The organism is Reichenbachiella sp. (assembly GCF_039941815.1).
GTDB lineage: Bacteria > Bacteroidota > Bacteroidia > Cytophagales > Cyclobacteriaceae > Reichenbachiella.
Genome location: NZ_JBDVDW010000032.1, coordinates 1 through 57,671 on the forward strand (window position 1 = coordinate 1; position 57,671 = coordinate 57,671).

58 protein-coding genes (1 of these 58 running past the window's edge) are annotated in these 57,671 nt (G+C 40.0%); 36 read left to right on the forward strand and 22 right to left on the reverse strand.

Annotated elements, in window-relative coordinates; translation table 11 throughout:
- Positions 1-118 precede the first annotated feature (118 nt).
- From ABJF11_RS07250 to ABJF11_RS07260, 3 genes are all read right to left on the reverse strand, one after another.
- Positions 119-616: a cupin domain-containing protein gene (locus ABJF11_RS07250; RefSeq protein WP_348119085.1), complete on the reverse strand. Its 498-nt coding sequence runs from the start codon at positions 614-616 to the stop codon at positions 119-121.
- A complete protein-coding gene (locus tag ABJF11_RS07255; RefSeq protein ID WP_348119087.1) occupies positions 613-1,725 on the reverse strand; it encodes a DEAD/DEAH box helicase in 1,113 nt (370 codons plus the stop codon). The genes ABJF11_RS07250 and ABJF11_RS07255 overlap by 4 nt, the downstream gene beginning before the upstream one ends.
- Before the next feature lie 82 nt (positions 1,726-1,807).
- Complete coding sequence (locus ABJF11_RS07260) at positions 1,808-2,089, reverse strand: DUF427 domain-containing protein (protein ID WP_348119089.1); 282 nt, start codon at positions 2,087-2,089, stop codon at positions 1,808-1,810.
- 258 nt (positions 2,090-2,347) lie between these two features.
- On the opposite strand from ABJF11_RS07260, the gene ABJF11_RS07265 reads away from it, so the two are divergent.
- From ABJF11_RS07265 to nth, 3 genes are read left to right on the forward strand one after another with little or no spacing between them, the layout of a single operon-like run.
- Positions 2,348-2,947, forward strand: a complete 600-nt coding sequence (locus ABJF11_RS07265) for a sigma-70 family RNA polymerase sigma factor (protein ID WP_348119092.1) — start codon at positions 2,348-2,350, stop codon at positions 2,945-2,947.
- On the forward strand, positions 2,922-3,152 hold the full coding sequence (locus ABJF11_RS07270; RefSeq protein WP_348119093.1) for a hypothetical protein: 231 nt from the start codon (positions 2,922-2,924) through the stop codon (positions 3,150-3,152). Before ABJF11_RS07265 ends, ABJF11_RS07270 begins: the two co-directional genes overlap by 26 nt.
- Positions 3,153-3,207: 55 nt before the next feature.
- Entirely contained in the window at positions 3,208-3,861 is a 654-nt protein-coding gene (gene nth / locus ABJF11_RS07275) for an endonuclease III (protein ID WP_348119094.1), read from the forward strand.
- Here the strand turns inward: nth and ABJF11_RS07280 are convergent.
- Positions 3,845-5,341 carry a hypothetical protein gene (locus ABJF11_RS07280; protein WP_348119095.1) on the reverse strand — a complete coding sequence of 499 codons (1,497 nt, stop codon included), beginning with the start codon at positions 5,339-5,341 and terminating at the stop codon, positions 3,845-3,847. The genes nth and ABJF11_RS07280 overlap by 17 nt on opposite strands.
- Positions 5,342-5,679: 338 nt before the next feature.
- Here ABJF11_RS07280 and ABJF11_RS07285 point away from each other — a divergent pair, with 338 nt between their 5' ends.
- The 4 genes from ABJF11_RS07285 to ABJF11_RS07300 all read left to right on the forward strand — a co-directional run bounded on the left by ABJF11_RS07285 (position 5,680) and on the right by ABJF11_RS07300 (position 9,789).
- Entirely contained in the window at positions 5,680-6,045 is a 366-nt protein-coding gene (locus tag ABJF11_RS07285; RefSeq protein ID WP_348119096.1) for a hypothetical protein, read from the forward strand.
- Between the two features lie 34 nt (positions 6,046-6,079).
- Positions 6,080-7,618 (forward strand): YifB family Mg chelatase-like AAA ATPase, encoded by a 1,539-nt coding sequence (locus tag ABJF11_RS07290; protein WP_348119097.1) that lies wholly within the window; start codon positions 6,080-6,082, stop codon positions 7,616-7,618.
- A gap of 187 nt (positions 7,619-7,805) precedes the next feature.
- A complete protein-coding gene (locus tag ABJF11_RS07295) occupies positions 7,806-8,537 on the forward strand; it encodes a C-type lectin domain-containing protein (protein WP_348119099.1) in 732 nt (243 codons plus the stop codon).
- 142 nt (positions 8,538-8,679) lie between these two features.
- Positions 8,680-9,789, forward strand: a complete 1,110-nt coding sequence (locus ABJF11_RS07300) for a DUF4249 domain-containing protein (RefSeq protein ID WP_348119100.1) — start codon at positions 8,680-8,682, stop codon at positions 9,787-9,789.
- Between the two features lie 96 nt (positions 9,790-9,885).
- Here ABJF11_RS07300 and ABJF11_RS07305 read toward each other — a convergent pair whose 3' ends face one another.
- On the reverse strand, positions 9,886-10,914 hold the full coding sequence (locus ABJF11_RS07305; protein WP_348119102.1) for an isoaspartyl peptidase/L-asparaginase: 1,029 nt from the start codon (positions 10,912-10,914) through the stop codon (positions 9,886-9,888).
- Between the two features lie 144 nt (positions 10,915-11,058).
- On the opposite strand from ABJF11_RS07305, the gene ABJF11_RS07310 reads away from it, so the two are divergent.
- The 3 genes from ABJF11_RS07310 to ABJF11_RS07320 are packed head-to-tail and all read left to right on the forward strand — an operon-like array spanning position 11,059 to position 12,832.
- Positions 11,059-11,445 carry a TraR/DksA C4-type zinc finger protein gene (locus tag ABJF11_RS07310; protein WP_348119103.1) on the forward strand — a complete coding sequence of 129 codons (387 nt, stop codon included), beginning with the start codon at positions 11,059-11,061 and terminating at the stop codon, positions 11,443-11,445.
- On the forward strand, positions 11,446-12,006 hold the full coding sequence (gene scpB / locus ABJF11_RS07315; protein ID WP_348119105.1) for an SMC-Scp complex subunit ScpB: 561 nt from the start codon (positions 11,446-11,448) through the stop codon (positions 12,004-12,006).
- Positions 12,007-12,061: 55 nt separating this feature from the next.
- Positions 12,062-12,832 carry a pseudouridine synthase gene (locus ABJF11_RS07320; protein ID WP_348119106.1) on the forward strand — a complete coding sequence of 257 codons (771 nt, stop codon included), beginning with the start codon at positions 12,062-12,064 and terminating at the stop codon, positions 12,830-12,832.
- On the opposite strand, the gene ABJF11_RS07325 is transcribed toward ABJF11_RS07320, so the two are convergent.
- From ABJF11_RS07325 to ABJF11_RS07345, 5 genes are all read right to left on the reverse strand, one after another.
- Positions 12,833-13,492 carry a phosphatidylserine decarboxylase family protein gene (locus tag ABJF11_RS07325; protein WP_348119107.1) on the reverse strand — a complete coding sequence of 220 codons (660 nt, stop codon included), beginning with the start codon at positions 13,490-13,492 and terminating at the stop codon, positions 12,833-12,835.
- Positions 13,493-13,514: 22 nt separating this feature from the next.
- On the reverse strand, positions 13,515-14,789 hold the full coding sequence (locus ABJF11_RS07330; protein WP_348119109.1) for a Glu/Leu/Phe/Val dehydrogenase: 1,275 nt from the start codon (positions 14,787-14,789) through the stop codon (positions 13,515-13,517).
- An 84-nt stretch (positions 14,790-14,873) separates the two neighbouring features.
- Entirely contained in the window at positions 14,874-15,713 is an 840-nt protein-coding gene (locus ABJF11_RS07335; RefSeq protein ID WP_348119110.1) for a phosphatidate cytidylyltransferase, read from the reverse strand.
- On the reverse strand, positions 15,694-15,900 hold the full coding sequence (locus ABJF11_RS07340; protein WP_348119111.1) for a hypothetical protein: 207 nt from the start codon (positions 15,898-15,900) through the stop codon (positions 15,694-15,696). The genes ABJF11_RS07335 and ABJF11_RS07340 overlap by 20 nt, the downstream gene beginning before the upstream one ends.
- Complete coding sequence (locus tag ABJF11_RS07345) at positions 15,893-16,816, reverse strand: CPBP family intramembrane glutamic endopeptidase (protein ID WP_348119113.1); 924 nt, start codon at positions 16,814-16,816, stop codon at positions 15,893-15,895. Before ABJF11_RS07345 ends, ABJF11_RS07340 begins: the two co-directional genes overlap by 8 nt.
- Positions 16,817-16,897: 81 nt before the next feature.
- On the opposite strand from ABJF11_RS07345, the gene dusB reads away from it, so the two are divergent.
- The 3 genes from dusB to ABJF11_RS07360 are packed head-to-tail and all read left to right on the forward strand — an operon-like array spanning position 16,898 to position 19,626.
- Entirely contained in the window at positions 16,898-17,896 is a 999-nt protein-coding gene (dusB, locus tag ABJF11_RS07350; protein WP_348119114.1) for a tRNA dihydrouridine synthase DusB, read from the forward strand.
- Positions 17,893-18,780 carry a DMT family transporter gene (locus tag ABJF11_RS07355; protein WP_348119116.1) on the forward strand — a complete coding sequence of 296 codons (888 nt, stop codon included), beginning with the start codon at positions 17,893-17,895 and terminating at the stop codon, positions 18,778-18,780. Before dusB ends, ABJF11_RS07355 begins: the two co-directional genes overlap by 4 nt.
- 9 nt (positions 18,781-18,789) lie before the next feature.
- Positions 18,790-19,626 (forward strand): lysophospholipase, encoded by an 837-nt coding sequence (locus ABJF11_RS07360; protein ID WP_348119117.1) that lies wholly within the window; start codon positions 18,790-18,792, stop codon positions 19,624-19,626.
- 30 nt (positions 19,627-19,656) lie between these two features.
- Here the strand turns inward: ABJF11_RS07360 and ABJF11_RS07365 are convergent, their stop codons facing one another.
- The 8 genes from ABJF11_RS07365 to ABJF11_RS07400 all read right to left on the reverse strand — a co-directional run bounded on the left by ABJF11_RS07365 (position 19,657) and on the right by ABJF11_RS07400 (position 25,838).
- Complete coding sequence (locus tag ABJF11_RS07365) at positions 19,657-20,232, reverse strand: hypothetical protein (RefSeq protein WP_348119118.1); 576 nt, start codon at positions 20,230-20,232, stop codon at positions 19,657-19,659.
- Positions 20,233-20,298: 66 nt separating this feature from the next.
- Complete coding sequence (locus ABJF11_RS07370; protein ID WP_348119119.1) at positions 20,299-21,075, reverse strand: helix-turn-helix domain-containing protein; 777 nt, start codon at positions 21,073-21,075, stop codon at positions 20,299-20,301.
- 30 nt (positions 21,076-21,105) lie between these two features.
- Entirely contained in the window at positions 21,106-21,453 is a 348-nt protein-coding gene (locus tag ABJF11_RS07375; protein WP_348119121.1) for a nucleotide pyrophosphohydrolase, read from the reverse strand.
- Complete coding sequence (gene dtd / locus ABJF11_RS07380; RefSeq protein ID WP_348119123.1) at positions 21,453-21,905, reverse strand: D-aminoacyl-tRNA deacylase; 453 nt, start codon at positions 21,903-21,905, stop codon at positions 21,453-21,455. Before dtd ends, ABJF11_RS07375 begins: the two co-directional genes overlap by 1 nt.
- Positions 21,877-22,584, reverse strand: coding sequence for an NAD-dependent epimerase/dehydratase family protein (locus ABJF11_RS07385; protein ID WP_348119125.1), 708 nt, complete (start codon positions 22,582-22,584; stop codon positions 21,877-21,879). The genes dtd and ABJF11_RS07385 overlap by 29 nt, the downstream gene beginning before the upstream one ends.
- Before the next feature lie 159 nt (positions 22,585-22,743).
- The gene (gene atpC / locus ABJF11_RS07390; protein WP_348119126.1) at positions 22,744-23,001 is read right to left on the reverse strand and encodes an ATP synthase F1 subunit epsilon; all 258 of its coding nucleotides are present in this window, start codon (positions 22,999-23,001) and stop codon (positions 22,744-22,746) included.
- Between the two features lie 8 nt (positions 23,002-23,009).
- Positions 23,010-24,515: a F0F1 ATP synthase subunit beta gene (gene atpD, locus ABJF11_RS07395; protein WP_348119127.1), complete on the reverse strand. Its 1,506-nt coding sequence runs from the start codon at positions 24,513-24,515 to the stop codon at positions 23,010-23,012.
- 105 nt (positions 24,516-24,620) lie between these two features.
- Positions 24,621-25,838, reverse strand: a complete 1,218-nt coding sequence (locus ABJF11_RS07400) for an ATP-binding protein (RefSeq protein ID WP_348119130.1) — start codon at positions 25,836-25,838, stop codon at positions 24,621-24,623.
- A 137-nt stretch (positions 25,839-25,975) separates the two neighbouring features.
- Here ABJF11_RS07400 and ABJF11_RS07405 point away from each other — a divergent pair, with 137 nt between their 5' ends.
- The 4 genes from ABJF11_RS07405 to ABJF11_RS07420 all read left to right on the forward strand — a co-directional run bounded on the left by ABJF11_RS07405 (position 25,976) and on the right by ABJF11_RS07420 (position 32,116).
- Entirely contained in the window at positions 25,976-28,255 is a 2,280-nt protein-coding gene (locus ABJF11_RS07405) for a patatin-like phospholipase family protein (protein WP_348119131.1), read from the forward strand.
- 63 nt (positions 28,256-28,318) lie between these two features.
- Positions 28,319-29,038: an OmpA family protein gene (locus ABJF11_RS07410; RefSeq protein ID WP_348119133.1), complete on the forward strand. Its 720-nt coding sequence runs from the start codon at positions 28,319-28,321 to the stop codon at positions 29,036-29,038.
- Positions 29,039-29,088: 50 nt separating this feature from the next.
- A complete protein-coding gene (locus ABJF11_RS07415) occupies positions 29,089-31,128 on the forward strand; it encodes an OmpA family protein (RefSeq protein WP_348119134.1) in 2,040 nt (679 codons plus the stop codon).
- Between the two features lie 52 nt (positions 31,129-31,180).
- Positions 31,181-32,116, forward strand: coding sequence for a LysR substrate-binding domain-containing protein (locus ABJF11_RS07420; protein ID WP_348119136.1), 936 nt, complete (start codon positions 31,181-31,183; stop codon positions 32,114-32,116).
- A gap of 1 nt (position 32,117) precedes the next feature.
- Here the strand turns inward: ABJF11_RS07420 and ABJF11_RS07425 are convergent, their stop codons facing one another.
- Positions 32,118-32,537 (reverse strand): hypothetical protein, encoded by a 420-nt coding sequence (locus tag ABJF11_RS07425; RefSeq protein WP_348119137.1) that lies wholly within the window; start codon positions 32,535-32,537, stop codon positions 32,118-32,120.
- Positions 32,538-32,634: 97 nt separating this feature from the next.
- On the opposite strand from ABJF11_RS07425, the gene ABJF11_RS07430 reads away from it, so the two are divergent.
- Positions 32,635-33,471, forward strand: a complete 837-nt coding sequence (locus ABJF11_RS07430) for an alpha/beta fold hydrolase (RefSeq protein ID WP_348119138.1) — start codon at positions 32,635-32,637, stop codon at positions 33,469-33,471.
- A gap of 273 nt (positions 33,472-33,744) precedes the next feature.
- Here ABJF11_RS07430 and ABJF11_RS07435 read toward each other — a convergent pair whose 3' ends face one another.
- Both ABJF11_RS07435 and ABJF11_RS07440 read right to left on the reverse strand, forming a co-directional pair.
- Positions 33,745-34,191, reverse strand: coding sequence for a hypothetical protein (locus ABJF11_RS07435; protein WP_348119139.1), 447 nt, complete (start codon positions 34,189-34,191; stop codon positions 33,745-33,747).
- A gap of 88 nt (positions 34,192-34,279) precedes the next feature.
- On the reverse strand, positions 34,280-35,776 hold the full coding sequence (locus ABJF11_RS07440; RefSeq protein WP_348119140.1) for a transporter substrate-binding domain-containing protein: 1,497 nt from the start codon (positions 35,774-35,776) through the stop codon (positions 34,280-34,282).
- A gap of 242 nt (positions 35,777-36,018) precedes the next feature.
- On the opposite strand from ABJF11_RS07440, the gene ABJF11_RS07445 reads away from it, so the two are divergent.
- Positions 36,019-36,774 (forward strand): GLPGLI family protein, encoded by a 756-nt coding sequence (locus ABJF11_RS07445; protein WP_348119141.1) that lies wholly within the window; start codon positions 36,019-36,021, stop codon positions 36,772-36,774.
- Positions 36,774-39,518, forward strand: coding sequence for a TonB-dependent receptor (locus ABJF11_RS07450; RefSeq protein ID WP_348119142.1), 2,745 nt, complete (start codon positions 36,774-36,776; stop codon positions 39,516-39,518). The genes ABJF11_RS07445 and ABJF11_RS07450 overlap by 1 nt, the downstream gene beginning before the upstream one ends.
- Positions 39,519-39,565: 47 nt before the next feature.
- Here the strand turns inward: ABJF11_RS07450 and dxs are convergent, their stop codons facing one another.
- Positions 39,566-41,479 (reverse strand): 1-deoxy-D-xylulose-5-phosphate synthase, encoded by a 1,914-nt coding sequence (gene dxs, locus ABJF11_RS07455; protein ID WP_348119143.1) that lies wholly within the window; start codon positions 41,477-41,479, stop codon positions 39,566-39,568.
- A 128-nt stretch (positions 41,480-41,607) separates the two neighbouring features.
- Between dxs and ABJF11_RS07460 the strand changes: the two genes are divergently transcribed.
- The 16 genes from ABJF11_RS07460 to ABJF11_RS07535 form a co-directional block, all read left to right on the forward strand.
- Entirely contained in the window at positions 41,608-42,714 is a 1,107-nt protein-coding gene (locus ABJF11_RS07460; protein WP_348119145.1) for a glycoside hydrolase family 3 N-terminal domain-containing protein, read from the forward strand.
- Entirely contained in the window at positions 42,711-43,187 is a 477-nt protein-coding gene (locus tag ABJF11_RS07465; protein ID WP_348119146.1) for a DUF4920 domain-containing protein, read from the forward strand. The genes ABJF11_RS07460 and ABJF11_RS07465 overlap by 4 nt, the downstream gene beginning before the upstream one ends.
- Before the next feature lie 82 nt (positions 43,188-43,269).
- Positions 43,270-44,136: a glucose-1-phosphate thymidylyltransferase RfbA gene (rfbA, locus tag ABJF11_RS07470; RefSeq protein WP_348119148.1), complete on the forward strand. Its 867-nt coding sequence runs from the start codon at positions 43,270-43,272 to the stop codon at positions 44,134-44,136.
- Entirely contained in the window at positions 44,133-44,684 is a 552-nt protein-coding gene (rfbC, locus tag ABJF11_RS07475; protein WP_348119149.1) for a dTDP-4-dehydrorhamnose 3,5-epimerase, read from the forward strand. The genes rfbA and rfbC overlap by 4 nt, the downstream gene beginning before the upstream one ends.
- Positions 44,685-44,690: 6 nt before the next feature.
- A complete protein-coding gene (locus ABJF11_RS07480; RefSeq protein ID WP_348119150.1) occupies positions 44,691-45,635 on the forward strand; it encodes a UDP-glucuronic acid decarboxylase family protein in 945 nt (314 codons plus the stop codon).
- 68 nt (positions 45,636-45,703) lie between these two features.
- Entirely contained in the window at positions 45,704-46,954 is a 1,251-nt protein-coding gene (locus tag ABJF11_RS07485; RefSeq protein WP_348119151.1) for a nucleotide sugar dehydrogenase, read from the forward strand.
- Positions 46,955-47,155: 201 nt separating this feature from the next.
- Positions 47,156-47,587 carry a DUF2061 domain-containing protein gene (locus ABJF11_RS07490; RefSeq protein WP_348119153.1) on the forward strand — a complete coding sequence of 144 codons (432 nt, stop codon included), beginning with the start codon at positions 47,156-47,158 and terminating at the stop codon, positions 47,585-47,587.
- The gene (gene cysC, locus ABJF11_RS07495) at positions 47,584-48,171 is read left to right on the forward strand and encodes an adenylyl-sulfate kinase (protein ID WP_348119154.1); all 588 of its coding nucleotides are present in this window, start codon (positions 47,584-47,586) and stop codon (positions 48,169-48,171) included. The genes ABJF11_RS07490 and cysC overlap by 4 nt, the downstream gene beginning before the upstream one ends.
- A gap of 3 nt (positions 48,172-48,174) precedes the next feature.
- Positions 48,175-49,080, forward strand: coding sequence for a sulfate adenylyltransferase subunit CysD (cysD, locus tag ABJF11_RS07500; RefSeq protein WP_348119157.1), 906 nt, complete (start codon positions 48,175-48,177; stop codon positions 49,078-49,080).
- 27 nt (positions 49,081-49,107) lie between these two features.
- Positions 49,108-50,388, forward strand: a complete 1,281-nt coding sequence (locus ABJF11_RS07505; protein ID WP_348119160.1) for a GTP-binding protein — start codon at positions 49,108-49,110, stop codon at positions 50,386-50,388.
- Positions 50,389-50,402: 14 nt separating this feature from the next.
- Positions 50,403-51,164, forward strand: coding sequence for a 3'(2'),5'-bisphosphate nucleotidase CysQ (cysQ, locus tag ABJF11_RS07510; RefSeq protein ID WP_348119161.1), 762 nt, complete (start codon positions 50,403-50,405; stop codon positions 51,162-51,164).
- A 196-nt stretch (positions 51,165-51,360) separates the two neighbouring features.
- Positions 51,361-53,898 (forward strand): SLBB domain-containing protein, encoded by a 2,538-nt coding sequence (locus ABJF11_RS07515; RefSeq protein ID WP_348119162.1) that lies wholly within the window; start codon positions 51,361-51,363, stop codon positions 53,896-53,898.
- A 53-nt stretch (positions 53,899-53,951) separates the two neighbouring features.
- The gene (locus tag ABJF11_RS07520) at positions 53,952-55,043 is read left to right on the forward strand and encodes a Wzz/FepE/Etk N-terminal domain-containing protein (RefSeq protein WP_348119163.1); all 1,092 of its coding nucleotides are present in this window, start codon (positions 53,952-53,954) and stop codon (positions 55,041-55,043) included.
- Complete coding sequence (locus ABJF11_RS07525) at positions 55,027-55,902, forward strand: N-acetylneuraminate synthase family protein (protein WP_348119165.1); 876 nt, start codon at positions 55,027-55,029, stop codon at positions 55,900-55,902. The genes ABJF11_RS07520 and ABJF11_RS07525 overlap by 17 nt, the downstream gene beginning before the upstream one ends.
- Positions 55,903-55,912: 10 nt before the next feature.
- Positions 55,913-57,067 carry an HAD hydrolase family protein gene (locus ABJF11_RS07530; protein WP_348119167.1) on the forward strand — a complete coding sequence of 385 codons (1,155 nt, stop codon included), beginning with the start codon at positions 55,913-55,915 and terminating at the stop codon, positions 57,065-57,067.
- 9 nt (positions 57,068-57,076) lie between these two features.
- Positions 57,077-57,671, forward strand: partial view of a hypothetical protein gene (locus tag ABJF11_RS07535; protein ID WP_348119168.1) — the 5' portion only. Its footprint extends 1,214 nt past the window's final position; the window shows 595 of its 1,809 coding nt (coding positions 1-595); its start codon is at positions 57,077-57,079; its stop codon lies beyond the right edge, outside the window.

The following is a 57,671-nucleotide window of genomic DNA, read 5'->3' on the forward strand; positions in this document are numbered from 1 at the left end:
CACTTTGAAATAGACACTTAACATATATTTATTGAATCACCATAGCGGTGCTATGCCTCTTCAATATAAGTGCCTCTTTCTTTATGCTTTCATCACGATTCCTAATGCATAATCCAGGTTAAACTCTGGTCAAGGATTCAATTAATGCAGTATGTTGTGGATATTCAGTCTGCAGTTTGTGGCGGTCAGCCATTTCGAAATCTTCAAAATCAAATCCAGGAGCCACGGTGCATCCCACCAAACTGAATCTTCCGTTTCTCTTAACCCGAGAAGCGAACCAACAATTGGCAGGAACGACTGCCTGCGGTACCTGACCTGCTGAAAAGTCAAGACCGAGTTGGACAATTTTTAAATCTCCATCGGGTTGAAAAACAAAAATCTCCAGGGGATCTCCTGAATAGGAGTGCCACATTTCGTCTGATTTGATTCTATGAAATGCAGAAAATGTATCATGAGTCAATAAAAAATATATCCCCGTTGATATATTACGTTTCGATTCAGTTCCGCCTATAAATAATTGCTCGTTGGAACGATATGTTTCCTTATAATATCCCCCTTCGGGGTGTAGCTCAAGGCTTAGCTGATCTACCCAATATTTTGCGTCCTTATTTGTCAATCCTTAATACGGGTCATCTTTATTTTTAGGCTCTGTTCATAAAACCTAATTCGATTAATTTCTGCCTCCGATATCAAGCACAAAGACAATCCATTGGCACCTGCTCTACCGGTTCTTCCACTTCGGTGGGTAAAATATTCCAAATGCTCTGGCACCTGATAGTGCACCACATATGACAAGCCTTTGACGTCGATTCCTCTGGCAGCTACATCCGTCGAAACCAAAATCTGTAAACTTTCATTTTTGAAGGCTCTCATTACTTTATCGCGCTCCTTCTGTTTCATATCTCCTTCAAGAGCGCCAGCAGCAATATTTTTTGATTGCAGCTGCTTACTCAATGTATTAGTAGCTGCTTTGGTATTGCAAAAAATGAGTCCTCGATTAGCACCCTGCGCTTGCAAAAATGAAAGCAGAACCTTCACTTTATCTTTTGGATCTGATATTACGAACTGATATTCGATATTTTCATTGGCTCCCTTCTTTTTCAACTCTACACGGGCGGCCTTTTGCGATAGATAGGTCTGAATCATTTTCTTGACCCCCTCTGGCATGGTGGCAGAAAAAAGCCACTTATTGCTTTTGGTTGCCGTATGGTCCAGAATCTTATTCAGATCCTGCTTAAAACCCATGCTGAGCATTTCGTCCGCCTCATCAAGTACAACAATGTGTACATGATCTAAAGACACGGCCTTACGCTGTAGGAGATCAACCAGCCTGCCAGGCGTGGCCACAAGGACTTGGGTGGGTCTACGAAGACGACTTATCTGCTCTTCTATTCTCGCCCCACCAAATACTGCTTCGGTAAATACTTTTTCAGAATATTTTGTAAACTTAAAAAGTTGCTTCGCAATCTGCTGACAAAGTTCTCGAGTAGGGGCAAGCACTAATGCCTGAATATGTTCTTGTTTAGGATCGATATGTTCAAGTAACGGCAAACCAAACGCAGCCGTTTTTCCTGTACCGGTCTGGGCCTGTCCGACAAAATCGGTTTCTCCGTTGACTAAGATGGGGATGGCTTTTTCCTGAATTTCAGAAGGCGTTTTTATTCCTAATTCATTTAATCCCTTGATCAAAGGTTTTGAAATTCCTAAAGCTGAGAATGTGGACACGGCTATAATATCATTTGTGAAGGCACAAAGATAGACAGCCGTATGCACACTCTGTCATAAAAGTATTTATAAAACCCTGGATCTACTTTGTCACTTCGACACCTTTCCAAAAGGCAACATAACCTTCAATGTTTTTAGCCAAATCTGATGCTGACGGGTAATACCATGCAGCATCTGCGTTGCTTTCGCCATTGACCTCCACAGTATAATAGCTCGCTACCCCTTTCCATGGACAAGTAGTATTGGTGTCGCTTGGCTTGAAATACTCCTTATTAATAGAAGAAGCAGGGAAATAATGGTTGTTTTCGACTACAAGTGTATCATCACTTTCGGCCAAAACCTGACCGTTCCAAATTGCTTTCATAGTATTTTTTAGATTTTTGATATAAACTCAATTAGGGGTATTACAGTTCCATTATTGTCTTATTAATCGAAAGTACTCCTACATTGATCGAATTTTATAGAAATATACTTATATAAAATAGAACTTTCATAAGATTTTAAAAGGATCAGATGTAGGCAACAAAGTTACTTTCTGCGCTGCCTTTCTTTGAAACTCAATTCTTTAACCAAACACGACAATATGGTTTAGACGACTACGTTAAACAAAAGTGTTATACAGATGAATAAATTTGGTGTTAGTGACAGCTTATTAGTATCACATTACAAAAATGGTAGCGAAGAGGCCTTTGAAGAGTTGGTGGCTCGGCATAAGTCTCGTGTTTTTACTACTATTTACCTGATTGTAAAAGATAAATATGTTGCTGAGGATTTGCTTCAGGAGACATTTATCAAGGTCATAAAGACAGTTAAGTCGGGTAAGTATAATGAAGAAGGCAAATTCCTTCCCTGGGTATTGCGAATTGCGCACAACCTGGCGATAGACTTTTTCAGAAAGGACAAACGATACCCAACGATTGTAATGGAAGATGGAAGTGGAGTGTTCAATACGCTCGCATTTTCTGAGGACTCTGCGGAGTCCGTTCAAATCAAACAAGATACTAATGCGTTGTTGAAAAAACTTGTTCAGGAATTACCTGAAGTACAGAAAGAAGTTTTAATAATGAGACACTATATGCAAATGAGTTTTCAAGACATTGCAGAGTCCACTGACGTCAGTATCAATACAGCACTAGGTAGGATGAGATATGCCTTGATCAATTTGCGTAAGAAAATGCAAAAATTGAACATCGCCTATGATCACAACTTTTACCGAAAATGACCTTCTTCGCTACATCTACGGAGAGTTCCAGGACAACGAAAAAACGGATATCGAGAACGCAATAGTTTGCGATTCAGAATTAGAAGCCAAGTTTTTCAATCTTAAACTTGACAGCTCTATTCTTGACGGACTTATTTTTGACCCCGCTGAATTTACTATTGACAAAATATTTAATTTTTCAACTAACTATCAGTCTGGTTCCTAACTAAGGAATTTCAATAGAAAGTAAAATTAGTCGCTTCTTTTTGTACATTCGAATTATGAACAAAAAGGATCGATATCAGTTTTTTATTGACTATTTCAGCCGCAACAATCCTGAGGCTGAAACCGAACTCCATTACGAAAACCCATTCCAGCTCATAGTGGCAGTGGCACTTAGTGCTCAGTGCACGGACAAACGGGTGAATATGGTCACCCCAGCCATCTTTGAGTCTTTTCCTACTCCAGAGGCCATGGCTGCGTCCAATTTTGATGAGCTTTTTCCATACATTAGAACTATCTCCTATCCCAATAATAAAACCAAACATTTATTAGGCATGGCCAAAATGCTGGTCGAAGATTTCAATTCTGAAGTACCTTCAGACCTCAACGATCTTCAAAAACTACCAGGTGTCGGAAGAAAAACGGCTAACGTGATTGCATCTGTAATTTTCAATCAACCAACTATGGCTGTGGACACGCATGTTTTCCGTGTATCCAAGCGTCTCGGTCTGGTGACTCAGTCGGCAAAAACTCCATTGGAAGTAGAAAAGCAGCTAATCAAATATATTCCTGAAGAGCATATTCCGCAAGCGCACCATTGGCTCATCTTGCACGGCAGATATATTTGCCTAGCCAGAAAGCCAAAGTGCAGTCAATGCGAAATTTCTCTGATGTGTAGATATTTTGAAAAAAACCTTACTTCTTCAAATTAGCCAGAGCTTCCAACATCATTTCCCATAAGTGCTCATATGGAATAATCTCGAAGTCTGAGAACGGAGCATGCGCCTGTTTCTCGACCAAGCGTTCGAGGTACTTTTCGCTTTTGGCTCTAGTTTTATTTACATCGTATTCAGCGGTTTTCAGCGCTTTGAGCATTTTATAAAATTGCTTTTCTCTCGGGTTTTTACCGGGCTCATTCAAATTTTTGAAAAAGTAGTTTTCCGCTTCTTCCAATTTAAGTGCCGCAGTATCCATTCTTTCTTTATTGATTTGGTGAATGAACTCCAGCAGTGGCAAAGTCATATAGTATCCTTTTGACTCTATGTAATAGTAAGCTGCCATATCATAAACATCTGAGAACCTGACTCTCTTTAGCATGTTCACATTTGGCTTTGTAAAATTCAGATACGCTCTAAATATTTTCCACCTTCCAATTGTACTTTCCTGCGCTCTGGAAAAATTAGGATTTCCTAATACGTCGTCCAAAATAGTCCTGGCCAGTTTGTAATCTTGATTGTGCATAGCCAAAAGAAAGTAAGTCTCGGAGTGATCAAACCATCGCTCGGTGGACCTGTCCATGTGACTGAACCCTGCCAGAGCTTCTTCGTAACCTTCTTTATATTTCTCAGCTGCAAGTAGAGCTCTGGTCATCATATAACTATTATAGCCCATGTCAAACCTGTTTTCATCTACTTTAGATTTTTGAATGGTTTTGGTTGATTCCTTGCATAGTTTATGCAGACCGTCAAAGTCTTGATTGAGCAAATGCAACCAGGCATTGAGCTGATATAAGACTAAAAAAATGTTGACAGATTGTGTCGACTTCCAGGATTTTTCTGCTCTCGCGATAGCTGACTCCAAATGTTCATGACAGGTATTTCTAGAATGAATGGATTTTGACATCAACATTCTCATTTTTAAGAAAACATCTTGAATACTCTTTTCTTCAAGATCCAGTTTTCTCAATTCAGCAATTCTACTCACAACAATCTCAAAATCCGTAGGCTTACAATCATGCGAAAGAATATCACTTTTGAGCTCTAATGCAGCCAAAAGAGCAGAGGTGATTTGATTCTCTTCTGCCAAGGTGATACACTTATTTAGTTGCTTCTCAGCTATAGCATACTGCCCTAGTTGAAACAAAATATGCGCTTTATGGATGTATTCTTTGCACTCCAGATCTACTTTTATGCTATGACTAAACGACGGATCGTCAAAGTCCATGTGATACAATAAGTCATAAAGTTTATGACGTAATCTAGATTTGAGCATTCTGAAGCGCTGATCATAGATATCAGAGCCATACATGCCCTCTGCCGCACTTTCATCTGTTGGATATTCACCTTGGAGGACACCGTTGTAGAGCATTTGCTCTTTTCCAGGGTTTTCGACGTCACCAGTAAGGTTTATTACGTCGTAATTACTTTTTAGACCATGGGTAACCAGGTCGACTAACGTGTTAATCTCTTTCATGCTGCTGTTACGTTTATGATTGGTAGTTCATAAAAGGTACGGCTGCTGACACCTCACCTTTGGTTGAATCAACCAAAAAGGATATAATTTTTCTCAATGTGCAATATAAAATATTGCGCTCTGTTTTCCTTATAAGTTTAAGTTAATTGGCTTTTAGACTGCCTCAATACCCATTCTAGAGACAATATTTCAGTTAGGGTATGAAGGAATAGTTGGCATTGATAGATTAAAATTAATTTAATATTTAAATTAGTCTTCTGGAAGCATTGGACTTTTTAAAAGTAGAAAAATTTATGCTTCCAATTTGACCAGCTACGAGATTTAGAACATTTAGACGCATGAAAAAATTCAAAACTATTTTCTATGGCCTGTATATCTTATACTTCGCCTTTTCAGCTTTCATTGCGTTTTATTATGAAAAAATCGTTTTGCACTGGGACTGGGATTGGATCAGCACCTGGACTGGATTGATACGATTAGTGTTGCAAATGGGAGCAGTTGGTTCCATTTTGTTCATTACAGAAATAATTGTAGAAAACATTCATCTTATTTCTAAGAGAAGTAAAATTAAGGCGTTGGAAAGTGAGATTGTAGATCTTAAAGCCAAGCTCTATGATAAATCTAATGAACGGGAAACTGAATCGAAGTTTGAGCCGTCCCCCGCAAGCACATCAGAACTACCTCAAGCACCCAAAGAAGAGTAGTCTAAATCAATCAATACCTACCAAACATATCTAAATGCTAATCAAAACCTTCGGAAGTGCGGTTTACGGAGTGGATGCACATATTATTACAATTGAGGCCAATGTAATATCAGGAACCAAATTTTATATGGTCGGATTACCTGACTCTGCTGTTAAAGAGAGTGAACATAGAGTAGAGTCAGCACTCAAACAAAACGGCTACTTTATGCCTAGACAAAAGGTAATTGTAAATTTGGCGCCTGCGGATATTAAAAAAGAAGGCTCTTCCTATGACCTACCCATAGCATTGGGCATTCTCAGCGCATCCGGTCAGGAACAGCTGGAAGGGCTGGATCAATCAATTATCATGGGCGAACTTTCATTGGACGGCGACATTCGGCCTATTCGAGGCGCCTTACCTATAGCTATTGAAGCACGAAAGAGAGGATTCAAAACTTTTATATTACCAAAAGAAAATGCTTCAGAGGCCGCCATTGTTGACAATCTAGAAATCATCGGTGTACAAAATATCAAAGAAGCGATCGATCATCTAACCAATCGTAAAAAAATACCGATGATTGACTACGATACCAGAGATGTATTTGAAGTCAATATCAATCAGTATGCTGCTGATTTTGCAAATGTACAGGGGCAAGAAAACATCAAACGCTCGTTGGAAATTGCTGCTGCAGGTGGGCACAACGTAATCATGATTGGGCCTCCCGGTGCTGGCAAAACTATGCTGGCCAAACGGCTACCATCAATACTACCACCGCTCTCTCTTCAAGAATCATTAGAAACGACTAAAATATACTCTGTGGCTGGTCAGCTGAAGGAGGATTCTTCACTGGTAGCCACCAGACCATTTCGCTCACCTCATCACACGATTAGTGATGTGGCTCTTGTCGGTGGAGGAGGAAATCCTCAGCCTGGAGAAATTTCTCTTGCCAACAATGGTGTACTATTTTTGGATGAACTCCCTGAGTTTAAAAGAACAGTTCTCGAGGTGATGAGACAGCCGTTGGAAGAGAGAAAGGTCACTATAGCCCGAGCTAAAGTATCAATCGAATTCCCGGCCAATTTTATGTTGATCGCTAGCATGAATCCTTGCCCTTGCGGGTATTATAATCATCCTGAAAAAGAGTGTGTGTGTGCTCCAGGTGTAGTTCAAAAATACCTCAATAGAGTAAGTGGCCCGTTATTGGATCGGATTGATTTACATGTAGAGGTGACTCCAGTATCTTTTGCCCAACTTACTGAAGACAGAAAAACAGAAAGTAGTGAGGTCATCAGAGCGCGAGTCATTGCCGCTAGAATGGTTCAACAAGACAGGTTTAAGGATCAGCCCGAAATATTCAATAACGCCATGATGAATTCTCAGATGGTAAAGTCAATATGCGAGATAAACCAGGCTGGAAAAAATCTGCTTAAGACTGCTATGGAAAAATTGGGACTGTCTGCCCGAGCTTATGATCGGATACTGAAAGTAGCTAGAACCATTGCTGACCTCTCAGGCAAAGATGAAATACAGATTGAGCACCTGGCCGAAGCCATACAATATAGGAGCTTGGATCGAGACGGTTGGGCCACATAGTACCTCTCGGACTCACAGCAGATTATTCTCATGCTACAACATTTTATTTGGTTAATTCAATGAAAAAATCTTTTTCTTGCGGCATCTCAAACCGTCTATGTATTAATACCGCTGATTCTTCTAAAAATAGTACAACCTAAGTGTCAAAAGAATGGGAATTACTTATTTTTGAATCATGTACCCAAACATGAAAAACATATATTATCTCGTATTCGGATTATTAGTTTCCTGTCTTGATTCGACCGAAGATTCAAATGAGGAGTTCTCGAATGAGCTGGGAAATAAATTTTGTGAACGATTTGAAACCAATGACTATTCCTCATATGATGACGTCCAGCCAAAATGTCAATATACTCATGAGGACGGTCAAGATATCAGAACTTACGAATTCATTGGGTGTAAAACCCAGGCTCAATACACGCAATGGCTGGACTCCATGAGGTGCTATGATCTTGTGGGACTAAACTCAATTGGGTTCTCGTACTTTGATGGCGTACGTGAGGTCTCAGGCGGTACGGTTGAATGCGACTGTAGCAGAGATTTGAACATTGTTGGATATAAATATATTGGTAAGTTTAATGAGCATTATTACTACACTTCCAATAGCCGTACTTCTTGGTTAGACGCTAACGATCTAGCCAATCAACACGGCCATCTTGTCACAATTACATCTGAAGAAGAAAATCAGTTTATTCTAAATATCCTAAGTAATGGCACTGCATGGATTGGCCTTCATGACTCAAATACAGAAGGAGAGTTTGAATGGGTCACTGGTGAAACTGTTGAATATACCTACTGGAGAAATGGTGAGCCAAATAATGTAAATGACGGTGATTATGTGCTTTCCTGGAACACGAATGGATGGCTTGATTTAAATAATTCAGACAATGTGTTTTCACATATTTTGGAGATAGAATGATTGATTATTACTATAAGGGCAACATCAATCAGTCGGTTTTGAGAATCATTCTGATCATCAAACAAGAAATCGTCATGTCGGCTGAATTAGCACCTATTTTATTTAACTCAAATTCTATTTCACTTTACCGAATACACTTTTAATGAGATTTACCCTATCGATATTTCTGTCAATCCAGTTGGTGTTTTTCAGCTGTGTGGAAAATTTTAGTTTTGAAAGTGACGATGAGGAACAGGCTCTAGTCGTAGAAGGGTTCATCACTGATATTTCATACAATGATGCCATCTTTTTACCAATGGATGCACGCAATTTTGAGATTAGATTGAAAATGTCATCTCCTGTAATTAATGTGCAAGATCAACCCGTATTGTATGCTGAAGTGAAATTATATGATGATTTAGGCAATTGTTGGGACTACACGGACTTGAGCACAAATCTAAGACCTGGAGTCTATGCACTGATGAATGACGACTTTAGTGTCCAACAAGATCGCATGTATCAATTGCAAATTGTACTTGGTGATGGTAGACAGTATGAATCTGGATTCGAATCAGTCCCAGCTGCAATTCCTGCTGGTGAGATAATCACTCAACAGACCGTCAGACCACAACTTCTTGAAGATGAAACGACTATCGCAAATGTAGATGGGTTATCATTAAGATATAAACTAGACCCAAGTGCTAGGGCACCAGAAGAAAGTCATTATGTCTGGGATTTTACAACGACATACGGATACCTTGCTTTAAGCAACCAAGACAATTCTTCTCCTGTCCGTAAATGTTGGATGACTACTGTCTATGATCACTCACAAATTACACTCGTTGATAATGTCCAGGAAGAACTAGATTATGAACTTTTGTTTTTTGACGTAGGCCATCAATGGCTTCCCGAAGGGATATCGTTATTGATAAGTCAGTATTCAGTTTCGAAGGATTTCTATCAGTTTTATGATGATATCCAAGCCCAAGAGCAGCAGTCTGAATTGTTTGCTCCACCGCCTTTCAACACCTCCAGCAACCTCTACCCGGTCGGTCACAACTCGCCGGTAATCGGATTTTTTCAAGTTGCAAATCAAAATGTGTATCGGTGGATATTCTCGCCCGAAATGCTTGATTTTGCAATCCCGTACCCCGAATGGATGCGTGCTGGATGCGATGCACTTCCTCCTCCGGAGTGTTTTGATTGTACTCTCGCAACTCCACCTCCAAGAGGATATTTGGTAAGAGATAAGCCTGAGTGGTGGATTGATTAGATTCTATCCTCACTATTTGCTTGACAGACTGAAATTCGATTTATTCAACTTTGAGTTGCAGATCAAGTCTTAGCGAATTTTAGATGCTTAGATTACTCATCCATCTGCCATTTTGAAAATTAATGTTTTTGCTTCTTTTCCTTTCTGCATGTAGCCGCGATACATACCCGAAGTATTAAATATCATTGAAATGTTGCCTTTAGAATCAAGTGCTATGACTCCACCGCCACCGCCAAGTAGTTTTAGCTTTTTCATTACCACTCCATAACTAGCTTCCGCAAGTGACTTATTTTGATATTCCATCCGAGCAGCAATATCATATGCGACTACGCTCCTAATGAAATACTCGCCATGACCGGTAGCTGAAACTCCACATATTCTATTTGCGAAAGTGCCTGCTCCAATCACCGGGGCATCGCCTATTCGACCATATTTTTTATTCGTCATTCCACCTGTAGAAGTGGCAGCACATATGTTTCCTTGCTTATCTAGGGCCACAGCACCAACAGTTCCATACTTCCAATCCTTCCATCTTTGGATGCGGCCTTCCTCATTAGACTGTTCTGCTTTTTTTAACTTTTCAAGCTGCTCTTTTCTTCGCTCGGTATAAAAATAGGATGGATCTACTAATTCCAAGCCTCGATCTCTGGCAAACAACTCAGCTCCTTCCCCTGACAACATCACATGCTCTGAGTTGTTCTTTACCGCTTGAGCAGCCAAAATGGGGTTCTTTACTGTCTTTATACCGGCAACAGCTCCTGCGGACCCGTCTCCTCCGTTCATAATAGAAGCATCCATTTCATTGGTCCCTTCATTTGTAAACACAGCCCCTTTTCCTGCATTAAACAGCGGAGAATCTTCCATGACTAGAATTGCAGCAATAACAGCTTCTTCAGACGAACCTCCCTTTTCAAGAATTTCATATCCAGTCTCCAAGGCCTGTTTCAACTTGCTATGATAGGCCTGTTCCAATTCGGGTGTCAAATTTTCTTTCAGAATAGTTCCCGCTCCTCCATGAATAACCAGACTCGGTCCTTCAACAGATTTGATATTCTGTGCATGAAGTTGAAGAGAGCAAAGAGTAAAAAAAGTAATGGCCAGGAAAAATATTTTACACTTTTTCATCGTTTAAGAGTGTTTTATTATCATTAGCTAATCTAACCAAATGGTGCTTAAGTAAATATTTTGAGCGACTACATTTTTTCCTTTTGTTTTTAACCACGTTGAGTTAGATTGCGCAAAATATTCTTGGATTAAAATGCTAAAAGTATGAGCAACGGAGAGAAAACAAGATATTCCCAGGAAGAGCTAGCTGAATTTGAGGAGCTGATCATCGGAAAACTTGAAAAAGCAAAAAGTGAGTTGAAGTATATCAAAGAGTCCCTCACAAGAAGTGGTGATTCAGGAACTGATAGTACTTTTGGTAACGTAAAAACACTGGAAGATGGTGCTGATACGGCAGAAAAGGAAAGCCTTAATCAGCTGGCCGCAAGACAACAAAAGTTCATCACCAATCTTGAAAATGCCTTGATCAGAATCAAAAACGGCACATATGGTATCTGTAAAGAAAGTGGTAAACTAATCAGCAAAGAACGCCTAAGAGCTGTACCACACACTACGCTATCGATTGATTCTAAATTGAAGCAAAGCAACTAATTGGATTATCTGGCGAATCATATCGAGGCACTGGTTTTTTGTTCGCAAAAGCCTATCACAGATAATGAAATCAAAGATTGTCTTTCAGAAATGTTCGAAGCAGAAGTGCCACTGACAGATATTCATGATGCAATCGCCAAACTGCAAGAAAAATACAAAAATGATGAATACTCGTTTGAACCTGTGCTCAGTGGCGGAGGGTTTCAATTCCTAACCAAACCAGCTTACCAGGCGAGTATTGGCATTCTTCTAAAACAACAATCTAAGAAAAGGTTATCAAATTCATCACTGGAAACCCTATCGATCATTGCCTATAGACAACCTATCACCAAGGGTGAGATGGAACAAATACGTGGGGTCAATTGTGACTATGCCGTTCAGAAACTTCTGGAGAAAGAACTAATCGAAATAAAAGGCAAGTCTGAGGCCGTAGGGCGCCCAATTATCTATGGAACAAGCCCAAACTTTATCGATTACTTTGGGATCAATGACTTGAGTGAGTTACCTACTCTAAAGGATTTCGAGCAGAAGGAAAACGAGATAGGTGAAGAGAAAGAGTAAATAGCGCGTTAGTGATTCCTCCCTTTTCGATACTTTTGCAGGAATTAAGAACACCATGCGAAAGAGAACAAACCCCAAAAGCCAAAACAAACCAGCAGAACAGCCCGAAACGCTTGCATATCCAGCTCGGCTAAATAAGTTTATCTCCAATGCTGGAATATGCTCCAGAAGAGATGCAGATGTGCTGATAGCAGAAGGTAAAATCAAAATTAACGACAAGCTGGTCACCGAATTGGGCACCAAAGTGGAATTTGATGATGTGGTGAAGTTTAATGGCAAAGTGATCAAACCACAGAATTACGCTTATATTTTACTTAACAAGCCTAAGGATTACATCACGACCATGGATGATCCGGAGAAGAGGAAGACGGTCATGCAGCTCATAAAAGGATCCACTGAAGCTCGAATTTATCCAGTAGGAAGATTGGATAGAAATACTACAGGCCTACTGCTTTTCACCAATGACGGTGATCTCTCACAAAAACTAACTCATCCATCATATAAAATAAAAAAGATCTACCAGGTAGAGTTAGATAAGCCACTGACGGCATTCCACTTTCAAGAAATAGCTAAAGGCATTACGCTTGATGATGGCCCTGTTAAGATTGACGAGATTGTCATCTTATCTGAAGATAAAAAGTCTATCGGAGTCCAAATTCATGTCGGAAAAAATAGGATTGTAAGGAGGATATTCGAACACTTCGAATATGAGGTAGTCAAACTTGACAGAACCATGTACGGTCAACTCACCAAGAAAGAGCTACCTAAAGGTAAATGGCGAAACCTGACTGAAAGAGAAGTGGTGGTGTTGAAAAATCTTTCGTAATTATCTCAAAGTAGCAATCACAGTTCTGCCACCTTTCGTAATATCACCGATGTTGACATTAACGTCAGTATCTACTGGTAGGAACACATCAAGTCGAGAACCAAATTTGATAAACCCATACTCTTGCCCCTGCTGTATTTTTTGATTTGCAGAGACGTACCATTTTATTCTTCTCGCCACAGCGCCTGCTATTTGTCGCACAAGAATTTCCACACCGTTAGCGGTTTCTACTACCATTGTGGTACGCTCATTTTCTGTGCTTGACTTAGGATGCCAAGCCACCAGGTATTTTCCGGCATGGTATTCAAAAAATTTAACCAATCCTGCCACCGGAGTCCGGCATACATGCACATTCAGCGGTGACATGAAAATGGAGATTTGCTTTCTTTCCGTTTTAAAATACTCAGACTCTTCTGTGTTTTCTATCACCACTACCTTTCCGTCGGCTGGTGCCAATACCAAATTTTCGTTGATGTCTATTTGTATTTTTGGGTTTCTAAAAAACTGTAGAACCAATAAATAGACAATCAAACTTGCAATAAGGGCGAATTGATGTGCCATTTCGCTCGTCGGTAGATAATACCTAACGGCATAGTTGGCGAGGGCTAACACGCACAGTAGCACGAAGAGAATTTTGTATCCTTCTTTGTGAATGGTCATAATTATGAGAAATGGAGGATCCTTAAAATCCTCCTCTGTATTTATATGTTGTAGATACCTTTTCGATAGCCACGATATATGCGGCTATCCTCAATGATACTTTATATTCCTGAGATATTGCGTACACCTTATTAAAAGATGTCTTCATGATCCGGTCTGATCTACGGTTGACTCTTTCTCTGGTCCACTTGTATCCTAGTCTGTTTTGTACCCATTCGAAATATGAAACTGTTACACCACCAGCATTCGCCAAAATATCCGGAACTGCGAGTACATCGTTTTCTTGTAAAATAGCATCTGCTCTTGCGGAAGTTGGGCCATTGGCTCCTTCTACGATCAGCTTAGCTTTGATTTTTCCGGCATTGTCAAATGTGATCACATCTTCTTTTGCCGCAGGAATCAGTACATCTACTTCTAACAGGAGAAGTTCGTCTGGGTCTATTTTTTCTGCACCTGGAAATCCTTCCAGCTGTCCATTGTTGTTATTTCTAAACTCGATAGCTTCTGACATATTGATGCCACCATCATTGTAGTATGCGCCGGAGATGTCACTGACAGCCACTACACTTACTCCTCTTTCTTCGAGTAGTTTACCAGCCCAAGAGCCTACATTTCCAAAACCTTGAATTGCGCATTTAGCATTGAATGGATTGATTTTCATCTTCTCCATTGCCGCTAGCGCAGAAATCATTACTCCTCTACCTGTGGCCTCCGTACGACCTAACGAGCCACCCAATACAATTGGCTTACCTGTAACAACAGCGTTGACGGTCATTCCTTGTGCACGCGAATACTCATCCATCATCCAGGCCATTTCTCTTGGCCCTGTACCCATATCCGGTGCAGGTATATCTTTATCCGGACCGAAAATTTCATGCATGTTTTGCGTATAAGCTCTTGTCAGTCTTTCAACTTCTCCAGCAGACATTTCTCTTGGGTTACAGCAAATTCCACCTTTAGCTCCACCGTATGGTATATCCACTACAGCGCATTTCCAGGTCATCCAAGCCGCCAAAGCCTTTACTTCGTCCAAGTTGACACCCAGATCATATCTTACACCACCTTTAGATGGCCCTAGTATGTTAGAGTGAATCACTCGGTATCCTTCAAATACTTTGATTGAGCCGTCGTCCATGGTAACAGGCAACGAAACGATGGCCTGCTTGTATGGAGACTTTAGAACATTGTAAATTTCGTCGTCAAGACCTAGTGCTTGTGCCGCGATGTGAAATCTCGACATCATTGACTCAAAAGGATTTTCTTTATCCTTAATTGGAGCAGGTTCTATGTATCCCATTTTTACTGTTTGTGTGTTGTCATTTTTAGGTACGCAAAATTACACATTCATCCTGTCAAAACAGGAAATACGCTTAATATTCGATCATTCCTGAACAAAAAACTTTAAGAAAATAATGATGAATGGAATCGATAATAATAATCCGTCAAATCGATCCAGGAAGCCGCCATGCCCTGGCAGTTTTTTGCCTGAATCTTTAATGTCCATACTTCTTTTAAATAGAGATTCTACCAGGTCACCGTAAGTACCGGCAATGATAGTAATGACTGATATTGCAACCCAATGCCACAGCGCCAGGTCAGTAAAAAAATAAGACACTCCTACCGCAAATCCCATCGAAAGTATGGCTCCTCCTACACTACCTTCCCACGATTTTTTTGGTGAGACTCGCTCAAAAAGTTTTCTCTTTCCAAATTGAATGCCTGCAAAATATGCGCCTGTATCGCTGGCCCAAAGGATCAAAAATATCCCGATTATTATTTGATAACTGTATCGGTCCAATATAAATGCTGCGACACTCAGTAGCGAAAATGGCAATGCCACATAGATGATTCCTAGAAAAGTAAAAGCAATATTAGTGAATGGCTTCTTCTCATCTTTTTTATACAGCTTGATAAAAAAAATACAGGAACTAAAAGGTAAAATCATGAAAAAAGAATCAAAACTAATTGTGCCTTTCTCTACCAGATAGATCATTGTGAATAGAATGACACCCATGATTGTTCCGAAAGTTCTGAGCGGCACAATACCATTGGCTATAATAAGTTTGTAAAATTCTAGTTGGGTGAGAATACATAGAAACAAGAAAACACAGAAAAAACCATATTCGTGAAAGGCGATGGCAAAGAGTACGACAAAGGCACCGATTAGGCCAGTTACCAAACGTTTGGCAAGGTCTGAAAATTTACTCGAACTTGATGTCATTCTCTATTATCTTAATCGCTCTTAGTACGTGATCAGGAGCAACCAGTACTTCAAAGTAGCCAAATTGATAGGCTGCATCCTTCTTGTTTACCATGACAGGCTGCAGTCCGGAATCCTTCAATACAGCCAATACGATATCAGCGCGATATTCATGCTTATCAGAAAAGACTTTTTGCCAGTTACTCATTTTCTAAATTATCTGTAATATGAAATTGTTTTCTGAACAATACAAACAGAATAGCGCCAATAATTGCAAAGGCAAGAGCTGTCCAATGGGATATAGATTCTGTAGTTTCAATATCATATTTTATCACTTCAAGCTGAAAAAGATAGATCATCAAAAGCGTGAAGCCATTGTTGATAAAATGAGCGAGCGAAGCATACCACAAATTGCGAGAGAAATAAAAAAGATAGCCGAAAAAAGCTCCCAGTGCCAATCTCGGAACAAAGCCGTAAAACTGAAGGTGAAAGGCACTAAAAAATACCGCAGTCACCCAAATTGCCATATGAGGATTGCGCCATTTGCCCTCCAGATACTTTTGAATCAGGCCTCGAAAAAGTAACTCTTCTCCAATCGCTGGTACTACGGCGACTACTAGCAACACGCAGATAAAATAAGCCGGGGACTTAAAATTTGTAAGATATTCAGTCATCAATCTTCCTTGCTCCTCCATTTGATCAAAAGTGGCTGCTACGGCATCAGGAAATTGAAAATTCATATTCCATTCGATCAACAAGCTATTGACCACCATAAGCATAAAAGTCAGCCCGAAAGTAAGTAGAGCAGCATTCGACTTGAATGTAGATGGGTTAAAATAGTCAGTGAGTTTATCAGCTCCATACTGTTTTATATACCAAGCAGGTATTAATATAAAGCTGCAAAATGCGACGGAAAATTGGCCTGCGACAAGAACCAACTGTATTTCAATCGTCGGCTCATTGTTCATTACCTGATGCATGATCTCAGCCAAACTCGAATCGATCAAAGATGCATACAAGGGCAAGAACAAAAATGGCGCAAAAACAAAACTAAATAGCGAGAGTAACACTGCTCCCATTACATGGGAAAATGGGTTTAGTAGGCCTTGTGGTGAATTGGTCATAAATGGACTAAATTTGCAACAAAAATGATCGGATATTCCGAATAAACAAAAAGTAGTGCTTGAATAGCTTTAGAATATGACATGGTACAAATAGGGAATATAGAATTAGGGGATTTCCCTTTGCTGCTGGCACCCATGGAGGACGTGAGTGACCCACCATTTCGTGCTGTTTGTAAGGAAAATGGAGCGGACTTGATGTATACCGAGTTTATATCGTCTGAAGCACTAATTAGAGATGCCGCAAAAAGCATTCAAAAACTGGATATTTATGACTATGAAAGACCAATAGGTATTCAAATATTCGGAGAAAAAATTGAATCTATGAGAGAGGCCGCAGCTATAGCGGAGGAGGCCAACCCAGAGCTTGTAGATATAAACTATGGCTGCCCGGTAAAAAAAGTAGCTTGCAAAGGGGCAGGAGCCGGTATCTTGCTGGACTTGCCCAAAATGCAGAAGATGACGGAAGAAATCGTGAATAGGGTAAGCAAACCGGTGACTGTGAAAACAAGATTGGGTTGGGATCATGATAATATCAGAATATTGGAGGTCGCCAAAAGATTACAGGATGTCGGCATAAAAGCGCTCAGCATTCACGGACGTACCAGGCAGCAGATGTATAAAGGTGAAGCGGACTGGAATCCAATTGCCGAAGTCAAAAACCATCCAGACATTCATATTCCTATTTTTGGTAATGGAGACATCGACTCTCCACAAAAAGCAAAACTATATAAAGAGGAGTATGGTGTAGATGGTATCATGATTGGGCGAGCTGCGATTGGCAACCCATGGATTTTCAATCAAATTAAACACTATTTCAAAACTGGTGAAGAGCTGGCTCCACCTACTCTCTCTGAGAGAATGAAAGCCGTAAAAAGTCACCTTAAGTTTTCAATAGAATGGAAGGGCGATAAAAAAGGTATTTTCGAAATGCGCCGTCACTATACGAATTATTTCAGAGGTATACCAGGATTCAAACCTTATAGAGCACGGCTGGTAGAATCACCCACCTATGCAGACACTGTTGAAATTCTCGATGAGATTGAAGAGGTCTTCCATGCAGGTAATCTAGTGAGTCAATGAAAGAAAGGCCATCGTCTCCAGGATTGCTTTCCTGGCTATTACTTATCTTATTGGCGTTGATCTGGGGAAGCTCCTTTATTCTGATCAAAAAAAGTTTGTTGTCTTTTACAGCAGGCGAGGTGGGCACTCTCAGAATGTTCATTGCATTTATAGGTCTACTACCCTTCTCACTACCAATTGTCAGGAAAATTGAACGGAAAAATTTACTCCCCCTTTTCCTTGTTGGATTTGTAGGGAGCCTTCTGCCGGCCCTCCTATTTGCCATCGCACAAACACAGCTCGAAAGTGCAATTACCGGAGTCATCAACTCACTAACTCCGGTATTTGTGTTACTCATCGGATTGGTTTTCTTTCAACAAAAAATCAATAAGATTAACGCTTTTGGTATTTTCATCGGCTTTCTTGGTTGCTCATTTATTATGCTGGGAGAGGCATACTTCGATCTTTCGGGTGTCAATTTATATGCCCTCTTTGTCATCGCAGCAACAATGATGTATGGTACAAGCGTCAACCTGATCAAGCAATATTTGTCTGAGATTCGCTCCCTGCATATTACAGCAATATCTTTCACTCTGGTGAGCCCAATAAGTCTGGTCTATCTACTATTTGCTACAAGATTTACTGACAAAATATCCATGGCACCTGAGTTTATCACTGGGATGATTTACGTTTCTACCCTGGCTATTATTGGGACAGCTTTAGCTTTGGTAATATTCAATAAATTGGTCAAAACGGCTTCTCCCATCTTTGCCAGCTCAGTTACCTATGTGATCCCAATTGTCGCCATTGGCTGGGGTGTTGTGGATGGTGAGGTACTCAATATTTATCAGATCCTCGGAATTGGGATTGTATTAGTGGGTGTCTATCTTACCAACAAAAAATAACTGCTCTTCATGGAGGAAATAGAAAATTTCAACCTTACCGCAAAAGACGGCACTACCTTAACTGGTCAGGAATGGCTTGTCGAGAATCCTAAGGCGGTTATCTGCCTGGTTCATGGCCTAGGGGAGCATATCGGCAGATATCGGCACGTAGCTGAATATTTCAACATAAACAAAATTTCTCTTTTTGCAACAGACCTTAGAGGTCATGGTAAATCGGAAGGCAAAAGAGGACATACGCCTTCTCATGAAATGCTCCTCGATGACGTAGAGGAATTACTGATGTATGCCAGGGCAGAATATAACGATACCCCCATATTTTTATATGGACATAGTCTTGGAGGCAATATTGTAACCAATTATATCCTTCGAAAAAGCGTCAATGAAATTAAAGGTGCAATTATTTCCTCTCCTTGGCTGAAGCTTGCAGTAGAACCACCAGCATGGCAAACCAAATTAGCGAAAGTATTTTCTCGTATTCTGCCATCCTTGACTCAATCCAATCAACTAGAAATCAATGATTTAACAAATGACGATGAGGTAAATCAGGCCTATAAGCAAGACCCACTCGTGCATAACAAGATTTCAACCCGTCTCTTCACCGAGTGCTATCGCGAAGGACTCTGGGCTTTGGAAAACGCTCATAAAAACAGAATTCCAGTGCTCATGTTTCATGGCTCTGAAGATCATATAACTTCTTCGAAGGCTTCAGCAGATTTCGCAATGGCATCAGAAGGCTCTGTCAGCTATAAACTATGGGATGGCATCAAACACGAACCGCATAATGACATAGACAAGGAGGAGGTACTAAAGACTATTGCAGACTGTTTGGCCGAAAGGATTGCTTAAGCAAGCTTTAAGAAAAACCTTCTCAATTTATTAATCTTCTATTCTATCAAAATACATAATCCAATTGACCTCCCACTGCTGACTCTCTTCATCATAATATGACTGATCCCAGTATACCTTGTCATTTCCAAGGCTCTTCCAGGTGAATTTCTGTCGAACCGTTTTATCTTGAAATTCCTCTTGTCCGTAAAAAATCCCAACGCCATTTTCAAAAGACCCTGTAGTTTGCTTTGTGACCCCTAAATGGAGATTCCAGTTATCCACCCAATAAAGAGTCCATTCATTTCGAGATGGGTCATATATCCGAATGGTGTTGCCTTTAAACATTTTTCCCTCTCTTGACTCCATTTCCAACTCGTCAATATTCCCAAAGCCATCGAGTATTTTCCAACAGCGACTTAAGGCTGTAGATTCTACCCATTCGTCGCTATTACTCAATCTTTGCTTTAAAATTTTGTTAGTGATTTTCCATTCACCGATCAGAAAATCAAATTCTGTTGGTCCGTTTTCCGCTACCTGACTAGAGTCTAAAGGGGCAGCTATTGATATCGAACTTAAGATGATAGATAAGTATACAGAGAGAAAAATAATTGTTCTGTGTGCCATGTAATTCTTAGTTTTTTGGAGCTAAGAAAACACTTCTAATTATGAATGAATTGTAAAAATCGCTCGCTAGGAGTAATAATTCATAGGTGATTGACCTGTGATTGAGCGAAAATCATGGATAAAGTGTGATTGATCATAGTATCGAAAAGTATAGGCCAATTGTGTAAGTGACAAAGTTGGAAATTGGCAATAATGATTATGGACTGCACCGATTCGAATAATTCGTTGAAACTCTTTGGGCGATAGTCCAATTTCTTTTGTGAATCTTTTTCTGAATTGAGCAGGACTAAGGTTTGATACCTCCGCCAATCTTTTCACCCTACCCATTCCTTTATCTCGAATCAATGATTGAACGGCCAATTCTATTGGTGAATACTCCAAATCCAGAAATCTCCTCACAAGAAACTGCTCTACAATTTTGCACCTTTCCTTATGGCATGACGCGTTAAAAACTTTGTCGGTCAAAATTTGTCCCGATGGCCCCCACACATCTTCCAAAGGCACTATTAAATTTTTGAATTGATCAATTGGGTTAGGGAAAAAATTTTGATAGCGCCCTGGTAAGAATTTCAATGAAAAAATCTTAACTCCTGGGTCAACTGCCATGGAATAGCCTAGATTATAGGGGCCAGCAAGAAAAGCTTTGGGTCGTTTTTCCCAACCATTTGTGAAGGACGTACTGTGATACACGGAGTGCCTCAACTGAAAAAGAATCTGAATTGCCCCCAAAGGTAGTACCTGGAATGACAGGCTCGATCCATTGTCCATCTCGAAAATCTCAAACCTGTCCAGATATCCATCTAGCATCTCAGGTTTAAAAATCTGTGAAGGGAATGTGCTCATCTTCTTGACATTCTTGGAAACGCCCTGTCTTTAATTTTCAGGAGGCTTTTGTTTCCATAGTTTTTTATTCTCCTTGTGACGCTTAGAATCGCGTTGGGTCTTCTTCTTGATATTTTTTTCCAAGGCCTTGGTGAGATCTACACCTGTTTGATTGGCGAGGCATAAGAGCACCCATAGCACATCTGCCATTTCATCCCCCAGGTCGCCATCTTCTTCTTTGTCCTTGAATGACTGATCTCCATATTTACGTGAGATAATACGCGCAAGTTCACCCACTTCTTCGGTAAGTACGGCAAGGTTGGTCAACTCATTAAAATATCTCACACCATACTTCTTGATCCATTCATCTACCTGCTCTTGTGCCTTTTCTATAGTCATTATTGCTTGTTTTTAGAATCCAGAGTAATAGTGACCGGCCCGTCGTTTACCAAGGCCACTTTCATGTCTGCTCCAAACTCACCCGTCTGTATAGTCTTGTTCAGTACGCCTTCCAACTGCTCGATAAATCGTTCATACAATGGAACCGCCGTTTCTGGTTTAGCAGCTTTGATATAAGATGGCCTATTTCCCTTCTTAGTACTAGCATGTAGGGTAAACTGACTGATGAGCAACACATCTCCATCCACATCGAGCAGACTGAGATTCATGACTCCGTTTTCATCATTAAAGATTCGCAAGTTAGATATTTTGCGAACCAGCCAATCAATATCTTCCTGATTGTCGGCTTCTTCAATGCCTATCAGGATCATTAATCCAAGTCCTATTTGACCAACCGTATGATTATTTATTTGTACTGACGCTTCAGACGTCCGCTGTAACACTGTTATCACCTTTGTATTCTTTGGTGCGTGCTATTCGTTTCATTTCGAGAGGCTTGTGCACATGTACCCCTGTTTCTCCGCTCAACGCTACATAGTATATGGCTTTTGCTACTTCAATACCTTCGATTGCCCAGAACTTTAGTCTCGATCCTATTATGAAAAAGGAAAGAACGCCTGATGCGATCTTGGCTACCTCTTCCCATAGTCTGAAATTTTTTCTATAACCAAGTAGTAGAGAAGGCTGATAAATGTGAAGTGCCCTCATATTAAGTTCTTTTAATGCATCTTCGATTTGGCCCTTGACTGCATTATAAAATAATCCGGATTGCGCGTTGGCCCCGTATGAAGATACCATATGAAACTGATCACATTGACTATCCTCCATGGACATCTTGGCAAGCTCAAGGGTATATGTAAAATCTACTCGGTAGAATGCCTCTTTTGATTTAGCCATTTCCATAGTAGTACCGATACAGCAGTAGTAGTCGTTTGCACTAATCTGATCTTTATAGTCAGAGAGATTATCGAAGTTGATCATCAGCTCTTCAATTCTATTATCCTTCACACCAGGAGAACTTCTCCCCACAATTAATATTTTGGAGTAATGATCATTCTCTAAGAGCACGTTTAAGAGCTCTCTACCTACCAATCCGGTGGCACCTACGATCAATGCTGTTTTGCCTGACATGTGTTTCTAATTAGAAGTCGATTAAATTAGATAGTTAGCCAACAAGATACAAAAAATTCATAAACTTATTGACAAATTTCAGTGGCACCGGTGGTGGTTTTACACAAAAAAAGCCATGAAACAAGTTTCATGGCTTTTAGCATTTTTTTACACCTGATCTTATTCTCCAATTGATTCCGCTAGCACTAAAATCTTATTATTTAGTACCTCCACGACTCCGCCGTCGATGCTGAAGTGAATTTCTTCAGGCTTATTTTCTTGCTGTCGAACAATCTTCACGTCTCCTTTACCTACTGAACTAACTAATGGTGCGTGATCATTCAAAATTTGAAAAGATCCATCGCTTCCGGGAAAAATAGCTGAATCTACTTCTCCTTCAAAAACGCTCTCGTCTGGTGTGATTATTTCCAAATACATAGTTGCAATTATTTAGCTTCTGCTAATAATTTTTCTCCTTTTGCAATCGCTTCTTCTATTCCTCCTACAAGGTTAAACGCTGCTTCAGGAAGGTGATCCAATTCGCCATCCATGATCATATTAAATCCTTTGATGGTTTCTTTGATGTCTACCAATACTCCTTTCAGGCCTGTAAACTGCTCCGCTACATGGAAAGGCTGAGACAAGAATCTTTGTACTCTTCTGGCTCTATGTACGACTTCCTTGTCCTCATCAGACAATTCATCCATACCAAGAATGGCGATGATATCCTGTAGTTCTTTGTATCTCTGAAGAATTTCTATTACTCGCTGTGCACAGCCATAGTGCTCTGCTCCAACTATTTCTTCGCTAAGAATTCTTGAAGTAGAATCCAAAGGATCCACTGCAGGATAAATACCAAGCTCAGAAATTTTTCTTGAAAGTACGGTTGTAGCATCAAGGTGAGCAAACGTAGTTGCAGGTGCAGGGTCAGTCAAATCATCAGCAGGAACATATACCGCCTGTACTGAAGTAATCGAACCTTTTTTCGTGGAAGTAATTCTCTCCTGCATGGCTCCCATTTCTGTAGCCAGTGTAGGTTGGTATCCTACCGCAGATGGCATACGCCCTAGTAGGGCAGACACCTCAGATCCAGCTTGAGTAAATCTAAAAATGTTGTCTACAAAGAAAAGAATGTCTTTTCCTTGTCCATCGCCATCTCCATCTCTGAAGTATTCAGCAACTGTAAGACCAGATAGAGCAACTCTTGCTCTTGCCCCTGGAGGCTCATTCATTTGTCCAAAAACAAAAGTTGCTTTTGAATCACTTAATTTTTTTCTATCAATTTTGGAGATATCCCATCCACCGCTTTCCATAGATTCCATGAACTCTTCACCGTAGTTCACGATGCCTGATTCAATCATCTCTCTAAGCAAGTCATTTCCTTCTCTTGTTCTTTCTCCAACTCCGGCAAACACGGAAAGTCCACCGTGTCCTTTGGCGATGTTGTTGATCAGCTCCTGAATCAAAACAGTCTTACCAACACCAGCTCCTCCAAACAATCCAATTTTACCTCCTTTTGAGTAAGGCTCAATCAAGTCGATTACTTTGATACCAGTAAATAATACTTCCGTAGAGGTAGAAAGGTCTTCGAATGCTGGTGCCTGCCTGTGGATAGGAAGTGTTTTGTCTCCCTTAGGCTGTTCGATACCATCGATTGCTTCACCGATTACATTGAATAGTCGGCCTTTAATATCGTCTCCAATTGGCATAGTGATCGCTGATCCGGTATCCGTAACTTCCATACCTCTTGTCAATCCTTCGGTACCTTCCATCGCGATGGTTCTTACTCTATCCTCGCCTAAGTGTTGCTGGCATTCCAACACTACTTTTTGTCCATTTTCTTTGGTTACGAACAACGCATCCAAAATATCTGGAACCTTAGCGCCATCAGATTCGAAGCTTACATCTACTACCGGGCCAATTACTTGTGTGATTTTACCACTATTTGCCATTACTTAATTGTTTATTTCAATGAAAAATTGTGTCCTGTTTTTTCAGAGTGCGAAGTTAAGGTATTAATTAGTTTTTCCCCAAGTATCGCATTTCTTTTTGATTGATTATGACTTTAATGAAATTCTGAAGGTTGTTCCTCTATTCACATCTGATCTTTTTACAAAGATTTTACCTTTGTGATAGTTTTCTATTATTCGTTTCACTAAAGTCAAACCAAGTCCCCACCCTCTTTTTTTGGTGGTGAAACCAGGCTGAAATATTTTCTGAATACCTGATTTAGAAATCCCCTTTCCAGTATCAGCTATGTCTATAATAATGTGTCCCTCGTTGGCTTTAAGAATTTTAATATGAATTTTTCCCTCACCTCCCATGGCGTCCACTGCATTCTTACAAAGGTTCTCGATTACCCATTCGAATAAGGGTTTATTGATATTGGCTTCCAATTCCTTATTAGGAAAACACACCAGGGTAAATTCTACTCTCGTTGAAATTCTTTTTTTGAGATAGTTTAAAGTCTCCTCTATCAGACCATAAACATTCGTACTTTGAAGAATAGGCTCAGAACCTATATTAGAAAAACGCGAGGTAATCATATTGAGCCGTTCGACGTCTTTCTCCAGCTCCCCTATCATTTCCATATCCTTCAGATTTTCATCTGATTTCAAATATTCTACCCAAGCCATGAGCGATGACAGCGGGGTGCCAAGCTGATGAGCCGTTTCCTTTGCCAGCCCAACCCAAACCTTATTCTGTTCTGCAGTTTTTGAATAGTTGAATACCAGAAATGCTATCATGCCAAAAATGCCAATGACCAATAGTTGTGTTAATGGATAATATTTGAGCTGCGTAAGCAGCAGAGAGTTTTTATAGTAAATAAACTGATATCCAGTAATACTTCCATCACGCCGAAGAGTCACCAGAAGTGGTTCATGTTCTTCTTCCATTTCTCTGATCTCATTGATTAGAATACGATCGCGTTCCTTTCTTGTCGTAGCTCTATCAGCTGCAGAAATGTTTTTGTATTCTAGAGGATTACCCAATTCGTCAGCCATTACCACCGGTATGGACTTGTTGGAAAGAATAATTTCGTCGAAAATAAAATTGAGGTCCGAGTTATTTTCCTGATTGGCAAAATACTCCAGGGTGTTGGCATAGAGCGCGATTAGCTTTTCCTCCCTTGATTTTATTTTTTCTACCAGTACATTGGTATAATAAATAGAAACAATGCTAATCACGATAGATATGGCAAGAACCACCCACTTGAACTTGGATCGATTTCTATATAAGTCTAACTGAGTACTATCGTATAGTTTTGAAGCCATTTTGGTTTTAATCCTGCGCAGCAAATATAGGTTTTGAAATAGCTTTGCCTAGTTTATTTTAAATTTTTCAAACCGCTTTGGTCGGTTTAGGATATTTTTAAGCCCGGCTTCGATCTTCAACATTATATTCACTATCTGTGAAACGATATTTATTTATTTTAACTCTTTTCCTTTCGTTCTACACAAAGGCACAACAAGTGGCCCTGGTACTTAGCGGTGGAGGAGCCAAGGGTCTGGCACACGCTGGCGTACTAAAGGCACTGGAAGAACACAATATTCCAATTGATTATATAGTGGGTACTTCTATGGGCAGTATTGTCGGTGGTTTTTATGCAGCTGGATATACACCACAGCAGATTAAAGAACTGGCGCTATCTCAGGAGCTTCAAGATTGGGTAGATGGTGTGATCGATGAAAAGTATCAAAATAGCTTTGATGATATCCCAAATGACCCAGCCTGGTTGACTCTCAAGCTTCAATTTGATTCAATTTTTGCCGCTAGCATAGATCCTTCATTGGATCGTGATTTTGTACTGAATATCAATCTAGCAGAGAAACTGCAGCATGCATCATATGTGTCGCAAGGGAATTATGACAGTTTGCTGGTTCCATTTAAGGCTGTGGCATCTAATATCTTTACAGAGAAGGAAGTAGTACTAGATAGTGGAGTGCTCTATGAATCCATACGTGCGTCTATGGCTATTCCGCTGCTCTACCGACCTGTTCGAATAAATGGCGAGCTGCTGTTTGACGGTGGGGTATATAACAATTTTCCTGTGACCCCTGCTCGTGAGGCTTTTGATCCTGATGTCATTTTAGGGGTGAACGTTGGCAGCAAGATTCTTGATAAATACCCAAAAGATGATGATGAAAAAATACTCGCTGAGTCCATATTATTCTTTATGCTCAACAAAGGTGATCCTAACCTCCTCGACAGCACGGATGTATTCTTAGATATAAAATTGTCTGAATACAGTACTTTGGATTTTGACAAAGCGAAGGAGATATATGAGATTGGTTATCAGTCTACGCTTGCTCAGATGGATCTGATCAAACAGAAAATAGCACGTCGTGTATCACCCGAAGAAATCAATCAAAAAAGAGAAAAATTTTTGTCAAAAGAGATTCCTGCAACTTTTGATGCGATTGAGGTTGACGGATTTAGCGATAAAAAATTAAAGTACATCACCCAGGTTTTTAATAAAAATGAGCCCTTTGACCTGGAGCAGGGGAAACAAGCCTATTATCGGTTGATCAACAATGACTACTTTTTAAACATTTTTCCAAGCTATCACAGAGGAGAACGCTACACCTTTCGCCTATCTGGACGATCTAACCCAAGACTGCGGGCCAAAATCGGAGGAAGCCTCACCAGCAGAAACATTTCCTACTTATATTTTGGTCTCGATTTCAAAAGATTGTCTAGAGTGCTGGAGCAGTATTCAGCCAAGTTGTACATAGGCCCATTTTATGAGTCATTCTATTTCAAAAATAGCCTGATCCTACCGGGGAAAAAACCGTTCTCCTTTGGGCCAGTCATCTCGATCAACCATCGGGACTTTTTAAACCTTTCCGATTATTTGCTCGGCAAGCCCGAACTTACTGTACTCGATAGAGTAGATCGGAAATTTGGAATATTCTTCGGATTTCCTCTTAGTCGCAAGCTCGGATTTAGTACCGAAGCTTCCTATATCCTAAACAGGGATCAATTCAGCAATCTTGAACAGGTCAATACCAACCTTAGCCTGGATGACCTCAGTTTGAAAGGTTATAGATTTGAATCCAAGCTGTATCACAATAGCTTTAACTATAGACAATTTGCTTCAAGTGGCTCAAAATTTGAGTTTAGTTTGAATTATCAAATCATTGAAAGCACATATGAACCGGGAGCTACTTCACAAATTCAAAATCCGGAAGTAAATAATTACAATTGGTACTCCATTAGGCTAATAACTGAACGCTACTATGCAGTAGGACAAAAATTCAACCTGGGCTTGGGCCTCCAGGCGGTTTACTCAAATCAACCGTCCTTTGGCACTCTGCTGAGTACAATCATAAACTCACCGGGATATTATCCGCTCATGGATAGCCGAACGTTGGTCTTAGAAAATTTTAGAAGCCGTAAGCACGTCGCTCTTAGTTTAAAAAATGTTTGGTCTCCATACAAAAATTTACAAATAAGATTAGAGGGATTTGCCTTCAATACTTTAGAATCCATTTCGGGTCAAGCGGGAGAGCGAGCGGTGTTGGAAAGGGAATCTTTCAACCCTTCTTATGCGGCAAGTACTGGCGTTGTTTATCATTCATTGGTTGGTCCTATAGGATTTCATGTCAACTACTATGACGACGATCAACACCAGTGGGGAGCATTGCTGCAAATAGGCTTTCTTCTATTCAATGACCATTCATTGGAGTAATTTTTAAATTATAGCTAAATTACAGGCTATCAAACTTTTGATTCTATAATATCTACTTGAATTATGAAAATTGTATGCTCAAAAAGCCCCCTGTGTTTGATAGCTCTGCTTTATTTGATTACGCCAATTAATCAATCTGTCGGTCAGGCACATGAAGAGGGAGCATTAATTCGAGTCACAGGCACAGTTCTGGACCATGAATCCAAATCACCTATCATAGCTAATGTATTCTATGAAAAGCTGCCATACTATGATGATATGGGTATCGCAGCCACCAATGAGCAGAATGGTGTCTATGAACTATTTATGTTAGAAAACATAAAATATATTATCAATGTAAAGGCAGACGGTTTTAAAACTATAAGCGAAGAGATGGAAGTGATCGACTACGGCACCCAGCTGATCGAGAAAAATTTCGTAATGGAACCTGATGCAGCTCATGAAAAATTTAACCTGCACAATTTGATCTTCGCAAGAGGACGTGCTATTATTGATGAATCTTCATATGGCGAACTCAACAGTTTTGTGGAGTGGCTAGAAGAGAGACCAGCTATTAATATTCAATTGGAAGGTCATACGGACTTTCAGGGCAATGCCCAAGCCAACCTGCGGTTATCGCAAGAACGTGTAGATGCGGTAAAAGAGTACCTTACTAAAAAGGGAGTTAAGAAAACTCGTATCCGAACCAAGGCATTTGGAGGAACCCAACCGCTGACCAGGGAACGAACGGACGAAGCCCGAACCTCAAACAGGCGAGTAGAAGTAAGAATACTTAGGCAATAATTTAATTGAATAACTTTATTATCCCCTTGATAAATAAATAGTCATCCTCAATGAGAAACATATTCACTCTAATAGCTGCTGTATTAATTTCTTCACAGGTATTTGGTCAAGAAACAGTCAAATGGGCATCTGAAGTCATGCATGTCACGTCTGAAACGACGGCTTTGCAGTATGCTGCAAGTCAGGTCCTACATGCGCCAAATGTGTATCCTAAGGGCGGTGAAAGTCCAAATGCATGGCGACCTGCCAGACCAGACAACGATGAATACATCGTAGTAAAATTCGACACTCCAATTAGAGCCCAGCAAATAGCAATTGCAGAGACAGAAAATCCTGGAGCAATATCGAAGGTTTTTGCATATGACTCTTTGGACAACGAATATTTGATATTTGACTTAAACCCAAGGCCAATACCTCTGCAGAGTAGATTGCTCAATCTGTTTTTCGAAAAGACACCTTATCGTATTGCCTATATAAGAGTAGATGTCAAAGGTGGAAATGTACCTGGTTTTAACAGTATTGATGCGATTGGTCTTTCCTCATCTAATATTCCGATAAGTGTATTAATCGATTTAGCAAAAAATGTGAACCAAGAGTTGAGCACTGAAAAACTAAGTGAAAATGTAAACAGTCAATACCTAGAGCAAAGCCCAATACTGTCGCCAGATGGAAAAACACTTTACTTTAGTCGCAGGTCTCACCCAGACAACATCGGCGGTGTAGACGACTATGAAGATATTTGGTACTCCGAACTGGACGAAGAGACTCAAGAGTGGCTCCCTGCCAAAAACCTGGGTCCTCCACTGAATACTCCCGGACCCAATTTCATTTGCTCAATTACACAGGTAAATGGTGAAACTGTCCTTCTTCTGGGTAATAGATATGAGAAAAGAGGACGAATGGCTCAAGGTATCTCAATGAGTCGCAGCAAAGGCGATGGCAAATGGGAGAAGCCTACCAACCTGGATGTAATTAATGATTACAATTACTCCGAAAAGGTTGATTATTATATGAGCTCTGATACCAAAGTTATTCTCATGGCTATAGAACGCGATGACACTTACGGAGATCGAGATATTTATGTGTCCTTTTCACAGGCGGATGGCACTTGGTCTGAACCAAAAAACCTCGGCAATGCGATTAACTCAGCGGATGTAGAAAGTGGCCCTTTTCTTCATCATGACGGAGAGACCTTGTACTTCTCTTCCAGAGGATTTAGAGGATATGGAGGAGCTGACATCTACGTATCAAAAAGACTGGATGACACCTGGACCAACTGGTCACAACCAGAAAACCTTGGTAAGGGGGTAAATGGACCAGATGATGATACATACTTCAATATACCATCCACAGGTAGTCATGCCTATTTTACAAGAGGCAGGACTGATGAAAACACTGACGTATTTAGGTTCAGAATCGATGAGTTGTTTGTCGAACCTTCTGATGAACCGGCGACAATTGATCCAACTGAAATATTTGTTACCATACATGGTAAGGTTTTCGACTCTAAGACCAATGAACCAGCGGTGTCGAGCGTGCTGGTAGAGCGTCTACCTGATGGTGTGACGGTAGGACATGCAGATACCAATGAATATGGGGATTTTGTATTCAAAGTTAGACCTGGGGCTACCTATGGCATATTGGCACAAAAAGATGGTTATCTCTCACAAAGTGAAAATGTGGATCTGAATGAGGTGGTTGAAATAACTGATATTCAAAAGGATCTTTATCTAACTCCTATTGAAAAAGGCGTAGCCATCGCCCTGAACAATATTTTCTTTGACTTTGACAAGTCGGATCTTAAGACGTCTTCGTACGCCGAACTCGAAAGAATTCTAACTTTGATGCTCGACAACAAAATAAATAAAATTGAAATCTCAGGTCATACGGATTCTATCGGTGACGACGATTACAATCTCAACTTATCGCAAAGAAGAGCGTGGTCTGTCTACAGTTATTTTATCGCCAACGGTATCAGCTCTTCCAGACTCGAGTCTATCGGCTACGGCGAAACTCTCCCGGTAGGTCCAAATGACACGGCAGAAAACCGAACTAGAAACCGGCGCGTTGAGTTTAAAATTATCGAATAACATAAAGGCTCGAGATTCGGGCCTTTTTTATCACTTTCAGATCTAACAAGAATTGACACTCGTACAATTAGAATACATCATCGCTTTAGACAACTATAGACATTTTGCTATAGCTGCAGAGAAATGTTTTGTGACTCAGCCGACCCTCAGTATGCAGATTCAAAAACTTGAAGACACTTTGGGGGTAATATTATTCGACCGGTCAAAACACCCGATTGAGCCTACTGATATCGGCGAACAAATACTAAAGCAGGCCAGAGTTATAGTATCCGAATCAAAGAAAATATCTGAGATTATCGATGATGAGAAACACGAAATTAGGGGAGATGTCAAAATCGGAGTGATTCCAACTCTCGCTCCATACCTGGTTCCACTGTTCATATCGCCATTTGTAGAAAAATACCCTAAAATCAATCTGCAGGTCAGCGAGCATATGACAGAAAATATGCTGGATCTGATAAAAAAAGATCAGATAGATATTGGCATTCTGGTGACTCCGCTTAATGAAAGTGACCTACAAGAAATACCCTTGTTCTACGAAGAATTTTATGCTTATGTCTCACACAGACATCCGCTATTCGAACAAAAGAGTATAGACTCCGCCGAACTAAAGAATGAGGGTCTATGGATTTTGGATGAAGGCCATTGCTTTAGAAAACAAATGCTAAATATTTGCAATGCAAAAAAGGCTGAACGATACAATAATCGCGTCCTCTATGAAAGCGGCTCCCTAGAGGCTTTGAAAAAACTGGTCGATAGACGAGGAGGCTATACCCTCCTGCCTGAACTCTTCACACTAGACCTGAGTAAAGATGAGCAATCGAAACTTAGAAAGTTTTCTGAACCAGTACCCACACGAGAGGTAGGGCTGGTAGTAAAGAAAAGTTATGCTAAGAAAAAGTTGTTGGAAGCCATGCATAAGGAAATATTGGCCAATATGCCGCCAATAATGGTCAGTCGTAAAAATACTAACGTAATTAAGATCTAGGCTACTTGATAAATCCCGTTAGCAGACTACCTACCCCTCCAATGATGGCCTGCCCAATCGACTCATACCTATAACCCGTTGGATTGAAACTGTCATAATTTGCCGGTCCGTGAGGAGAAGTATTGAGAGGAGCAGTCGGTCGAATCGTGTGATACTGTGTATTTCCGTTTTTATCAATGAAATACACATCGTCAAATGTCCCTCCCGCGCGATTAACGGAGACAACCTGCAAACCCTGAAATTTTTGTGGCTTGTAATAAGTTCCCATCCCATAACCGTACTCTATTTGGTGAATAGAGAAACTTTTAACCTTCTTCTTTTTATGCTTTTGCAAGTCTTCATGATGATAGGGCCTATACTGGCACCAGGCTAAATCCGATGCAAGAAGAGCCAGGACGATTATTACTACTGATTTTTTCATATGCCACGGTTTACATATATGACAAAAAAAAATGCCTGATCACTTAGTCGATTGTCAATTAATTTGTGGCGGGCTATAATTTCCCGTATTTTATGACATGGAAAAATATATCTGGATAGGCCTGGGTATCTATTTATTACTCTCGCTTCTGGTCTATTGGGTGCAGGAATATTTTATGTTTCATCCGGAAAAACTGCCCGAAGACTTTGAGTACAAATATGATGAGCCTTTCAAAGAACACTTTTTTGATGTTGAAGAGGGTGTCAGAATCAACGGACTCCATTTTACCGTAAAGCAGCCTAGAGGGATTGTTATTTATTTCCATGGCAATACTCGAAGTATCAAAGGGTGGAGCAAGTATGCAAAAGACTTCACACGAAACGATTATGAAGTTTTGCTAATCGACTATCGCGGCTTTGGAAAAAGCACTGGTGAACGGGCCGAAAAAGCCATTTATAAGGACAGTCAATATGTATACAACCAGGTAAGAGCATGGTACCCAGAGAAGAAAATTGTAATTTACGGCCGATCCATGGGCTCGGGTTTTGCGGCTAAGCTCGCTTCGAAAAATCAACCCAAAATGCTAATCCTGGATGCTCCTTATTACAGCTTGTCACAACTAACCTCCAGGTGGTTGTTTTTCCTCCCTTTGTCAATTTTACTCAAATATCACATCCGAACTGACATCTGGATCAAGTACGTTAGTTGCCCAGTGTATATTATACACGGCACTAAAGATGGGCTAATTCCATACCGCTCAAGCGTTAGATTGCGAAAAGAAGCTCCACTTACCACCAGATTAATACCCATCCACGGCGGAAAACACAATAATCTGACACTATTTAGTGAATATCACAACCACCTGGACGAAATTCTGCAGGAAAAACACGATCTAATATTCGATAAATCGCTTAAAGATTTCCTTGATTTTTAAGTATATTGATACGAACAACAATAATGATTAAATGACCCAGGTGCAATTTTTGAACATGTCCCAAGGGGATCAGGTTCAACATATATACAAAAACGGTACGTTCGTGACCGACATCAGATATTATGAATATAAGGTTAATTTGTTTTTATTGGATGGGAATTACTTCGAGGTTTTCATCAGTCACAAATCTCTTGAAATAACAAAGATCGCCCCGTTGAATTATAAATCAAATAGGATATTGTTCTACCTGGATCAAGTGAAACTACCCAAGTATCAAGCCTGATCGATCTCTAGTCTGTGAGCTAATTTGGTGATGGCTTCCTGCTCTTCATCTGAAATACCGTCTGTAATATTTGCAAAAAGGTACATGGTCTCCATGATAAACTCCTGATCAAGTTTGTTGTCCTTTATGCTATCATGCAAAGCATTGAGAAATTTTTTGTTCCATTTATCCACATTGTCCAGCAAGTATCTGATTTCAGTCCTGAAAGACATAGCAATCATATCTCGATCATCAGTCGGTGATCTTACAAATTCGGCCGAAAGCCCCCTTGTAGCCATCACGATACCATCCCACTCCTCCTTGTCAAGTACTCCATCGCTCATACATACCAATAGCGCTGGATACAACTTCGCCAAATAATTGAATTGATCTTCCGGAATTTTAATCTTTCTAGACTTAATGTATTCTATATATAATTGGTGGAGCTGCGCGTTCATAGAAAATTTTGGACGAATTAAGAATTCTAAAGATAATACCTAAATTGAACATTTTGGTTATCAATTTGAAGTATTCCAATTAATCAGCTTACTCTTGAGAAGTAGAGGCGCTCTGATCCATTTGGAGATAGCGACTATATCGGTAGAAAATATCATTGACATAATCCACCGGCTCATCTCCTCGGCAATAACCAAATTTAACCACGGGATCATTGTAGTATTTCTTTTTTGACTTGAGTCGTAAGTAAACCGCCACGTCGCTCCATAACAGAGGATTCTTTCCGTACTTTTTGGCTAACCTTGCGGCGTCTTGGACATGCCCCTGACCTACATTATAAGAAGCCAATACAAACTTAGCCCGCTCAGTAGTATCATCTAGCTCGCTCCAAACATCCTGTAGCCACAAAATATGCTCAGCTCCTGCTTTTAGATTTTGATCAGGGTTGTACAGATTTCTATACCCATAGGACTGCCCGGTTTTGGGCATGATCTGCATCAATCCTCTAGCCCCCACCCAAGAAAGAGCATCTGGGTCAAATCTTGATTCTTTAGAAATTTGTGCCGCCAGCAATTTCCAATCCCACCCCACCTTATCGGCACTGAGCTTTATTAGACTGTCATATGGAGAAAGTCTTTCGGAATCTGTAGAGAAAAAATCACTCTCCACTCTCTCTTTGCTCTTTCTTGAGCTTTTGAAATACTTATCATATAAAGCATAGTAGTCGCTGGTCTGTTTCATTTTTACAATCCAGGCATTAAGTGTGTCCAGGAGTTGGGGCGATTTTTTACGAACTCCCCAGGCAATTTGCTGAGGAAAACTAATGGCTGTTTTTACATCAAGATTTGGATGATACCTAGCATTTACAAGCGCAACGTCCTCATCTGCCACAGTATAATCGATGTGTCTATCCGCCACCATTTCGATGAGCGCTTCTGTCTCAAGCTCTTCGAATTCCTCAATGATCAATATGTCACCTCCAATTTCTTCGGAGAGGTGTCTTAAACGTGTAGTATAAGCAGAGCCTTTTCGGACATAGACCTCTTTGCCAATCAAATCAATTGGATTCCTCAACAAGGTCTTTTCTATTTCATGTAGCTTCATGTCTCGCCAATTATCTGGCTTGCGCTGTACAAGCACCTGTCTCACTAAATTATGAGGCAACGTAAATTCAATGAAACGCTGACGATCCTTTGTCACCGTGAGATTGTAAGCTAAAATATCGCCATGACCAGCATTTAACTTTCTGAACCCATCCTCAATACTTGGTGTAATATCAAATCGGAGCTCTAGATCTATACTAGCGGCAAACAACGATAGAAGCTCATACTCATACCCCATCGGCTCTCCTCTATACAGAAACATTCCGGTAGAGCTATTGTCCACGATCGCTGTCAGATATCCTCGCTTTTTTATTTGATCAAAATCATTGGTTATCAATTGATCTGGATCATACCCATAGGTAGTGTCTTTCTCCCCTGAACTACTGCTCAAGGTTACATTTTCCAGGCTAGAGCGCTTACATCCTCCAATAAGAATAATAAGCAGCACAAAAAACACCAAAATATACCGATCGAATAGTCTCATAAGTACGCTTTACGCTAATTGACAATATACATTTTTCTGAACACTTATCTGACCGAGGCCAAGGCATATTGCAACTATTGCGTCAATGTCTGCAGGCAACCAAATACGCAATTCTGTTAAAAAAGATTAATTCAGTCAATTTTCTTAACAAGACTTCACATCCAATAACATTTCTTATTGCAATAGCAACATCCTACACTGATTCCGAAGAGTATCCTTGTCCAAACTAAAATCATAATCAAATGAAAAAGCTAATTATTCTAATGGGCGTTATCATGCCCTTTGTAAGCCTCTCTCAGAATCAAGGATCTGTAGTCTTTGAAGAAAAAAGAAAACTAGAACTGGATTTTGACGGTCCAAATGGACAGGCAATTAAATCCAGAATGCCCGAGTCAATCAGTGCTAAAAATCAACTCCTGTTTAATAATGAATACAGTATTTTTCGTAGTTACAAAGATAAGGCTGCGGAAGATGTCGAAATGCTCAATCAAGAGCAAGATGGTGGGATGGTAATTAACATCAAACGACCTGAAAGTTTTGTATTCAGGGATCTTGGTAAAAAGGAAGTAGTAGAAAGTCGTGAATTTTTTGGGAAGCAATTCCTCATTTCAAGATCGAAGCCCAACCCATGGAAAATCTTCCCTGAGAAGCGGACCATCCTTGGGTATCAATGTCAAAAAGCCATGCTAGTAATTGAAGAAGGTGAAGAGGCGGTAAGTGCCTGGTTTGCCCTGATAATACCCGTGTCAACTGGACCAGCCACCTATGGCGGTTTACCGGGGATGATATTGCTTCTGGACATTGGAGAGGGCCGAATGACCTATTCGGCTGTTGAGATTCAAACTGAAACAGTTGATCAATCACTATTGAAAGCGCCAAAAAATGGGAAAAAAGTGTCACGTGAAGAGTTTCAGGAAATTGTTGAAAAACGAATGGCCGAGCAAAAAGAAATCTCCGGAAATGGAGGTATGATGATCAGAAGAATCGAGCGACAATAATGAAAACTTTAGTCTGGTGCCTCATGCTGATTACAGCATGGGTACCCTATGTAAATGCTCAAGAGAGTCCTGAAAGATTTTTGGTCTATGGCACCATTTCCGATAAGGATAATAACCCATTGGTAGGTGCAACAACCGTACTGCTAGAGCCATCGGACTCGATTATGGCTGGGTATTCCATCACAAATTCAGAAGGCTATTTTCAAATAAGAAACATTCCTTCAGGAGAATACATTATGCAGATTGCCTATTTGGGATTTGTTAATACAAGTCGCAAAGTCACCGTCAGTGGTCTTACAAATCTTGGAGAGTTTCTATTGATTGAAGACAGCCATCAATTGGATGCTGTAGAGATCACAGCAGATCACATACCGATAATGATTAAGAAAGACACAATAGAGTATAATTCTGCAGCATTTTCTACACAAATTAATGACAAGGTCGAAGAATTGCTGAGGCAACTTCCAGGGGTGGAAGTAGAAGAAGACGGCACCATCAAAGCACAAGGTGAGGAGGTCGAAAAAATATTAGTAGATGGAAAAGAATTCTTTGGCGACGATCCGCAGATTGCAACAAAAAACCTGCCGGCAGAGGCTATAGATAAGGTACAAGTATTTGACAAACTTTCAGATCTAGCAGAATTCACAGGCATTGACGATGGAGAAAGAAGCAAGACCATAAACCTCACTTTGAAAGACGATCATAAAAATGGAATATTCGGAGATTTAACTGCCGGATACGGGTCTGATGATCGACATGAAGGTAAAACTAGCCTCAATCGATTTGATTCGAAATCACAAATGTCATTACTAGGTGCCATAAATAATACCAACGAACAAAATTTCTCAATTGACGATTATATTAATTTTTCTGGCGGACTGCAAGGGCTAGCCGGAGGCGGGGGACGTATCAATATCTCTATTGACGATATCGGGATGACGCCTACAAACGGAGTGACTTCCTCACAATCTCTGGGACTAAACTACAATCACGATTTCTCAAAAAATACATTCATTGAGTCGAATTATTTCTTCACCGGAATTCAAAATAAATTGATTCAGTCTAGTGAAAGAGAAAACAAAATTGCGAATGGTAAATACCTGTCTACACAAAATCAAAATAGTGACACAGACAACTACAGTCACAAACTAAACTTCCGGCTGAAACATGGCTGGAAAAATCAGGATTTGACCTTACGTGGCGCAGTGAAAGGCAATAACGGTTCTCTAACTAATCTTTCGTATAATGAAACCTATGATACAAATGATGTACTCGCCAATACTAACGCATTCGTAAATCAATCTAATGGCTCCAATTTCAACTTTTCGACCAGAGCACTCTATCGAGCACGTCTGAATTCGACTGGAAGAACCTTTGTAGTAGACTCAAATATTGGCAATGAAAATGATGATAAAGAAGCAGATCAGCGGGCAGAAAATACTTTCTATTCAAACGAGCAGATCAGCGAATTTAACACCGTCGATCAGTTTCAAGATCAGGACGAAACTATTCTTAACTACGGTGCTTCTGTAACTTATACTGAGCCTCTAGGCGGTAGAAAATATATGTCGCTGTCATATCTCTATGCCGGATCAGAAAGCACTTTTTCCAAGCAATTTTATGATCAGGAAACAAACGGATTATCCACTTTTAATGCAGAGTTAAGCAATATCTATAGCAGAAAATTCGACTACCATCGTGGTGGAATTCGGTATCTGGTGAGTCGAGACAAATCTAAGATCACCATGGGACTAGAAATGCAAAGTTCATCTCTAGACGGAACCTATGACAACGAGATTAGTAAAGTCCGTAGATCGTTCATCAATGTTTTACCCAGTATTCGGTGGAGCCATGAATTCTCCTCATCCAAGAACCTGGAAGTCAGCTACCGAACCGGCATCAATGCACCAGAGGTAACTCAACTTCAGCCGTTCGTCGACAATAGCAATCCCCTACAACAGTATATAGGCAATCCGGATCTTAAGGCTGAATATCGTCACATGTTCGATCTCAATTATCGTCTATTTGATATGTTCAATTTTACAAATTTGTTTCTCTCACTTCGCGGCGTTTACACAAAGGATCGAATCATCAATAGTGTGTCAATCAACGAAGATTTTGTGCAAGTCATGAGGCCTGTCAATGTCCATGAAGACATTTTGCTCAACTCATATGCATCATTCGGCACACCGATCAGAGACCTGGGAGCAAAAATCAATCTGGACATTAATTCCACTTATAATCGAGGAATACAATTCATTGATGAGGTAAAAAACAACACAGACAGATGGATCAATTCCTACGATTTCAGTATAGAAAACAGAAAAAAGAAGGTGTTCGATTTGAAGACTGGTTTGAGGCTTGCTCACAACGTTACCAAATATTCCGAAAACAAGGCTCTAAATCAAAGCTTTAGTCAAGTGTCATACTATAGCCACTTCAAACTATCTTTCTTTAAAAAATGGACCTTAAAAACCAACTTCGACTATATCACTTATCACGGTGATTCGTTTAGCGATAATGCAACGTTCCCCTTGCTGAGTGCTTATATATCTCGAAGTTTTATGAAATTCGACAGAGCTCAACTTAAGCTCTATGCTTTCGATCTTCTGGATCAGAACGTCGGAATCAATAGGGTAAATGATAGTAATTATATTGAAGATCAGCGCTACAATACCATGCAACGGTATTTTATAATATCCGTCATCTATTCCTTATCTAAATTTGGTCAAGCCATGGGATAAAATACAACAAGTAGGTCTGGCCACTTATGAAGTCAGACCTGCCTCTTTTATACCGTCTCTAATGTTAGAAGTTTTTTAGCGGAGAGATATAGCCCTTCCGGATCGAAGCCACATTCTTTGTGCAATTCCATCTGAGTGCCGTGTTCTACTACCTTGTCTGGAATTCCAAGTCGGAGTACCTTACTTTGATAATTATGATCCACCATAAATTCCAGAATAGCGCTGCCAAACCCACCTTGTAGACAGCCGTCCTCTACAGTGATTACATATTTGTATTCTTTGAATACCTGATGCAACATTTCCTCATCAATCGGTTTTACAAAACGCATATCAAAGTGTGCTGTTTCAACTCCTTCTTTCTTAAGACGTTCACAAGCCTCAGTTGCATAATTGCCGATATGGCCAATGGTAACAAACGCCAAATCATCACCAGCACACAATTGCCTTCCTTTTCCTACTTCTATCTCTTCGAATGCTGATTTCCAATCTGGTAATACACCATTTCCTCTGGGGTAACGAATTGAAAAAGGGCCTTGATCAGGCAGCTGTGCAGTGTACATCAAATTTCTTAACTCCCATTCATTCATTGGTGCGGATACCACCATATTAGGAATACACCTAAAGTACGACAGGTCATAATTACCGTGATGGGTCGGTCCATCTGCTCCGGCAAACCCAGCTCTGTCAAGACAAAAGACCACATTCAAATTTTGTATCGCCACGTCGTGAATTACCTGATCATACGCGCGTTGCATGAATGTTGAGTAAATATTGCAAAAGGGTATTAATCCTTGAGTAGCCAGACCCGCAGAGAATGTTACCGCATGCTGCTCCGCAATTCCCACATCGAAAGCTCGGTCCGGCATCGCCTTCATCATAATATTCATTGAGGAACCCGACGGCATCGCCGGCGTTATTCCCATGATCTTGTCATTTTTCTCTGCCAGCTCCACCACAGTATGGCCAAATACATCTTGATATTTTGGAGGCTGCGGAGTCTCGTATACTTTTTTGTGAATCTCTCCGGTGAATTTGTCGAAGGTGCCAGGTGCATGCCATTTGGTCTGGTCATTTTCCGCGAGAGAATATCCTTTTCCTTTCTTAGTCAGAACATGAAGAATTTTCGGACCTGGAATTTCTTTTAGGTCCTGAAGTACGCTCGCAAGATGGTTTACATCATGACCATCAATAGGTCCAAAATACCTTAGGTTCAACGATTCAAAAAGATTGCTTTGCTTTAGCAAAAATGACTTTACGCTACTCTCTACCTTTGAGGCTATTTCCTGAGCGTTAGGCCCGAATTTGCTTATTTTACCAAGTATATTCCAAACCTCATCACGCATCTTATTATACGTCTTTGAAGTCGTAATATCAGTCAGGTAATCTCTAAGTGCACCTACATTTGGATCTATAGACATGCAGTTGTCATTGAGAATGATAAGTAGATTTGATTTAGATACGCCGGCATGATTCATGGCCTCGAATGCCATTCCTCCGGTCATCGCTCCATCTCCAATGACAGCTATATGCTGCTTATCCTTCTCCCCTTTGTGTCTGGAGGCCTCTGCCATTCCCAAAGCTGCCGATATCGAGGTTGACGAATGCCCAACCCCAAAAGCATCATATTCGCTTTCTTTTCTCTTTGGAAAGCCCGAAAGCCCGTTGTAAAATCGATTGGTATGAAAATGATCCCTTCGCCCTGTCAAAATTTTGTGACCATAAGCCTGATGCCCAACATCCCAAACCAATTGATCTTCAGGTGTATCAAATATATGATGAAGGGCTACCGTAAGCTCTACTACGCCTAGGCTTGCGCCAAAATGACCGCCATACACTGAAACTACATCTACTATATATTGTCGGAGCTCCTCAGACAGCTTCACCAGCTGTACAGCATCCAGACTTTTCATGTCTGCGGGAGAATTGATTTGGGCTAATAACTGGCCGGGCTCGATTTGCATAAACTAAAACTAGTGTTATAATTTCAAAGCACCAAAAAGTGGCATTGTATGTGCGCTTTAAAACAAAGTGCCTGCAAAAGTATACAGAATTAGTTACTTATATTGCATCAAATTTTAAGGTTTAAAGTATGAATAAGCTTTTTCTATACTGCGTTTTAATCTCAATCACAACATATGCATATGCCCAGGAGTCCACTGTAGAAGACGATTCGGTAAGCTTGGATCTAATGATTGGCCAAATGATTCTAACCGGAATAGGCGACTTTTCCTATCTGCCAAATGACGCAGAAATACTGGAAGAAATTAGAGCAGGTAAAGTAGGAGGGGTTATACTATTTGAAAAAAATATTCACAAAGACAACCCTAAAAAACAGCTTAAGCGAACCATCGACTTGCTCAATCAAGCTTCCAATTATAAACTGTTTATTAGTATAGACGAAGAAGGTGGACGGGTAAATAGGTTGAAACCTAAATATGGCTTTCCGGTGACCAGAGAAGCAGGAGAATTAGGAATTATCAATAATCTAGATTCTACTGCCTACTATGCAAATCAAACAGCGTTCACTTTGGCAGAGTATGGGTTCAATGTCAACTATGCACCTGACGTAGACGTCGCTATTAACCCTGACAATCCTGTCATATCGAAATTGGGTAGAAGCTATTCCGAAGACCCCAGAACTGTGGCAGCACATGCTCAGATAGTGGTCGATGTGCACAGAAAAAATAATGTAATAACTGTACTGAAGCATTTTCCCGGCCACGGTAGTTCTGAAAACGACTCTCATCTCGGGATAGCCGATGTCAGCAATACCTGGCAGTTTTCAGAGCTGATGCCCTACAAATGGCTCCTTGACTCAGGACGTGTAGATGGTATTATGACTGCACATATAATAAACCAACATCTGGATCCATCCATGCTTCCTGCCACGCTTTCGCCCTACGTAATCAACAACATTCTAAGAGGTGTATTAGATTACCAGGGAGTGATTTTTACGGATGACATGCAGATGCATGCAATATCAAAAAATTATGGCTTTGAAGAATCCATTAAGATGGCTATCAATGCCGGAGTAGACGTCATGCTCTTTGCCAACAATGTGCCGGGAAATGAGAGAAGAACAGGTGCTGAAATACACAAAATAATTAAGAGCTTCGTGGTTTCAGAAGAAATCCCATATGCTCGCATTATAGAATCATACAATCGGATAACACAACTCAAATCTAAATTAAAATGAAAAACCTTTTTTTGATAACTATTACAGTGCTCTTAGCGACTGCATGTGGGAAAAAAGAAACCGTAAAGGAGCAACCCAAAGAGGTGTCCTATGGAGAAGCTTTTGACCCCTCTAATGTTACAGGCATAGCACAACTATCCACCCTGATGAGCGAATCGGATTCTGTGCCAATGACTTTAGTCGCAGATATTGAAAAAACATGTGCGGTGAAGGGTTGCTGGATGCAATTGAAAACAGGAGATGAGAATTCGCTTAGAGTGACTTTTAAGGACTATGGTTTCTTTGTTCCCAAATCTGGAATGGAAGGGAAAAAAGCAATCATCCAAGGTTTTTGTAAAAAACAAGAAACGTCTATTGAGGATCTTAAACATTTTGCGAAAGACGCAGGAGAATCGGAAGAGTACATTGCCTCAATCACGGAGCCAAAAATGGAGTACAATTTCGAAGCGAGTGGAGTAATCATTCAAGATTAAATTCCCATTTCAATTTCTAATAGCTAGTTTTGAGGCAAAAAATAATCAGCCAGAATACCGGGCATAAGGCCGTAATACAAATATGAAGGGAATAATACTAGCGGGAGGCTCAGGCACAAGATTACACCCACTTACTATGGCAGTAAGTAAACAAATCTTGCCTGTCTATGACAAGCCCATGATCTATTATCCCTTGTCTACTCTAATGCTCGCTGGCATCAGAGAAGTTTTAATCATATCAACGCCCAGGGATTTGCCTCTTTTTGAAAAACTATTAGGAGACGGTAGTCAATTAGGCTGCCGTTTCGAATATGCCGTTCAGGAAAAGCCTGAAGGCCTGGCTCAAGCTTTTTTGATTGGCAAGGAATTTATCGGACAAGACAAGGTAGCGCTTATTCTAGGAGACAATATATTTTATGCTTCTGGGATCTCAGCCAAACTACAGCAGTGCATTGACCCTGATGGTGGAATTGTCTTTGCCTACCACGTACAAGACCCAGGAAGATATGGTGTAGTAGATTTCGATCAAAATAATAAAGCACTATCCATTGAAGAAAAACCAGCAAACCCTAAATCCAACTATGCCGTGCCAGGATTGTACTTCTACGACAACGAAGTGGTCCAGATAAGTGCGACCATAAAACCTAGCCCTAGGGGGGAATTGGAAATAACCGAAGTCAACAATCAGTATTTAAAGCAAAAAAAACTTAGAGTCCAAATATTGGACAGAGGGACGGCTTGGTTGGATACCGGTACTTTTGCGTCCCTGAACGAAGCCGGATCATTTGTGCAAATCATCGAAGAACGTCAAGGGCTCAAAATTGGGTGCATTGAAGAAGTAGCCTATAAAATGGGATATATCAACGGAAGCCAACTTGAGCAAATAGCTACTCCACTAATCAAAAGTGGATATGGAGAATACTTAATCAATCTATTGAAATCGAAATGAAAATCGAAGCACTCGCACTTCAAGGTGCTTACGAAATAGAGCCAACTTTGCATAAGGATAACAGAGGTTATTTTTTTGAATGGTTCAACCAGCAAGCTTTTAGCAAACAAACAGGAACGAATTTTACTCCTGTGCAATTCAATTGCTCGAAATCCACCAAAGGCGTTTTACGCGGAATGCATTTTCAGTCCTCATCCTACTCACAAGCAAAGCTGATAACAGCTACCAGAGGTGAAATCCAGGACGTAATCATTGATCTTCGTGCTCAATCGCCTACCTACGGAAAACACTTTTCTACTATACTAACAGAGAATAAGAAAAATCAGTTATTCATTCCAAAAGGGTTTGCCCACGGATTTCTTGTGCTCTCCGAAGAAGCCGAAATCTTCTATGCGGTAGATAATTTTTATGCTCCAGAGCATGAAGGAGGTATTTGCCACAACGACCCTGACATAAATATCAAGTGGCAATTGGATCAAAACGATATTCTCTTATCCGAAAGAGACAAAACTTACAGCGCTTTTCAAGGCGCCCAATTTAATTTTTAGATACCGATGAGTAAAAAAAGAGTATTAATTACTGGAGGAGCAGGTTTTCTTGGATCACACCTTTGCGATCGATTTTTGAAAGAAGGCTGTCATGTCATTGCAATGGACAACCTCATTACAGGTTCGCTAGACAACATTGAACACCTTTTTCATAGGGAGGACTTTGAGTTTTATAATCACGACGTTTCCAAATTTGTCCATATTCCTGGTGAGTTGGATTATATAATGCATTTTGCCTCGCCAGCCAGTCCAATAGACTATCTCAAGATGCCTATTCAGACTTTAAAAGTTGGCTCACTTGGTACCCACAATCTTTTGGGACTGGCTAAGGCCAAAGGAGCACGCATGCTGATAGCCTCCACCTCCGAGGTATATGGTGATCCACTGGTACATCCACAGACTGAAGAATACTGGGGCAATGTAAATCCTGTAGGCCCTAGAGGCGTTTACGATGAGGCCAAAAGATTTCAGGAAGCCATCACGATGGCATATCACACGTTTCATGGAGTTGAAACCAGGATTGTGAGAATATTTAACACCTATGGTCCTAGAATGAGATTAGACGACGGACGTGTGCTACCCGCGTTTATTGGCCAGGCACTGCGTGGAGAAGATCTTACGGCATTCGGAGATGGTTCTCAAACAAGGTCATTTTGCTATGTCGACGATTTGGTCGAGGGAATCTATAGGCTACTATTATGTGATTGTGCAGATCCGGTCAATATAGGAAACCCAAGTGAGATCACTATAAACCAATTTGCCGAAGAAATTCTCAAGCTGACGGGCAGTAAGTCCAAGATCGCATATAAACCTTTACCAACTGATGACCCAAAGCAGCGCAAGCCAAATATTACAAAGGCAAAAGAACTGTTGGGCTGGGAACCAAAATTCTCGCGTAGCGAAGGACTGAAACCAACACTGGAGTACTTTATGAAAAAAGTAAAAGTATAAGGACTGTGCTGTAGCTCAAAAGTTAAATCAAATGGGATCTAATCTGGAAAACCCCAATTTAAGGACATATGGAATATAAAATTGCTATAATAGGTCTTGGATATGTCGGGCTACCACTTGCCATAGCCGCTGCCGAAAAGTATCCGGTTCTTGGATTTGATATTAATTCGGATAGAATCAAGGAATTAAATAATGGACAAGACCGGACAGGGGAAGTAAGTGAGTCAGATCTGAGAAACATGTCAAACCTCAACTTTTCGGATCAGCCGGCCCATCTGTCGGATGCCAACTTTTATATATTAACCGTTCCTACACCCATTGATAAAAACAATAACCCAGATTTAAGTCTTCTCCAAAGGGCTTCGTCTCTTGTAGGTCAGTATCTCAAAAAAGGTGACATTGTAGTCTATGAATCTACCGTTTTCCCTGGTTGTACTGAAGACGAATGTGTACCACTATTGGAAAATACTTCAAATTTGAAGTACAATGTAGATTTTTTCTGTGGATATTCTCCCGAAAGAATCAATCCGGGAGACACAGAAAGAGGTGTTAAGGATATTAAAAAGGTAACAAGTGGCAGCTTGCCGCATATAGCACAGCAAGTAGATGAATTTTATGCATCCATTATTACGGCAGGTACACATTTGGCGTCTTCGATCAAGGTAGCTGAAGCGGCCAAAGTCATAGAAAATGCACAACGTGATATTAACATAGCATTTGTCAATGAACTGTCTTTGATTTTTAACAAAATAGGAATCGATACTCACGAGGTACTCGAGGCAGCAGCCACAAAATGGAACTTCTTGCCATTTAAACCTGGATTGGTTGGCGGTCATTGCATAGGAGTAGACCCATATTATTTGACTCACAAAGCGGAGAGTCTGGGATATTTACCAGAAGTAATTCTAGCTGGCAGAAGAATTAATGACAACATGGGCAAACATGTAGCTCAGGAGGTTATAAAACTTATGACAGTCAAAAAACTAGAGATTGTAAATGCCGAAGTGCTTATCCTGGGTCTGACATTCAAGGAAAATTGCCCTGATATCAGAAATACCAAAGTACTTGATATAGCGCAGGAACTTGAAGAATATAACATAAAGGTGAAAATTTATGACCCAATGGCTGATCCAAAAGAAGTGAATGAGGAATATGATCGTAACTTAGAAACACACATCTCCAATCACTACTCAGCCTATATTCTAGCGGTAGCTCATGATGACTTTAAATCACTCGATTGGAGTCAGATCAATCAAAGTGCCGTCATCTATGACGTAAAAGGCGTGCTGCCTACTACTATTTCCGATGGAAGTTTATAGATTTTGCAGTCTGATGCTGCCTGAATTAACTTTTGTTACTAAGTTTGCGCCTCATTTAACCCTACAGATAGGATATTGGAAAATTTATTGACATATACGACTCGTCGATCGACTACTCTTTGTTGATGCTTTATTTTAGTACACTGTATCAAAATTTCAAGCGTTTTCAACACTCTTATCTTAAATTAAATCGATATAAATATGGACAGTAGGGTCAGACATATAGCTAAATCCGTCACTTGGCGAATCATAGCCTCGACCACCACTTTTTCTTTAACTTTAGCTTTCTTCGGTAAAGCAGAGATAGCTCTGGCATCTTGGCTTACTGTTATTGAGACTCTGCTGAAAATAGTGATCTATTATTTTCATGAAAGAATTTGGTTTAGACTTAGTACGAAATTGAATACTAGAATGCGGCACATTGCTAAGGCCATAACCTGGCGAGTGATCGCTTCGGCAACCACATTTTTGCTGGCGCTATTGTTGTTTGGAGGACACGACGATGCACTCGAGAAAGCAACATTAATAGCACTAGTTGAATCTGTCCTTAAGATGGCCTTCTATTATGGTCATGAGGAAATATGGTACCGCGTAAATCTGGGATTAGATAGAAAAAACTTAGAAGAAGAGTGAACGAAAATATTATACCTCATAATCACGAGATTACTCAAGCAGACCGAGCGAAGAAATTGGGTTATAGACCCTTTTTAATCTGGTTTGTTGGACTGTCAGGTTCTGGAAAATCCACTCTTGCCAGCAACCTTGAAACCAAATTATTCAACGAGGGCATCAACACCTACATACTCGATGGAGACAATATTCGTAGTGGGTTGAACAAGGATCTGGATTTTTCAGATGAGAGTAGAAAGGAAAACCTGAGAAGGATAACTGAGGTATCAAACCTTTTTGTGGATGCTGGCACGGTTGTGCTTACAGCCTTCATCACTCCTTTCCAAGAAGAGAGAGCTAAAATTCGTGAGAAAATGGGCGAAAAATACATTGAAGTATTTGTCAATTGCCCATTGGAAGAATGTGAGAAAAGAGATGTGAAAGGACTGTATGCCAAAGCACGAAGAGGTGAAATAAAAAACTTCACAGGAATTGACTCTCCTTTTGAAGCACCTCTAAGTCCGGACATTGAAATAGAATCACACAAATTGACAATAGATGAAGGGGTCCAGAAAATTTATGACCTTGTAATAGAAAAAATCAAATAGATAATGAGTAACTATAATCTTACACACATAAAAGAACTCGAGGCAGAAGCTATTTACATTTTGCGAGAGGTTTTTGCTCAATTTGAAAATCCAGCAATATTATTTTCAGGAGGGAAAGACTCCATTTGCGTAGCTCACCTAGCTAAAAAAGCATTCTTTCCGTCAAAAATACCGTTTCCTTTTGTACACGTAGATACTGGGCACAACTTTCCGGAGACCATGGATTTCAGAAACAAATATGTGGACGAGCTAGGAGTCAAATTAATTGTGGGATCCGTTCAAAAGTCAATTGACGATGGAGCTGCAGCGGAAGAAAAGGGCAAAAACGCAAACAGAAACGCCATTCAGACTGTCACTTTGCTTGACACTATTGAAGAGCATCAATTTGATGCGTGTATTGGTGGTGCTAGACGAGATGAAGAAAAGGCCAGAGCTAAAGAACGTTTTTTCTCTCACCGAGATGAATTTGGCCAGTGGGATCCAAAAAATCAACGCCCTGAGCTTTGGAACATTTTCAATGGTAGATGTCACATGGGTGAGCACTTCAGAGTATTTCCGCTCAGCAATTGGACGGAGATGGATGTTTGGCAATATATCTTGTCAGAAAATATTGCACTTCCAAGTCTATATTTCGCACATGAAAGACAGGTGATTAGAAGGAGCAACACCTGGTTGCCAGTATCTGACCACATTCAAATTGCAGCAGACGAAGAAATCGTGACAAAAAGAATCAGATTCCGTACACTTGGGGATATCACCATCACCGGAGGAGATGAATCTGATGCGGATACATTAGAGAAAATCGTTGACGAGGTGGCCTCTGCTCGTCAAACCGAACGAGGAAACAGAGAAGACGACAAGCGTTCAGAGACCTCTATGGAGGATAGAAAAAAACAAGGATACTTTTAGAATTAAGCAAAGTCAATCATTAAGACAATGGATAACAAAAAACACGATAACAACTCTTACCTGGACATGGAATTGCTCCGCTTTACCACAGCAGGTAGTGTAGACGATGGAAAGAGTACATTGATTGGTCGCTTACTCTATGATTCGAAGTCTATTTTCGAAGATCAAATGGACCAAGTAGCAAAGTCTAGTGAGAGAAAGGGTCTCGAACATACAGACTTAGCTCTTTTGACCGACGGGCTTAAAGACGAACGCGAGCAGGGCATTACGATCGATGTTGCGTACAGATATTTCGCTACCCCAAAAAGGAAATTTATCATTGCCGATACGCCCGGCCACATTCAATACACACGTAATATGGTAACAGGTGCGTCTACCGCTAACTGTGCATTACTTCTGGTTGATGCACGAAAGGGAGTCATAGAACAGACAAGAAGACACTCAATCATCGCATCACTACTTCAAATCCCACATGTCATTGTTTGCATCAATAAAATGGACCTTGTGGATCATAGTGAAGAGGTTTTTGAAAAAATAAAGGAGGATTATGAATCCTTTGCCTCAAAGCTTGAAGTAAAAGATGTTCGTTTTATCCCAATCTCCGCTCTCAATGGTGATAATGTGGTAAACAGAAGTGAAAACATGTCATGGTATCAAGGCTCTACCCTACTGTACACCCTTGAGAATATCCACATTGGAAGTGATCACAATCACATCGACTGTAGATTTCCTGTACAGACTGTCATCAGACCAAAAAATGACAAATACCATGATTATCGCGGATATGCCGGCAGAATTGCAAGCGGTGTATTCAAACCCGGAGATGAAATCACTGTAGAGCCCTCAGGCTTTACTTCAAAGATCAAGTCGATAGACACCCTAGATGGGGAATTGGAAGAGGCCTTCGCGCCTATGTCTGTTTCCATCCAGCTTGAGGATGATATTGATGTGGGACGAGGCGATATGATTGTCAGAACAAACAACAAACCAGAACCCATTCAGGATATAGAAGTGATGGTATGCTGGTTGAACCCTCGAGGACCAAAACCAAGGGCTAAATACTTAATCAGGCACACAACCTCAGATGCCAAAGCAATGATTAAAGAAATAAGTTATAAACTGGATATTAGTACCCTGCACAGAAACGAAGAGGATAAAGACATCACTGCAAATGATATTTGTAAAATGCAGTTAAGAACAACTAAACCTCTATTAGCAGATTCTTACAAAAAAAATAGAATTACGGGAAGTCTAATTTTAGTTGATGAAGCTACAAACGAGACCGTAGCAGCCGGAATGATTGTTTAAATTTCCTTAAAAAAATGGATCTGAAACCACTGCTAGAAATAGCCAAAATTGCTGCTGTAAATGCGGCAGTCGAGATACTGAAAATTTACGAAACTGGGGATTTTTCAGTAGAAGCGAAGTCGGATGACTCTCCGCTTACCAAAGCGGATAAGGCTTCACATTTAGCCATTGTGGCTGAACTAGAGAAAACGGACATTCCAATTCTAAGTGAAGAAGGCCGTGATATCTCCTATGAAGAGCGAAAAGACTGGGAATATTTCTGGATGATCGATCCATTAGATGGTACTAAGGAGTTTATTAAGAAAAACGGAGAATTTACTGTAAACATCGCTTTGATCCATAAAAATGAGCCTGTACTAGGTGTCGTTCAAGTACCTGTTCAAGAAAAGCTATATTATGCTTGCACTGGTGAACAAGCCATTTTGTTATCAGAGGGGAAAGAAACTCCTCTCTCCACTAACAACATTCAAATGGATCAAAAAGGACTTAAGGTGGTAGCTTCACGTTCCCATCTTACGCCTGATACTCAAGCATTCATGGACGAGCTAAACGAACCCGAAGTAGTAAGCATGGGTAGTTCTTTGAAATTACTAGCTGTGGCAGAAGGAAAAGCTGATCTTTATCCTCGGTTTGCTCCTACCATGGAATGGGATACTGCTGCAGCTGACATGATCGTTAGAGCTGCCGGAGGAAAGGTGCTACAAAGAGATAGTGATAACATGGTGCAATACAACAAGGAGAATTTGCTCAACCCGCATTTTTTGGTGACGCCCTAAGTAATACCTAATTGAAATCTCAGGTTTCGCTTGCCTGGATAACATGATTTGAGCATAAGATATATTCTCTAATTGCTAAAGGGTAAACCAGCTAGTCAATTCAAAACTGCAATTGACCTCAATATGAGTATTAATCCTATCCTTCCTCGTTATTTATTCCAAAACAATCTAATTTAGCGCCCGAATTATAAATAAAATGGCAAGAAAAGCACTCTATTTATCAGTTGTCCTGCTTCTAATTGGCAATTTGTATCCCCTGGTAGCACAACAACAACTGGACATAAACAATCTTAGTAGTATTGAGGTAGATGAACTTTCTGATGATCAAATCTTAAAATTCATCAACAAGGTACAATCAAGTGGATATACCCAAGAACAGTTGATTCTCATGGCAAAATCTCGAGGCATGAGTGAGATTCAAATTCAAAAGCTAAGAGAGAGAATCGAGCAGGTAAGATCTGGAAGTACAGAAGACGCTTCAGACCAGGAAACCACAAGGAATAGGACCTCACAATCCTTCGAATACGAAGAAGATAATGAAGATATGCAACAGGATATTCTTGCCAATGATCCATTTGCAGATATACTGATTGATTCCTTACAGATAGAAGAAGGGTTGAAAATTTTTGGTATGGAAATTTTCGAGAATAGTTCTCTATCATTCGAGCCAGGACTAAATATGCCAACCCCAGCCCATTATGTTTTGGGCCCAGGAGATGAATTAGTAGTTGACATTTGGGGAGCATCGGAGCAAACCTATCAAGTGATGATATCACCGGAAGGCTCTATTAGAATTCCAAACCTAGGCCCCATTTATGTGTCCGGTCTGGAAGTTGAAAAGGCTAAGTCGAAGATCATTTCGAGATTAAAGAGAATTTATAGCACAATTGGTAGTAGTTCATTTGCTGATGTATCACTGGGGCAGATGCGATCTATTAGTGTTCATGTAATAGGAGCAGTCAAAAAACCTGGCACCTTTTCTTTATCCTCGTTTGGTACGGCCTTCAACGCACTATACAGTGCCGGCGGACCTACTGAGCAAGGTTCATTAAGGAAGATAGAAATTTTTAGATCTAAAAAGTTAATATCTACGCTAGACGCCTATGACTTTTTAATTAGAGGTACAGGTGACAATATCACTTTACAAGATCAAGATTTGATTATAGTCAGACCGTATGGCAATCGAGTGGTTTTCGATGGTGAAGTTAAAAATCCAGCCATCTATGAAATGCTTGAAGGTGAAACTTTTGATGATCTGATGCTTTTTTCAGGTGGATTTACCAATGTTGCCTACAGAGGGGTAATTAGCTTAAGAAGAGTTGAAAATAATTTTAAAACTGTGAAATCAGTGAAATTGGAAGAGGCAAGCTCCTTTAATCTATATAATGGTGATGAGATATTCGTAGGCCAAATTACCAATGAATTCATAAATCGGGTCACCATAGAAGGCCCTGTACTAAATCCAGGAGAATACGAATTAACGACAGGACTAAGTCTACTAGACCTGATCAAGAGGGCAGACGGACTAAGAGGAGATGTTTTCATGCAGAGAGGAGTAATTATCAGAAAAAATGCTGACTATTCATTGTCAAGTATCGGATTTGATCCAAAACTCATTTTAGATGGCACAAAAACCATTGAACTTCAAAGTGACGACCTGGTTAAATTTCAATCTATTTATGATCTGAGGGAAGAATTCTATATGACCATAGAAGGAGAAGTTCAGCGTCCAGGACAATATGCATATATAGCTGGTACTACTGTTGAAAACCTTATATATCTTGCTGGTGGATTTAAAGAATCAGCAGCCCGCTCATTTGTCGAAGTAGCAAGAAGAATTAACCCTGATAAAGCAGAAGATTTTAACAACACAGCCGAAGTGTTTAATTTTAGTGTCAGTAAAGACCTAACATTGAGCCCAGAAGCATCTAACTTTGAACTAGGTCCCTTTGACTTGGTCGTAATTAGAAGAAGCCCGTATTATGACGAACAAGAAGTAATAGAGATTGAAGGTGAAGTAAAATTTCCAGGCATCTATGCACTTGATCAGAAAGATGAAAAGATTTCTTCAATTTTAACTAGAGCAGGCGGACTAACGAGTTTTGCTTATGCAAAAGGTGCCACTCTAATCAGGAGAACTGAGTATTATATTCCAGAAGAAGCATTTATTTACGACGAAAAAGGCAATTTGATAGGGTTGAACGATGAATCTAGTAATGATGCTGCTAAAATCCGCAAAGAGGATCTTACCTATTTATTCAAGAAAGACACGCTATTCGCAGATAGCGCTCAAATTTTTAGGCAGAGGGAATCCATTGGTATTGAATTGGAGAAAATTCTCAAGGATCCTAATGGTAAACACGACCTCATTCTACGTAAAGGAGACGTATTAAGTATTCCAAGAGAATACCAAACTGTTAGAATCAGAGGTGAAGTGCTCTATCCAAGTAATGTCCGTCATGATGAATCATTTAAATTCAAAAAATTCATTGCCTCTGCAGGCGGTTTTGATCAAAGAGCGAAGAAATCTAAATCCTATGTTATCTATGCAAATGGTACATCTGCCCAGACAACAAACTTTTTGTTTTTCAAAAATTACCCGAAAGTTGAACCAGGGGCTGAAATCGTAGTTCCTAAAAAACCAGAAAGAGAGCCAATGACAGCTCAGGCTTGGGTTGCGATTGGGTCAAGTATTGCAACATTAGCACTGGTTATCGACAGGTTAACCAATTAATAAATCATAAAATAGCTTATATTCATTTGATAATAGGAGACCTAATATAGTTTATGGAAGAGTCCTCACATGACATATTCAAAGTCATTGCAGTGCTGATCAAAGAAAAACGGAAGATCATCACTAGTGTAATTATTGCATTCATTATAGGTGTTGCACTCGCCTTAATTCTTCCCGTAGAATTTCAAAGCTCAATGAAAGTAATGCCAGAATCGGGTGATGAATCTATTGGAGGTGGCCTTCTGGAAAGATTTGGAAGTTTAGCTGGGCTAAGTAGTGCCCAATTCTCATCAGGAGAATCTATTTCTCCGGCGCTTTATCAGGACGTTATAAAAAGCAAGAAGTTTCTGTACACCTTGATTCAAACACCAATCAAGTTTAATGCTAAAACCTCTACCTCATATTACGATCACAAAATTGCTAGCGGGAAAAACGTTTTAGACTATCTAAAAGAGTATACTATCGGGCTGATTGGCAAACTAAAGTCAGTCCTATTTCCAATGGAAAATCCAGTTGTAGCAAAAATAGAAGATGGCATTTATCAGATTCCTAAAGAAGAGCTTGAAATCATGGAATCACTTTCCGAAAGAATCACATTGGAAACCGATGAAATGAATGGAACTATTAACATCACAGCCAAAATGCCTACACCAATGGCAAGTGCTGATTTAGTTAAGCAGGTATTTACACTACTTACAGAATATGTAGAGGACTATAAATTAGCTAAGAATAATAATACCATTGCCTATTTGGAAACACAATACATCGAAAGTCAAAAGACATTACAATCTGTTCAAATTAAGGCCTCAAGATTTTTTGATCGCAATCAAAATATTATGACCCAATCGTTGTTATATGAACAAAAAAGAATTGAGTTCGAATATCAAGTGGCAAGCAGCATCTTTCAAAATATTACAACACAACTCGAACAAGTAAAGTTAGAGAAGCAAAAAAATACTCCGGTATTCTCTGTTATTAATCCTATCGTAGTTCCAGTTGAGAAAAGTGAGCCAAAACGACTCATTATTCTATTAATTTTTATGATGTTAGGATTTGGCTTCGCCCTATTTCGGCTGTATGTCACCTATTTTTTCAAACAACTATCAAAAGAATATAAAAAAGCTGTAGATGAAAATAACGTATAACAAACCCAAGATAATTGCTGAAATAGGCTGTAATCATAAAGGAAATTTCGATACAGCTCTTGAATTGCTGAATCTGGCTAAGGAATGCGGCGTAGAGGTTGCCAAATTTCAAACGAGGCATAATAAGACCTTACTAACCGAAGAGCAATACAGTGCCCCTCATCCAAACCCTGCCAACTCATATGGCGAAACTTATGGTGAACATAGAGAATTTTTGGAGTTTTCTACAGAGCAGCACAATGAGCTCAAAAAATACTGCGAGAAGATTGGTATCGTATATTCAACCTCTGTTTGGGAAGAAGTATCTGCCAAAGAGATTGTATCTATCAACCCGCAACTGATTAAAGTGCCTTCTGCGTGCAATAACAATTATCGCATGTTAGAAATTCTAAGGGACGAATATGAAGGGGAAGTTCACATTTCTACTGGTATGACCACCAAAGATGAAGTCGAAGAAGTTGTTCAATTCTTTGAAACTACAAATCAGGCGAAAGGCAGATTGATTATTTATAACTGCACTTCAGGTTATCCAGTTCCATTTCATGATGTTTGTCTTCTAGAAATAAATACCCTAAGAGAAAAGTATGTTGATAGAGTAAAGGACATTGGTTTTTCCGGCCATCACCTGGGCATTGCCATTGACAACGCAGCCTATACCCTTGGAGCCACTTGGATCGAAAGACATTTTACCAAGGATCGAACTTGGAAAGGTACAGATCACGCCGCTTCTCTAGAGCCTGCCGGCCTCAGAAAACTAGTTAGAGACCTCAATGCAACATATGAATCTCTTTCCTACAAAAAGTCAGAAATTCTGGAAATCGAACAAGTCCAAAGAGATAAATTAAAGAATAGAAAATAGTAACATCGAAATGAATATTGGCTTTGTTCCTGTAAGAATTGGAAGTAAGGGAATTCCCAAAAAGAATATCAAACCACTAGCAGGAAAACCTCTAATTTATTGGTGCCTCAAAGCTCTGCAGGATTCTGTCGAAATCGATCAAATTTGGGTGGCGAGTGATTCAGATGAGATCGATCAAGTTGTATTAAATTTTAATTTTACCAAGGTAAAGCTGTTTAGAAGGTCAGAAGTGAACGCACAGGATCAAGCGTCTACTGAAAGTGTAATGTTGGAATTTTTGGAACAAACATCTCCAGATCCTAAGTCTAACTTCATGCTTGTGCAAGCCACAAACCCCTTTATTACAGCAAGTGCCATCTCCGATGGGTTTGCCTTACTTGCCGAGTCGGATTGTGATTCGGTGTTGTCAGCATCTTCTTCAAAACGATTCTTTTGGAATTCTAACGGCACTCCACTGAACTATGACTATCAAAAACGTCCAAGAAGGCAAGATTTTGATGGCCTTCTGATGGAAAACGGTGCTTTTTATATAAATACTGTTGAAAATATCATGGTGAGCAAAAATCGCCTGTCTGGTAGAATTCAAGTAGTAGAGATGCCAGAATACTCTGGCTATGAAATTGACGAACCGGACGACTGGGGCATTGTTGAGCAGCTATTATATCGAAACATCCTTTCGAAAAAAGAAAGTAATAAAATCAAACTTTTAGCCTCAGATGTAGACGGCGTCCTGACTGACGCTGGTATGTACTATACAGAAACTGGAGATGAAATGAAGAAATTCAATACCAGAGACGGCAAGGGTTTTGAACTTGTTCGAAATCAAGGAATCAAGACTGCAATCATTACTTCAGAGACCACCGAGATCGTGGCCAACAGAGCTAAGAAGATGAAAATAGACTACCTGAAACAGGGGGCATCAGGTGGCGGTAAACTAGAAGCCATCAAATCCATCTGTGAAAAAGAGCAAATCTCACTAGACGAAGTAGCCTATATTGGAGATGATGTCAATTGCAAAGAAATTCTTATGAACGTTGGATTGGCTGCCTGTCCTCAAGATGCCGTTGATAGTATCAAACAACTTCCAAACATAAACTTACTTCCAGTCAAAGGTGGCGAAGGAGTAGTACGATATTTCATTGATTACTTAATATTAAACAAGTGAAAGTGATATATGGAAAAGATTAAGCTTGTCATTTGGGATTTAGATGAAACATTTTGGAATGGTACCTTATCAGAAGAAGGTATTAGCCCTCTTCAATATAATATTGACCTTGTTAAAGAATTAAGTCGCAGAGGAATTATTAACAGCATAGTTTCAAAGAATGATTTTCAAAATGCCAAACAAAAGCTTATCGAATTAGGTGTCTGGGAGTTCTTTGTGTTTCCACAAATAGATTGGACACCAAAAGGATTAATGGTAAAAAAATTAATAGAGCTGGCACAGTTGCGTCCTGTAAATTGCTTGTTCCTAGACGACAACTATCTTAACCTTGAAGAGGTTCAATTTTACAATGAGAAAATAAATGCCAAGGATCCTGAGTTCATTCCTGAAATTCTGGGGCATAGTTCTTTTCAGGGTAAAAACGATGAACAACTTGAAAGACTAAATCACTACAAAATACTGGAACAAAAAAGTTCTGATAGCGAAAATTTCTCTGATAATTCGCAATTTCTTAAACAGTCGGAAATCAAAGTTCATATTGGGAACAATATCGATCCCAACTTTGACAGAATTATTGAATTAATTGAAAGAACAAATCAACTTA

Excerpts from the sequence above, each read along its gene's own strand:
- ABJF11_RS07340 (WP_348119111.1), bottom strand. The coding sequence starts at position 15,900 with ATGAGTAACTGGCAAAAAGTCTTTTCTGATAAGCATGAATATCGCGCT.
- ABJF11_RS07325 (WP_348119107.1), bottom strand. The coding sequence starts at position 13,492 with ATGACCATTCACAAAGAAGGATACAAAATTCTCTTCGTGCTACTGTGC.
- ABJF11_RS07415 (WP_348119134.1), top strand. The coding sequence starts at position 29,089 with ATGAGAAACATATTCACTCTAATAGCTGCTGTATTAATTTCTTCACAG.
- ABJF11_RS07425 (WP_348119137.1), bottom strand. The coding sequence starts at position 32,537 with ATGAAAAAATCAGTAGTAATAATCGTCCTGGCTCTTCTTGCATCGGAT.
- ABJF11_RS07515 (WP_348119162.1), top strand. The coding sequence starts at position 51,361 with ATGGCAAGAAAAGCACTCTATTTATCAGTTGTCCTGCTTCTAATTGGC.
- ABJF11_RS07360 (WP_348119117.1), top strand. The coding sequence starts at position 18,790 with ATGGAGGAAATAGAAAATTTCAACCTTACCGCAAAAGACGGCACTACC.
- ABJF11_RS07345 (WP_348119113.1), bottom strand. The coding sequence starts at position 16,816 with ATGACCAATTCACCACAAGGCCTACTAAACCCATTTTCCCATGTAATG.
- ABJF11_RS07505 (WP_348119160.1), top strand. The coding sequence starts at position 49,108 with ATGGATAACAAAAAACACGATAACAACTCTTACCTGGACATGGAATTG.
- ABJF11_RS07490 (WP_348119153.1), top strand. The coding sequence starts at position 47,156 with ATGGACAGTAGGGTCAGACATATAGCTAAATCCGTCACTTGGCGAATC.
- dxs (WP_348119143.1), bottom strand. The coding sequence starts at position 41,479 with ATGCAAATCGAGCCCGGCCAGTTATTAGCCCAAATCAATTCTCCCGCA.
- rfbA (WP_348119148.1), top strand. The coding sequence starts at position 43,270 with ATGAAGGGAATAATACTAGCGGGAGGCTCAGGCACAAGATTACACCCA.
- ABJF11_RS07305 (WP_348119102.1), bottom strand. The coding sequence starts at position 10,914 with ATGAAAAAGTGTAAAATATTTTTCCTGGCCATTACTTTTTTTACTCTT.
- ABJF11_RS07320 (WP_348119106.1), top strand. The coding sequence starts at position 12,062 with ATGCGAAAGAGAACAAACCCCAAAAGCCAAAACAAACCAGCAGAACAG.
- ABJF11_RS07460 (WP_348119145.1), top strand. The coding sequence starts at position 41,608 with ATGAATAAGCTTTTTCTATACTGCGTTTTAATCTCAATCACAACATAT.
- ABJF11_RS07435 (WP_348119139.1), bottom strand. The coding sequence starts at position 34,191 with ATGAACGCGCAGCTCCACCAATTATATATAGAATACATTAAGTCTAGA.
- atpD (WP_348119127.1), bottom strand. The coding sequence starts at position 24,515 with ATGGCAAATAGTGGTAAAATCACACAAGTAATTGGCCCGGTAGTAGAT.
- ABJF11_RS07335 (WP_348119110.1), bottom strand. The coding sequence starts at position 15,713 with ATGACATCAAGTTCGAGTAAATTTTCAGACCTTGCCAAACGTTTGGTA.
- ABJF11_RS07280 (WP_348119095.1), bottom strand. The coding sequence starts at position 5,341 with ATGAAAGAGATTAACACGTTAGTCGACCTGGTTACCCATGGTCTAAAA.
- dusB (WP_348119114.1), top strand. The coding sequence starts at position 16,898 with ATGGTACAAATAGGGAATATAGAATTAGGGGATTTCCCTTTGCTGCTG.
- ABJF11_RS07370 (WP_348119119.1), bottom strand. The coding sequence starts at position 21,075 with ATGAGCACATTCCCTTCACAGATTTTTAAACCTGAGATGCTAGATGGA.
- ABJF11_RS07355 (WP_348119116.1), top strand. The coding sequence starts at position 17,893 with ATGAAAGAAAGGCCATCGTCTCCAGGATTGCTTTCCTGGCTATTACTT.
- ABJF11_RS07445 (WP_348119141.1), top strand. The coding sequence starts at position 36,019 with ATGAAAAAGCTAATTATTCTAATGGGCGTTATCATGCCCTTTGTAAGC.
- ABJF11_RS07400 (WP_348119130.1), bottom strand. The coding sequence starts at position 25,838 with ATGGCTTCAAAACTATACGATAGTACTCAGTTAGACTTATATAGAAAT.
- nth (WP_348119094.1), top strand. The coding sequence starts at position 3,208 with ATGAACAAAAAGGATCGATATCAGTTTTTTATTGACTATTTCAGCCGC.
- ABJF11_RS07430 (WP_348119138.1), top strand. The coding sequence starts at position 32,635 with ATGGAAAAATATATCTGGATAGGCCTGGGTATCTATTTATTACTCTCG.
- ABJF11_RS07260 (WP_348119089.1), bottom strand. The coding sequence starts at position 2,089 with ATGAAAGCAATTTGGAACGGTCAGGTTTTGGCCGAAAGTGATGATACA.
- ABJF11_RS07480 (WP_348119150.1), top strand. The coding sequence starts at position 44,691 with ATGAGTAAAAAAAGAGTATTAATTACTGGAGGAGCAGGTTTTCTTGGA.
- ABJF11_RS07270 (WP_348119093.1), top strand. The coding sequence starts at position 2,922 with ATGATCACAACTTTTACCGAAAATGACCTTCTTCGCTACATCTACGGA.
- ABJF11_RS07290 (WP_348119097.1), top strand. The coding sequence starts at position 6,080 with ATGCTAATCAAAACCTTCGGAAGTGCGGTTTACGGAGTGGATGCACAT.
- ABJF11_RS07410 (WP_348119133.1), top strand. The coding sequence starts at position 28,319 with ATGAAAATTGTATGCTCAAAAAGCCCCCTGTGTTTGATAGCTCTGCTT.
- ABJF11_RS07295 (WP_348119099.1), top strand. The coding sequence starts at position 7,806 with ATGAAAAACATATATTATCTCGTATTCGGATTATTAGTTTCCTGTCTT.
- ABJF11_RS07525 (WP_348119165.1), top strand. The coding sequence starts at position 55,027 with ATGAAAATAACGTATAACAAACCCAAGATAATTGCTGAAATAGGCTGT.
- ABJF11_RS07520 (WP_348119163.1), top strand. The coding sequence starts at position 53,952 with ATGGAAGAGTCCTCACATGACATATTCAAAGTCATTGCAGTGCTGATC.
- ABJF11_RS07365 (WP_348119118.1), bottom strand. The coding sequence starts at position 20,232 with ATGGCACACAGAACAATTATTTTTCTCTCTGTATACTTATCTATCATC.
- ABJF11_RS07485 (WP_348119151.1), top strand. The coding sequence starts at position 45,704 with ATGGAATATAAAATTGCTATAATAGGTCTTGGATATGTCGGGCTACCA.
- cysQ (WP_348119161.1), top strand. The coding sequence starts at position 50,403 with ATGGATCTGAAACCACTGCTAGAAATAGCCAAAATTGCTGCTGTAAAT.
- atpC (WP_348119126.1), bottom strand. The coding sequence starts at position 23,001 with ATGTATTTGGAAATAATCACACCAGACGAGAGCGTTTTTGAAGGAGAA.
- ABJF11_RS07310 (WP_348119103.1), top strand. The coding sequence starts at position 11,059 with ATGAGCAACGGAGAGAAAACAAGATATTCCCAGGAAGAGCTAGCTGAA.
- ABJF11_RS07385 (WP_348119125.1), bottom strand. The coding sequence starts at position 22,584 with ATGTCAGGCAAAACAGCATTGATCGTAGGTGCCACCGGATTGGTAGGT.
- ABJF11_RS07450 (WP_348119142.1), top strand. The coding sequence starts at position 36,774 with ATGAAAACTTTAGTCTGGTGCCTCATGCTGATTACAGCATGGGTACCC.
- ABJF11_RS07300 (WP_348119100.1), top strand. The coding sequence starts at position 8,680 with ATGAGATTTACCCTATCGATATTTCTGTCAATCCAGTTGGTGTTTTTC.
- ABJF11_RS07265 (WP_348119092.1), top strand. The coding sequence starts at position 2,348 with ATGAATAAATTTGGTGTTAGTGACAGCTTATTAGTATCACATTACAAA.
- ABJF11_RS07440 (WP_348119140.1), bottom strand. The coding sequence starts at position 35,776 with ATGAGACTATTCGATCGGTATATTTTGGTGTTTTTTGTGCTGCTTATT.
- ABJF11_RS07285 (WP_348119096.1), top strand. The coding sequence starts at position 5,680 with ATGAAAAAATTCAAAACTATTTTCTATGGCCTGTATATCTTATACTTC.
- ABJF11_RS07530 (WP_348119167.1), top strand. The coding sequence starts at position 55,913 with ATGAATATTGGCTTTGTTCCTGTAAGAATTGGAAGTAAGGGAATTCCC.
- ABJF11_RS07465 (WP_348119146.1), top strand. The coding sequence starts at position 42,711 with ATGAAAAACCTTTTTTTGATAACTATTACAGTGCTCTTAGCGACTGCA.
- ABJF11_RS07375 (WP_348119121.1), bottom strand. The coding sequence starts at position 21,453 with ATGACTATAGAAAAGGCACAAGAGCAGGTAGATGAATGGATCAAGAAG.
- ABJF11_RS07330 (WP_348119109.1), bottom strand. The coding sequence starts at position 14,789 with ATGGGATACATAGAACCTGCTCCAATTAAGGATAAAGAAAATCCTTTT.
- cysD (WP_348119157.1), top strand. The coding sequence starts at position 48,175 with ATGAGTAACTATAATCTTACACACATAAAAGAACTCGAGGCAGAAGCT.
- rfbC (WP_348119149.1), top strand. The coding sequence starts at position 44,133 with ATGAAAATCGAAGCACTCGCACTTCAAGGTGCTTACGAAATAGAGCCA.